Genomic DNA, 47,577 nt, shown 5'->3' with positions numbered 1-47,577 from the left:
GCACGGGCGGCACATGGACGATCAACCCAGCCACCGCATAGACCGAGGGGCCACCCGGCCCACGGCCGGGCAGCCCCTCAGCAAGATCTTCATGACTCTTCTAGTGCCGCGACCGGAAAGGTTCACCGGCTCGCGACGCCCGGCACGGCACCTCGCCGCGTTGTCGCATCGCCCGAGTACATCCAGTACGCGGGCGATGCTCCGCCTTTGCGATGCTCCCCCACTGCCGAAAAGGCGTGGGGGCACCCCCAGCACCGGACGCCGCGAGCTGTCCGGCAGACCTTCCCGGCCACAGCACTGGCCCGGATCGGCGTGCCCGCGGACATCGTCCGGACTTTTCGATGACCATCACGAATCAGCACTCCGGAAGGCCCCCCATGCTCCCTGAGACCCCCTCGACCCCAGTGGTTCCCGACCCCCTGGACGCGGACCCCGCCCGCCTGCTGGCCAGACTGATCTCCGTCGACTCGGTGAACCCGGACCTCGTTCCCGGCGGGGCGGGCGAGTCCCGCATCGCCGACTTCTGCGGCGCATGGCTGGGCGCCCGCGGCTTCGAGGTCCACCGCCTGGAGAAGCGCCCCGGCCGGCCCTCGCTCGTCGCGATCGCCCGCGGCACCGGTGGCGGCCGGTCCCTCATGCTCAACGGCCATCTCGACACGGTCAGCCTCGCGGACTACGACGGCGATCCGCTCGACCCACAGATCCGCGACGGCAGGATGTACGGCCGCGGCACCTTCGACATGAAGGGCGGTATCGCGGCCATGATGGTCGCAGCCGCCCGCGCCACCGCCCGCACATCCCTGCGCGGCGATGTCATCCTCGCCTGTGTCGCCGACGAGGAACACGGAAGCGCGGGCACCGAGGAAGTGCTGGAGCGCTTCACGGCCGACGCGGCGATCGTCACCGAGCCGAGCCACCTCGAAGTCACCCTCGCCCACAAGGGCTTCGCCTGGTTCGACGTGGAGATCGAAGGGCGTGCGGCGCACGGCTCGCGCCCCGAACTCGGTATCGACGCCATCACCAGAGCGGGACACTTCCTCGTCGCCCTGGAGGCACTGGGACAGCGCCTCGCGCAGGGCCCGGCACACACCCGCCTGGGCACCGGCACCGTACACGCCTCCCTCATCCACGGCGGCGAGGAACCCTCCACCTACCCGGCGCACTGCCGTATCACCCTGGAGCGTCGCACCGTTCCCGGCGAGAGCGCGGACAGTGTCGAGCGGGAGCTGATCCTCGTACTCGACCGTCTTGCCGAGGCTCTTCCCGACTTCCGGTACCGGCTGACCCGGGGCCTGCACCGCGCCCCCTTCGAAGCCGACCCGGAGGCACTCGTCGTCCGCACGCTCACCCGCCATGCCGAGCAGGTCCTCGGCCACCCGCCCACGGTGCGCGCCGAGCCCTTCTGGACCGACTGCGCCCTCCTGGACCGCGCCGGCATCCCGTGTCTGCTCTTCGGCGTCGACGGCGCGGGCGCGCATGCGGCGACCGAGTATGTCGACCTCGGCTCCCTGGACCGCCTCACCGACATTCTCACCGCCACCGTCGCCGACTTCTGTTCCTGAACCCGCGGACGGTACGGATCCGTGGTTCCGGATGCGATCAGTGCAGGGGCGGGGTGCGATGGACGTGTGCCGCACGACGGACACCGGGAAGCGCTCATGCCCGAACTGCCGGATGTCGAAGGATTCCGCGAGGTGCTCATGACCTGCGGCCGGCGCCGGTGCGTCACGGACGTCGAGGTGCGGGACGCCGGGGCTCTGCGGGGTGTCACCGTGCGACGGCTGCGAAGGGAACTGAAGGGCAGGCGTCTCGGGAAGGCTTGGCGCCACGGGAAGTGGTTGTTCGTGCCGACGGACGGCGGCCCCACCCTGGTCTGCCATTTCGGCATGACAGGAGCACTGCTGTGCTGCGCCCCGGATGACCCGATCGCCCCGCACGACCGCATCGTGCTGACACTCGACCACACTCGTCATCTGCGCTACCGCGATCAACGCAAGCTGCAGGGTGTGCGGTTGGCCGACGACACCGAGCTCGCACGCATCACCGACCGGCTGGGCCCCGACGCCTCGACCGTGAGCGGACCGGAGTTCCGGGAACTGCTGTCGGGGCGTCGAGGCGCCGTGAAGAGCGCCCTGATGGACCAGTCCGTGATCGCGGGCCTCGGAAATCTCCTGTGCGACGAGATCCTCTGGCGGGCGCACGTCCACCCGCGGACTCCGGCGCGGAATCTGAGCAAGACGGCGCTGCGGCGCATCCATACGAGGATGGGCCGTGTCCTGGAGACGTCGGTGCGTGCCGGGTGCGTGCCGCCGCGACGCTCTTGGCTCACCGGGCACCGTGACGACAGCGACCCGGAGTGTCCGCGGTGCCATGGGTTGCTCCGCTCCAGCCGGGTGGCCGGACGCCGCACGGTCTGGTGCCCCGAGTGCCAGACCTGAACGACCGCCGTCCCCGTTCCGCAGGTGCCGTACGGGCGGGCGATCGTGCTGTCAGCGGGTTCTGAAGGGATGTGCCCGCTCGGCGTTGATGCTCAGCCCCAGTCCGGGTGCGGCGTCATGGCCTGGGCGCAGGGCACCCCCGTGAGGATCCAGGGCGCCGTCGAAGAGGAGGCGTTCGATGCGGACATGGTCGTGGAACCACTCCAGGTGCCGCAGGTTCGGCACCGAGGCCGCCGCGTGGCCGTGGGCGTGCGGGGCGCAGTGTCCGGAGATCTGCAGGCCGTGGCTCAGCGCCAGCGCGGCGACGCGCAGCCAGACGGTGATGCCACCGCAGCGGGTGGCGTCGGCCTGGAGACAGTCGACGGCGTCCGCGGCGAGCATCGACCGGAAGTAGGGCAGCGTGTAGCCGTACTCCCCGGCCGTGACGTCCGCCATGATCCGGCTGCGGATCGCGGCGAGGGAACCGAGACGGTCCGAGGAGACGGGCTCCTCGAACCAGGTGACGCCCTCGTCGTCGAACGCGGCGGCCATGCGCAGGGCCTGCTTGGCGCCGTAGCCGCCGTTGGCGTCCACGTACAACTCGGCCGCCTCGCCGATGCTCGCGCGGGCCTGGGCCACGCGTCGGCGGTCCCGTGCCTCGCACCGGCCCCAGGACTCACCTACCTTGATCTTGACTCGTGGGATGCCCTCCTCCTCGACCCAGCCGCGCAGTTGCCGGTCCTGCCGCTCGTCGTCGTAGGTGGTGAAGCCACCGCTGCCGTAGACGGGCACGTCGTCACGGGCGGCGCCCAGGAGCCGGGCCAGGGGGAGGCCGAGCAGGCGTGCCTTGGCGTCCCACAGGGCGATGTCGACGGCGGAGATCGCCTGGGCCGCGACACCGGGCAGGCCGGCGTTGCGTACGGCGCGTTGCATGGCCTCGTTCATGCGCGGGACGTCGAGGGCGGCGGTGCCGGTGACCACGTCGGCGAGCAGATCGTCGATGACACGAGCGGCCGCCGCCGGGGCGTACGTGTAGCCGATCCCGGTGACGTCCCCGCTGCGGACGGTGACCAGGACGAGCGTGGTGCTGTCCCAGGTGAGAGTGCCGTCCGCCTCGGGGGCGTCCGTGGGCACGGTGTAGACGGCGCTGTCCACCCGTTCCACGACCTGCTCATCGGTCATCGCTGTCCCACGTGGTGGCGGTGCGGCAGGAACTCCTGGACCTTGGCCTTGAAGCCCTGGCGGACCATGGCCGCGCGGTCGCTGTCGCCCTTGAGGACGGAGGCCGCGGCGGCCTCGATCTGGTCGAGGGTGGCGTGCGGCGGGATGGGCGGTACGGCGGGATCGGTCACGAAGTCGAGCACGCACGGCCGGTCGGCGGCGAGCGCGGTCCGCCAGGCGCCCGCCACGTCGTCCGGCTTCTCGATGCGCATGCCGGTCAGACCGAGCGAGCGGGCGAAGTCGGCGTAGGCGACATCGGGGATGGACTGCGACGGCAGGAACTGCGGGGCTCCTTCCATGGCCCGCATCTCCCAGGTGACCTGGTTCAGGTCATGGTTGTTGAAGACGGCGACGATCAGGCGCGGGTCCTCCCAGTCCTGCCAGTACTTGGCCACCGTGATCAGCTCGGCCATGCCGTTCATCTGCATCGCGCCGTCGCCCACCAGCGCGACGGCCGGCCGGTCGCCGTGGGCGAACTTGGCGCCGATGGCGTAGGGGACACCCGGTCCCATGGTGGCGAGGGTGCCCGACAGCGAGCCGCGCATGGCGCCGCGCAGCTTCAGATGACGGGCGTACCAGTTGGCCGCCGATCCGGAGTCCGAGCTCAGCACCACGTTCTCCGGCAGTACGCCGTTCAGCGCGTGGGCGACGTGCTCGGGGTTGATCGGGTCGGCGGTGACGGCGGCCCGCCGTTCCATGACCTTCCACCAGCGTGCGACGTCGTCCTCGATCTTCTTGCGCCAGGTGGGATTCTCCGCCTGCTTCAGCAGTGGCAGCAGCCGGCGCAGGGTCCGGGTGGCGTCGCCGACGAGGTTGACCTCGAAGGGATAGCGCAGGCCGACCATGTGCGGATCGATGTCGATCTGCACGGCCCGCGCCTTGCCGAACTCCGGCAGGAACTGCGTGTAGGGGAAGGACGAGCCGATGACGAGCAGGGTGTCGCAGTCACGCATCATCTCGTACGACGGCCGGGTGCCCAACAGGCCGATCGCGCCCGTCACATAGGGCAGGTCGTCGTCCAGGGCGTCCTTGCCCAGCAGGGCCTTCGCGACACCGGCGCCGAGCCGGTCGGCGACCGCCGTCACCTCCGCCCGCGCCGCCCGCGCACCCTGGCCGATCAATATGGCGGTCTTCCCGCCGGCGTTGAGCACGTCGGCTGCCCGTTGCAGGTCGTCGTCGTCCGGGACGGGCGTGTAGTGCGGCAGACCGAGGCTGGAGGGCACCATCTTGAAGGCGTGCTCGGGCGGTGAGTAGTCGAGTTCCTGTACGTCGGCGGGGACGATCACTGCCGTCACCGAGCGCCGCGCGACGGCGGTGCGCAGGGCCCGGTCGAGCACGTTCGGCAGTTGCTCGGGGACGGTGACCATCTCACAGAAGTCCGAGGCGACGTCCTTGTACAGACTGACGAGATCGACTTCCTGCTGGTACGAGCCGCCCATGGCGCTGCGGTTGGTCTGCCCCACGATCGCGACCACGGGAACATGGTCGAGCTTGGCGTCGTACAGGCCGTTGAGGAGATGGATGGCGCCGGGCCCGGAGGTGGCCGCGCAGACGCCGACACGGCCGGAGAACTTGGCGTAGCCGACGGCCTCGAAGGCGGACATCTCCTCGTGGCGCGACTGGATGAACCGGGGCTTGTTCTCCGCCCGGCCCCACGCCGCGAGCAGACCGTTGATGCCGTCTCCGGGGTAGGCGAAGACGTACTCCACATCCCACTCGCGCAGTCGCTGGAGAATGTAGTCGGATACCTTCGTCGACATGTTCTGATCCTTTCCGCACGTGGCGTGCGACTACGGGTGGCGTGAATGCCGCAGGGCCCTCCGGCCCACCACTGCCGCCGCCGTTGCCGCGAGAGCGGTGGCGGCCCAGCGGGCCGTACGGGAGGGTGGTTCCGGCCGTCGGGCCAGACGTTCGGGCCGGTCGCTCGGCAGGGGGCCCTTCATGCCGAGGGCGAGGGCTTCGGCCAGGTGCAGGGCGCGCCGTCCGGTGCCGCCCTGTTCGATCTGGGTACGGCAGCTGAACCCGTCGGCCAGCACCAGGGAGTCGGGGGCGGCACCGCGGACGGACGGCAGGACGCCGAGCTCTCCGACCGCCAACGACACCTCGTGGTGGCCGCGTTCGAAGCCGAAGTTGCCGGCCAGTCCGCAGCACCCCTCGTCGAGGACGTCGGCGTCCAGGTGGGCGCGGCGCATGAGTTCGCGGTCGGCCTCGGACTTCAGCACCGCGTGCTGGTGGCAGTGGGTCTGCACGGTCGCCTGCCGGGCCAGCTGCGGCGGCCGCCAGTCCTCGGGGGCATGGTGGACGAGCTGCTCCGCGAACGTGCGCACCTGCCCGGACAGCCGTCGTACGTCCTCGTCGTCCGGAAGCAACTCGGGTGCGTCGGAGCGGAAGACGGCCGTGCAGGAGGGTTCCAGGCCGATGATGGGCGTGCCCGCGTCCAGGTACGGACGCAGGACACCGAGAGTGCGCCGCAACACCCTCTTGGCGACGACCAGTTGTCCGGTGGAGATCCAGGTCAGGCCGCAGCACACGGGTGTGGTGGGTACGGCGACGCGGAATCCCGCGTCCTCCAGGACCCGTACGGCCGAGAGCGCCACCGACGGATGGAAGAAGTTGTTGAAGGTGTCCGGCCAGACGACCACGGTCGCCGGATCCGACGGGTCCGGCTGCTCGGCGCCTCGTCCGCGCCACCACTGCACGAAGGACGTCCCGGCGAACACGGGCGGCCGGCGTGCGGTGTCCACCCCGGCCATCCATTGCCCGGCCCGGCCGAGCAGGGGAGTGTGCAGTGCGCCGTTCACCAAGGACGGCGCACGGCTTGCCAGTTGGGCCCACACCGGCAGCCATCCCATCGAGTAGTGCGCGGCGGGGCGCAGCCGCCCGGCGTAGTGGTGGGCGAGGAACTCCGCCTTGTACGTGGCCATGTCCACGCCCGTCGGACAGTCCGACTTGCAGCCCTTGCAGGCCAGGCACAGATCGAGGGCGTCGCGGACCTCCGCCGAGCGCCAGCCGTCGGTGACCGCCGAGTCGGGGTGTCCGTCGAGCATCTCGAACAGCAGCCGGGCACGACCGCGGGTGGAGTGCTCCTCCTCCTGGGTGGCCCGGTAGGAGGGACACATCACCCCGCCCTCGTGGGTACGGCAGTTGCCGATGCCCACGCAGCGCAGCACCGCCCGCGTGAAGGAGCGGTCGTCCTCGGGATAGCCGAAGTGGGTGTCGTGGGTGGCCGGCCGCCAGGCGGCCCCCAGCCGCAGCTGGCCGTCGACCGGATTGGGGTTCACGGCCTTGCCCGGGTTCATCCGATTACCCGGATCGAACAGGGCTTTGAGCTCGCCGAAGGCGGCCACCAGCCGTTCACCGAACATCCGGGTCAGCAGTTCGCCCCGGGCCTGGCCGTCGCCGTGCTCGCCGGACAGCGAGCCGTCGTAGGAGGCGACGAGGTCGGCGGCGCGTTCCAGGAAGCGGCGGAAGTCCGCGACCCCCTGCGCCGTGGTCATCCCGAACGGGATCCGTGTGTGCACGCACCCCTGCCCGAAGTGGCCGTAGAGGGAGGGATGGTCGTAGTCGAACTCCTCGAACAGCCGCTTCAGATCGCGGAGATAGTCACCGAGGCGCTCGGGCGGGACGGCGGAGTCCTCCCAGCCCTCCCAGGTCTCCCGGTCGTCCGGCGGGCGAGCGGTCACCCCGAGCCCCGCCTCCCGGGCCCGCAGCATCTTCTCCTCGCGGGCGGGGTTGTCGGAGAAGGCGACCGAGGCGTCCCGCTCGGCCCGGCCGAGCGCCTTGAGCAGTGCGTGCGCCCGCTCGTCGACGTCCTCCTGGCTGTCACCGGAGAACTGCACGAGCAGCCAGCTGTCGCCCTCGGGCAGGGCGCTCAGCGAGTCGAGATAGGCGTGCTCCTCGCGCATCAGCTCCGCCATCCGCCCGTCCAGCGCCTCCAGCTGGCTGGGGGAGCAGTGCTCCAGCACACGGGGCACGTCGTCGGCGGCACGGCAGATGTCGTCGTAGCCGAGGACAAGCAGCGACTGGTTGCGCGGCACGGGGACGAGCTCGAGTTCGGCCCGCAGCACGGTGACGAGGGTGCCCTCGCTGCCGACCAGGGCTCTGGCGACGTCGAAGCCGTTCTCCGGGAGCAGCGAGTCGAGGTTGTAGCCGGACACCCGGCGCGGGATCTTGGGATAGCCCCGCCGGATGTCCGCCAGGTAGGTGGAGGCTATGCGGTCCAGACCGTCGTAGATCTCGGCCTGCCGGCCGCCCTCGGCCGCGATGCGGGCCCGCTCCGCCGTGGAGGTGGGGCCCACCCACATGCGCAGACCGTCGTAGGTGAGCACCTCCAGGCGCCGCACGTTGTCCACGGTCTTGCCGTACGCCTGCGCCGACGCCCCGCACGAGTTGTTGCCGATCATGCCGCCCAGTGCGCAGTGGCTGTGGGTGGAGGGCTTCGGACCGAACTGCAGACGATGGTCCGACAACCGCCGGTTGAGTTCGTCCAGGACGATGCCCGGCTCCACCACACAGGTACGAGCGTCGGGATCGACGGCGACCAGGGCATGACAGTACTTGGTCCAGTCGATCACCACGGCCGCGTTCGTCGTCTGACCGGCGAGGCTCGTGCCTCCTCCGCGCGACAGCACGGGCGCGTCGAAACGGGCACACACCTCCACCGCGCGGGCACCTGCCTCGACGGTGCGGGGTACGACCACACCGAGAGGGACCTGCCGGTAGTTGGACCCGTCGGTGGAGTAGGCGCCCCTGCTGCCGGAGTCGAAGCGGACCTCGGCGTCGGTTTCCGTGCGCAGCGCCCTGACCAGGGCGTCGAGGGGCTCTCCGCGGACGGGTTTGCTCATGGTCGGCCTCCGGGCTGGTGCGGGCCTTTGTCCGGTACGGGCCACCGGGTACCCCTTCATCGCCGAGGCATTGGTCCCGAACGGACCCCGTCATTCGGCCGGACGGGTGAAATCGACCTGCTTGGCCATGACGATGCGGGCGCCCATGTTGCGCTCCATCATTTCCAGCGCGGCCGCCTCCAGCCGGGGATGAATAGAGGCGACGGCGTCCCTCGGCACCATGACCTCCAGGTGCCGGATGTGGGCGTCCAGGGCCGAGTAGAGGACGCACTGCTCGGTGACCTGGCCGCACAGCACCACCGTGCCGATCCCCAGCTGCCACAGCAGATAGGACATCGGTGTCTCGTAGAAGATCGAATGGCGTGCCTTCACCACGAAGAGCGAGTCCTCGTCGGGCTTGATCGGCTCGATCAGCTCGGCGTGCGGGCGCGCCAGCGCGGCCTCCACGAGTTCTCCGTGGTGGGAACGCCACAACCCGAAGTTGTCGTTCGCGTAGATCACCGGGACGCTCGCCGCGCGGGCCCGGCCGATCAGCTCCGCCACGACGGGCACCACCCGGCCGGCGGAGGGCACGAGCAGCTCGGCGTCCTCGTGATCGTAGGTGTTGATCATGTCGATCACGATGAGCGCGCAGCCCCCCTGCTCGCCGGGCATGTGCACCCCGTCCACCACCTTGGGCGTCAGTCGCGCAGGCGCGGCATGACCTTGGTGCGGTAGAAGTCGAAGAAGCCCTGCTGGTCCTTGCCGATCTGGTTGACGTAGACGGCGTCGAATCCCGCGTCGACGAACGCGGCCGGCGCCTCGACGTGCGCGTCCGGATCGTCGCCGCACGGTACGGACGCCGCCACCCGCTCCTCGGTGACCAGCTCGGACGCCTGCTCGAAGTGGCGCGGGGTCGGCAGGATCTGCGGGAGCTCCCCGGGCAGCTGCTCGTTGGCCCACAGGCGGTGCGCGGTGCGGACCGCCTCCTGCCGGTCCGTGCCCCAGCACACCTTGAGCCCGCCGTACACGGGCTTCGTGCCGCCGCCACCGCGCCGGAACCGCTCGACCATGGCGGCGTCGGGCATCATCGTGATCAGCCCGTCGCCGGTGCCCACTCTCAGCCGGAACCTGCCGCCCGGCAGCGCCGCACCGGTGGCGGCCGCCTGGGCGATCACGGCGGGGCGCGTACGCACGAGCGGGCAGGTCACCGCCGTTTCGACGGGCAGCGAGACGGCCTGGGACAAGGCCCCGATCACCGTCCACACGAACGGGCTCCGGCCCTGGCGGTCGTTCCAGGGGTGGTGATGGTCCGTGATCCACAGGGAGCTGAAACCGGCCTGCTCGGCCATCCGGGCCTGCTCGACGAGCTCTGCCGGGCTGTGCTCCTCGCATGACAGAACGTATCCGAACTCAGCCATTGCCTCTCCTGCCGGGCCGCGTCTCTGGCGTGGGACCGCACCCCGAGTACCCCTGGGGAACCAGGATGTGCATGGTGTTGTCGGGGAGGTGGTTGGGTTTGTGCGCGGCGCGGGCAGGGGGGTGACCGCGTGGAGGGGCGTCGCCGCCTCGGCCGGCTCTTCCCCGTTGTCACGCAGGCGGGGCGACCGAGCGCGGCCCGAACTCGTCGCCGCGCGTGCGGAGTTGCCCGCCGCCAGAGACGACTTGGTAAGCCGCACCCGGCAGGCGCGAGCCTTCCCGAGGTCAGTCCCTTGACCCCTGATGTGGCCTCCGCGATGCTGAGTTGCGATACACGAGATGCGTATCGCATTAGGCAACATCTCGTCCCTCTGTCAGCCGAGGAGTGGCCATGTCCCAGCAGGTCCGTGCTGTCGTCGCGAGGAGCAAGGGCGCCCCTGTCGGTCTGGAGACGATCGTCGTGCCCGACCCCGGTCCGGGTGAGGCGTTGGTCAAGGTCGAGGCCTGCGGCGTCTGCCACACCGATCTGCACTATCGCGAGGGCGGCATCAGCGACGACTTCCCGTTCCTGCTGGGGCACGAGGCGGCGGGGGTGGTCGAGGCGGTCGGTGACGGGGTCACCGACGTGGCACCCGGTGACTTCGTGATCCTGAACTGGCGTGCCGTGTGCGGCCAGTGCCGGGCCTGTCTGCGAGGGCGGCCCTGGTACTGCTTCAACACCCACAACGCCCGGCAGAAGATGACGTCGGCCGACGGCACGGAGCTCTCGCCCGCTCTGGGGATCGGCGCCTTCGCGGAGAAGACGCTCGTGGCGGCCGGGCAGTGCACCAAGGTGGACCGGGCCGCGTCGGCGGCCGCCGCCGGACTGCTGGGCTGCGGTGTGATGGCGGGCATCGGCGCGGCCATCAACACCGGCAACGTCGGTCGCGGTGACACCGTCGCCGTGATCGGCTGCGGCGGCGTGGGGGACGCGGCGATCGTCGGGGCGAAGCTCGCGGGCGCGGCGAAGATCATCGCCGTGGACATCGACGACCGGAAACTCACCACGGCCCAGAGGGTGGGTGCGACGCACACGGTCAACTCCCGGGAGGCCGACGCGGTCGACGCGGTGCGGGAGCTGACCGGAGGGTTCGGCGCCGATGTGGTCATCGAGGCGGTGGGTCGTCCGGAGACGTACCGGCAGGCCTTCTATGCACGCGATCTCGCCGGGACCGTGGTGCTGGTCGGCGTACCGACCCCGGAAATGCAGCTGGAGTTGCCGCTGCTCGACGTCTTCGGCCGGGGCGGGGCGCTGAAGTCGTCCTGGTACGGCGACTGTCTGCCCTCCCGGGACTTCCCGATGCTCATCGACCTCTATCTGCAGGGCCGGCTCGACCTGGACGCCTTCGTCACCGAGACCATCGCCCTGGACGAGGTGGAGAAGGCCTTCGAGCGCATGCACCACGGCGACGTTCTTCGGTCGGTGGTGGTCTTCTGATGGCAGGCGCCCGCATCGACCGGCTCGTCACATCAGGCGCGTTCGCGCCGGACGGCCGCACCGCCGAGGCGCCGAACCTCCAGGAGGGGATCGACCGCGGTCTCTGACCGCGCGCCGTTGACGAGGCGGCCCTGGCCGGCGAACGGCCCCGCAAGGGGGCACCGGGCAGGGCCGTCGTCGCTTCTGTGAGGCTCCAGTTCCCCTTGTTCACCTGCGCTTTCGAGGTCGCTTCGACGTGTCCGGAAAACCGCCGTCGGACCTCGGGCACCCCGGCTTGTGGATGCCTTGACAAGGGTTCAGAACGGCCTCCAGACTGACGTTGCGCTAACCGCAATCCGTTTCGTTATACGCACCGAGGTGTCATGATGATTCCCGCGTGCCGTCTTGCGGATCTGCCGCGAGGCGAGGCCCATCGGCTCGACATCGACCCGCCCGTGTCGGTGTTCCACACCGACGACGGCGAGCTCTTCGCCATCGACGACACCTGCACCCACCAGGACGCCTCGCTCGCCGACGGCTGGCTGGAGGGCTGCGAGGTCGAATGCCCCTTGCACGCCTCCAAGTTCGACCTCAGGACCGGAGCCGTGGACGCGCCCCCGGCCAAGCTCCCGGTGCGCACCCACCAGGTCGTCGTCGAGGGCGGCACGGTCTACGTCCGGCTGTCCACCGAGGCTCCCAACCTGCCGCCGTGCATCGCCGCCCGCCTGGCCGGAGGCGCGGCGTGAGGACCGTGGCCGTGGTGGGCGCATCACTGGCCGGCCTGTCGGCCGCGCGCTCGCTGCGGCGGCGGGGGTACGACGGCCGGCTGGTCGTCATCGGCGACGAGCCCCATCGCCCGTACGACAGACCGCCGTTGTCCAAGGAGTTCCTGGCCGGTGCCATCGGCGAGGCGGAATTGGCGCTGGAGCGGGACGACGAGGACCTCCAGGCGGAGTGGGTGCTCGGTGCCCGCGCCACCGGACTCGACCGCACCGAGCGAGCGGTCCGGCTCGCCGACGGCAGGGAGATACGCGCCGACGGTGTGGTCGTCGCGACCGGAGCCGCCGCCCGCACTCTGCCCGGCACCGAGGGTCTCGCCGGGGTCTATGTGCTACGCACCCTCGACGACGCACGCGCTCTGCGGGGCGACCTCGCCCGGGGTGGACGGCTGGTGGTGATCGGCGGCGGGTTCGTCGGCGCCGAGGTCGCCTCCACGGCGTACGCCCTCGGCCTCGACGTGACCGTGGTCGAGGCGGCGCCGACCCCGCTGGCCGGACCGCTCGGCGAGGCCATGGGCCGGGTTGTCGCCGCCCTTCACGCCGACCATGGTGTACCGCTGTTGTGCGGGGTGGGGGTCAAGGGGCTGAGCGGGGAACGCCGGGTCGATTCCGTACTGCTGGAGGACGGGCGCGGCGTTCCCGCCGACACGGTCGTCGTCGGTGTCGGTGCGCGTCCCTGCGTCGAGTGGCTCCAGGGGTCCGGTATCGCGCTCGACAACGGTGTGAAGTGCGGCGCCGACGGGCGCACCAGCGTGGCCGGGGTGGTCGCCGTGGGCGACTGCGCCAATTGGTACGACCCGCGCACCGGGACCCACCGCCGGGTCGAGCACTGGACCGGCGCGCTGGAACGGCCGGACGCCGCCGTCGCCGCGCTGCTCGCGGACGGTGCGACGGAGCCGGGCGTGCCCCGGCCTCCGTACTTCTGGTCCGATCAGTACGGCGTGAAGATCCAGTTCGTTGGTCATGCCGCCGGGGCCGACAGTGTGACCGTCGAGGAGGGCGCGACCGACGACCGCAGCTTCCTCGCCGTCTATCGGCGGGGGGGCCGGCCGGTCGCCGTGCTCGGGATGAACCAGCCGCGGCTGTTCACCCGCCGGCGCAAGGAGTTCACCGCCACGACATCTTGACACCGTGTCGGCGAGCTCTCATGCTGCGTTGCACATGAGGCGCAGGGTTGCTTTATATGCAACGACTGCGTGAAGTCGCCCTTCCCGGCACGTGACTGAACCTTCCACGGCGTTCCCCGAGGAGTGAAGCGTTGACCTCGACAAGCCTGCCGGACAGCCTGATCGCCACCCTTCCCGGCTCCGCCTACACGGATCCCGGAGTCTTCGCCCAGGAGCAGGAACGCATCTTCGAGACGATGTGGTTCTGTGTCGCCCGCGCCGCGGACCTGCCGAAGCCCGGCGCCTTCCGCACCGTCGACGTGGGGCGCGAGAGCATCCTCGTCACCCGGGCCCGGGACCACTCGATCCGCGCCTACTTCAACGTCTGCCGGCACCGCGGGGCCAGGCTCTGCACCGATGAGACGGGCGAGGTCAAACGCGCCTTCCAGTGCCCGTACCACGCCTGGACCTACGGCCTCGACGGCACGCTGGTCGCGGCACCCAACCTCACCAAGATGCCCGATGTGGGCCGCACGGAGTACGGCCTGGTGAGTGTGGCCGTCCGCGAGTGGCTCGGCTATGTCTGGGTGTGCCTGGCGGAGAACCCGCCCTCCTTCGAGGAGGACGTCATCGGCGAGGTGGTCACCCGCCTCGGCGACGTCGAGTCGATCGACCGCTACGACGTCGCCCACCTCGCGGTGGGCCAACGGATCGTCTACGACGTCAAGGCGAACTGGAAGCTCATCATCGAGAACTTCATGGAGTGCTACCACTGCGCCACGATCCATCCCGAACTCACCGAGGTGCTCCCCGAGTTCGCCGACGGCTACGCCGCCCAGTACTACGTGGGCCACGGCGCCGAGTTCGGTGAGGACGTCCGGGGCTTCACCGTCGACGGCTCCGAGGGCCTGGACCGGATCCCGGGGGTCTCCGAGGAACAGGACCGCCGGTACTACGCGATCACCGTCAAGCCGCAGGTGTTCATCAACCTCGTGCCCGACCATGTGATCTTCCATCGGATGTACCCGGTCGCCGTCGACCGCACGGTCGTCGAGTGCGACTGGCTCTACCTCCCGCACGTCGTGGAGAGCCACAAGGACGTCAGCCGGTCCGTGGAGCTCTTCGACCGGGTCAACCGCCAGGACTTCGACGCCTGCGAGCGCACCCAGCCGGGGATGAGCTCACGGCTGTACGCCAAGGGCGGTGTGCTCGTGCCCAGTGAGCACCACATCGGCGCCTTCCACGACTGGGTTCGGGAGCGTCTCGGGGCGCGTCAGCCCGAGTGACAGGCAGGCGCGGTGCCCGTGGCCCGCGGGGAGGGCGCACGCGGGCCGTGCGGCCGTCGTACGGGGTGCGGTCAGCCCAGGTATCCCATGCGATGGCTGATCTCCTCCGCGCCCTTGACCAGCACCGGAGCCAACTCGTGCATGCGCTCCTCGGTGAACCGGTACGAGGGTCCGGAGGCGCTGATCGACGCGATGACCTCGCCCTCCCGGTCCCGGATCGGTGCGGCCATGGCGTGCAGCCCGATCTCCAACTCCTCCAGCGTCCAGGCGTAACCGCGCTCCCGGGCCTCGGCGAGGTTCTTCTCCAGCTTCGCCTTCGAGGAGATCGTGCGGGGGGTCAGCTTCTTCAGTCCGGCGTCCGTCAGCAGCGCGGCGCGCTCCTCGGTGGCCAGATGGGCCAGCATGATCTTGCCGCTGGAGGTGGCGTGCAGGGGGGTCAGCTGACCGACCCAGTTGTGCGCGGTGACGGCGGCCTGGCCGCGCACCTGGTAGAGGTTGATCGCGTAGTGCTCCTGCATCACGGCGATGTTGACCGTCTCGCCGATGCTCTCGGCCAGGCGCTCGCACACCGACCGGCCCTGCTGGGTGATGTCGATACGTCCCGTGACGGCGCCCGCCAGACGGACGATGCCGAAGCCGAGGCTGTACTTGCCCCGCTCGCCCGACTGCTCGACAAGTCCCCGCGCCTCCAGGGCGCCGAGCAGCCGGAACGCGGTCGACTTGTGCACCTCGATCTCGGCGGCGACCTCGCTCACGCCCGCCTCGCCACGCTGAGCCAGTATCTCCAGGACGCTGATGGCCCGGTCGACGGACTGCACCCCGCCGGACGACGACCCGCTTGTTTCGGTATCCGGACTGTAGTTGCTCATAACGGAACTATACGCGCAGTAAACAACGCCCTAGCAAGCAACGCGATGTGAACAAACACCGTGGAAGTTGCGTGCTTCGCAACCTAGAGCGCATTGCGATACCCGTACTAGCATGCCCCGCATATCGACGGCGCGAGCGAGACGAGGCACCATGGCCCTCCTGCACTACGACTTCGTCATCGTCGGTGGTGGATCAGCCGGCAGCGCACTGGCCAACCGACTCTCGGCCGATCCCGCGAACCGGGTGCTCGTACTGGAGGCGGGCCGCCCCGACTACCCGTGGGACGTGTTCATCCATATGCCCGCGGCGCTGACCTACCCCATCGGCAGCCGCTTCTACGACTGGAAGTACGAGTCCGAGCCCGAGCCCCACATGGGCGGCCGGCGCATCTACCACGCCCGTGGCAAGGTGCTCGGCGGCTCCAGCAGCATCAACGGCATGATCTTCCAGCGCGGCAACCCCATGGACTACGAACGCTGGGCGGCCCGACCGGGGATGGAGACCTGGGACTACGCCCACTGTCTGCCGTACTTCCGTCGCATGGAGAACTGTCTGGCGGCCGACCCGGACGACGAGTTCCGCGGCCATGACGGTCCCCTTGTCCTGGAGCGCGGCCCGGCCACCAACCCGCTCTTCACCGCCTTCCTGGAAGCCACCCGGCAGGCGGGCTACGCGTCCACGGACGACGTCAACGGCTACCGGCAGGAGGGTTTCGCCAAGTTCGACCGCAACGTCCACCGCGGTCGCCGCCTGTCGGCCTCGAAGGCGTACCTCAGGCCCGCGATGAAGCGGCCGAACCTCACCGTGAAGACGCGCGCCCTCGTCAGCCGGGTCCTCTTCGAGGACAAGCGCGCCGTCGGCGTCGAGTACCAGCAGGGCCGCCGTGCGCCGCAGCAGGTCCGGGCCCGCGAGGTCATCCTGTGCGGCGGCGCCGTCAACACCCCGCAGCTGCTGCAGCTCTCCGGCGTCGGCAACGCGGCCGAACTGCCCGCCCTCGGCATCGACGTCGTCCACGATCTGCCGGGCGTCGGCGAGAACCTGCAGGACCACCTGGAGGTGTACGTCCAGTACGCCTGCAGACAACCCGTCTCCGTGCAGCCGTACATGGCGAAGTGGCGCGCCCCCTTCATCGGGCTGCAATGGCTGTTCCGCAAGGGCCCCGCCGCCACCAACCACTTCGAGGCGGGCGGCTTCGCCCGCAGCAACGAGGACGTGGACTATCCCAACCTGATGTTCCACTTCCTGCCGGTCGCCGTCCGCTACGACGGCTCCTCGCCGGCCGGCGGCCACGGCTACCAGGTGCACGTGGGGCCCATGTACTCGAACGCCATCGGATCGGTGAAGATCAAGAGCAAGGACCCGCGGGAACGCCCCGCGCTGCGCTTCAACTACCTCTCCACGGAGCAGGACCGCCGCGAGTGGGTCGAGGCGATCCGTGTCGCACGCCGGATCCTCAACCAGCCCGCCCTCGCCCCCTACAACGGCGGCGAGACCTCGCCCGGACCCTCCGTCGAGTCCGACGAGGAGATCCTCGCCTGGGTCGCCGAGGAGGGCGAGACGGCCCTGCACCCCTCGTGCACCTGCAAGATGGGCACCGACGAGATGTCCGTCGTCGACCCGCTGAGCATGCGAGTGCACGGGCTGGACGGGCTGCGGGTGGTGGACGCGTCGGTGATGCCGTACGTCACCAACGGCAACATCTACGCGCCTGTGATGATGATCGCCGAGAAGGCGGCCGACCTCATCCTCGGCAAGGAGCCGCTGCCGCCCTCCAAGGCCGCCTACTACCGTCACCGCGACGCCCAGAAACAGGCCGGGTGAGCGGTGGGCAGGCAAGCCCCGCGGGCGCTGCTCACCCGCGTCCGCTACGAGGTGCTGCCGGCGAAGGCGGCGGAGGACAAGGTCCTCGCCCATGTGCCGCGCGACGTCGTGGTCACGGTCACGGCGTCGCCGGTCAAGGGCCTGGAGCCGACACTCGGTCTCACCGAGCGGCTCGCGGCGCACGGTTACCGCGTCGTCCCTCATGTCCCCGCGCGGCTGCTGCGGGACGACGCGCACCTGAAGGACGTCGTGGAGCGGCTGTGCGCGGCCCAGGTCGACGATGTCTTCGTCCCGGCGGGTGATGCCGACCCGCCGGCCGGGCCGTACGACGGAGCGCTGCCGGTGCTGCGCGCGCTGACCGACATGGGCAGGCCCTTCGCGGACACGGGGATCACCGGGTACCCAGAGAGTCATCCGCTCATCCACGACGACATCACCGTCCGGTCGATGGGGGACAAGCAGGCGCACGCCACGTACATCGTCAGCAACCTGTGCTTCGACGCGCGCGTGCTCACCGACTGGATCGCCCGGATCCGGCGCCGCGGCGTGACACTGCCCCTGTACATGGGCGTCGCCGGCCCCGTGGAGCGGGCGAAGCTGCTGTCCATGGCGACGAAGATCGGGGTGGGGGAGTCGGCCCGCTTTCTCGCCCGGCACCCGTCCTGGTTCCTGCGGCTCGCGGCACCGGGTGGATACGCCCCGGACAGGCTGCTCGCCCGCGGCGCGGAGGGGTTCACCGAGCCGTCGGCGGGAGTGTCCGGCCTGCACCTGTTCACTTTCAACCAGATTGCGGAGACGGAGCGTTGGCGCCGTGCCCTGGTGGACCGGCTGGGCGGCTGACACGCGCGCGAGAGCGCCGCTCCGGTGACCGAACCGGGACCCGCCACCCTCTTGACGGGTGTCAGTCCCGTCGGACAGGGTGTTCCACCACAAACAATGCAGTGCACAATGCGCAACGACTTCGTTCGAAGGGCGCGGCCGTGGCAGATCTGTATGTGGACGGAGAATGGCGCGCCCCGGTGGCGGGCGGCCACCGGGAGATCCGCTGTCCGGCGGACGGCACGCTGGTCGCGACGGTCTCGGAGGCGACCCGACCCGACACCGAGGCGGCGATCGCTGCGGCCCGCCGCGCCTTCGACGACGGCCCCTGGCCCCGCACCCCCGAGCGTGAGCGCGGCGCACTGCTGTTGCGCATCGCCGACATCCTGGAACGCGACGCCAAGGACTTCGCCCGTGCGGAGTCGCTCGACACCGGCAAGCGCCTGGTGGAGAGCGAGTACGACATCGCCGACGTCGCCTCCTGCTTCCGCTACTACGGCGGTGTCGCCGGCACCAGCGCGGGCCGGGTGGTCGACACCGGCCGCGACGACGCGCTCAGCCGGGTCACCTACGAGCCCGTCGGTGTCTGCGGACTGATCACCCCCTGGAACTACCCGCTCCTACAGGCCTCGTGGAAAGTCGCCCCGGCTCTGCTCGCGGGCAACACCGTGGTCCTCAAGCCCAGCGAGCTGACGCCCTCCACCTCGATCCTGCTGATGAAGGCCCTTGAAGAGGCGGGTCTCCCGGCCGGCGCCGCCCAACTCGTGCTGGGCGCCGGAGCCGAGGTGGGCGCGCCGCTGGCCGAGCACCCGGACGTCGACATGGTCTCGTTCACCGGAGGCCTCGACACCGGGCGGCGCATCATGGCCGCCGCCGCGGCGACGGTGAAGAAGGTCGCGCTGGAACTCGGCGGCAAGAACCCGAACGTCGTCTTCGCCGACGCCGACTTCGAGACCGCCGTCGACTTCGCCCTCACCGCCGTCTTCCTGCACTCCGGACAGGTCTGCTCGGCCGGCGCCCGCCTGATCGTCGAGGACTCGCTGCACGACGCCTTCGTCGACGAACTCGTGCGCCGCGCCCGGCTCATCCGCCTGGGCGGACCCTTCGACCCGGAGGCCGAGACCGGGGCACTGATCTCCGCACAGCATCGGGAGAAGGTCGAGGCGTACGTCGCCGCCGGTCTTGCCGAGGGCGCCGTACTGCGCTGCGGCGGCGCGCGCCCCGACGATCCCGCGCTGGCCGGCGGCTTCTACTACCCGCCCACCGTCCTCGACGAGTGCCGGCAGGACATGCGCGTGGTGCACGAGGAGTCCTTCGGACCCGTACTCACCGTAGAGCGCTTTCATGACGAGGACGGCGCGGTCCGCATCGCCAACGACACGGAGTACGGCCTCGCCGGAGCCGTCTGGACGCAGGACGCGGGCAAGGCCCAGCGGGTGGCGCGCAGGCTGCGCCACGGCACCGTGTGGATCAACGACTACCACCCCTATGTGCCGCAGGCGGAATGGGGTGGCTTCGGACACTCCGGCGTGGGCCGTGAGCTGGGACCGACCGGCCTTGACGAGTACCGAGAGCCCAAACACGTCTGGCAGAACATCCAACCCCGGCCGCAGCACTGGTTCCGCGGCTGAACGCCGAAAAGAGGCTGATCATGACCCCAGCCCAGACCGAGGTGTCGCAGCGGCGCGACACGTCCCAGGACCCCCCGGAGCGCACCCCGGTCATCTCGGTGCGCCGGCTGTGGAAGGTGTTCGGACCGAAGGCCGACCAGGTGCCGGGATCCGAGGAGTTGTGCGGCCTCACCCGCCGCGAGCTCATGGACCGCACCGGATGTACCGCTGCCGTACGGGACGTGAGCTTCGAGGTGTCGCCCGGCGAGGTCTTCGTCGTCATGGGCCTGTCCGGCTCCGGCAAGTCCACCCTGGTGCGATGTCTGACCCGGCTGATCGAACCGACCGCCGGGGAGGTCGTCTTCGAGGGCGAGGACATCCGGGGCGCCGACGCCAGGCGGCTGCGCGAACTGCGGCGCAGCAAGTTCTCCATGGTCTTCCAGCACTTCGGACTGCTGCCGCACCGCAGGGTCGTCGACAACGTGGCGTTCGGCCTGGAGATCCGGGGCATGGGCAGGGGCGAGCGCACCAGGCGTGCGCTGGAGACCGTGGAACTGGTGGGCCTCGCCGGCTACGAGAACTCCTACCCCGACCAGCTCTCCGGCGGTATGCAGCAGCGCGTCGGTCTCGCCCGCGCGCTCGCCGGCGACCCCGAAGTCCTCTTCTTCGACGAGCCGTTCTCGGCGCTCGACCCGCTGATCCGCCGCGACATGCAGAGCGAGGTCATCCGCCTGCACCACGAGGTCGGCAAGACCATGGTGTTCATCACCCACGACCTCTCCGAGGCGCTGAAGCTGGGCGACCGCATCCTGATCATGCGTGACGGCAGGATGGTCCAGTGCGGCACCGGTGACGAACTGGTCGGCGCCCCCGCCGACGACTACGTACGGGACTTCGTCAGGGACGTGCCGCGCGGCGACGTCCTCACCCTGCGCTGGATCATGCGCCCCGCCGGGCCCGACGACGCCCTCGACGGGCCGGAGTTGGGACCGGACGTCGTGGTGCGCGAGGCCACCCGGGCGGTGCTCGCCGCGGAGAAGCCGGTCAAGGTCGTCGAGGGCGGCAAGCTGCTCGGCATCGTCGGCGACGAGGAGATCCTCTCCGTCGTCGCCGGGCAGGAAGGCGGTGCGTGATGGCCGTCGCCGCCGACGCGACCGCGCCGGTCGCGACCCTGCGCCGGAAGATGAGCCGCCGTACGGCGGTGGCGGCGGTCCTGATCGTCTGGCTGGTGCTCTTCGCGGTGCTGCGCGGCCGCCAGACGCTGACCCTCGCGGCGGCCGATCTGACCGGTCTGCACCGCTGGTTGAACGACGTCAACGACAGCATCGGCGCCAACCGCAACTCCAACCCGCTCTTCCTGTACTTCTTCAACGAGATCCGTCTGGCCATCGACAACCTGGTGACCTTCGTCCAGTCCCTGATCTCCCAGCCCACCGGTAGCCGCCCGGTCCCGCAGATCGGCTGGCTCGGCGTCGTCGGACTCGCCGGCTATGTCTCCTGGGCCGTGGGCAACTGGCGGGTGGCCCTGCTGGCCGCGGCCGGCTTCACCTTCTTCGGGCTGCAGGGCCTGTGGCAGGAGAGCATGGACACGCTGGCGCTGACCCTGTCGGCGGTCCTCGTGGCCCTGCTCATCGGGATTCCGCTCGGCCTGTGGGCAGGTCTGTCCGACCGGTTCAACCGGATCATGACGCCTTTCCTGGACTTCATGCAGACGATGCCGACCTTCGTCTATCTCGCCCCGCTGACCCTGATCTTTCTCATCGGCGGGGCCTCCGCCGTGATCACCACGGTGATCTACGCGGCGCCGCCCGCCATCCGTATCACCGCGCACGCCATCCGCTCCGTGCCCGAGACCACCGTCGAGGCGGCGGACTCGCTGGGCACGACACGGTCGCAGCAACTGCTGAAGGTGCTGCTGCCGATGTCCAAACGCACGGTGGTCATGGGCGTCAACCAGACCATCATGGCCGCTCTGGCCATGGTGACCATCGCCGCCCTGATCGACGCGCCCGGCCTCGGCAAGACCGTCGTCCAGGCCCTGCAGTCGCTCGACGTCGGCACCGCCTTCAACGCGGGCCTCGCCATCGTCGTCATGGCCATCGTGCTCGACCGGGTCACCACGGCGGCGGCCGTGCGCACCGAGACGGCCCGCCGCACGGGCGGCACCCTCCGCAGATGGCGCCGACCGCTGCTGGCGGCGGGCGGGATCGCCGTCCTGGTCCTGGTGTATCTGTCCCACACCTACGTCTGGGCGGCCGACTTCCCCGGCAACGGCAGCACCGGCACTCATATCGCGAGCGCGGTCGACACGGCGACCACCTGGCTGCAGGACCATCTCTCGGGCCTGACCAACGCCCTTCGCGACGCCCTCACCAACGGTCTGCTCGACCCGTTCCAGACGCTGCTCACCGACTCCCCGTGGTGGCTGGTCGGCGTCACGCTGGTCGCACTCGGCGCGGTGCTCGGCGGATGGCGCGCCGGGGTGACGGCCGCCGTGTGTGTCGGGCTGCTGGTCGGCACGGGCCTGTGGTCGGACAGCATGACCACGCTCGCCTCGACCGCCGTGGCCACGGTGCTGGTGATGCTGCTCGGCGCCGTGTTCGGAGTGTGGATGGGACGCAGTCAGCTCGTGGACCGGCTGGTGCGCCCCACCCTGGACGCCGCACAGGTCATGCCGCCGTTCGTCTATCTCGTGCCGTTCCTGGCCCTCTTCGGCGCCACCCGGTTCACCGCGATCGTCGCGGCCGTCGTCTACGCGGCGCCCGTCGCAATCAAGATCATCGCGGACGGTGTGCGGAACGTGCCGGAGGCCACCGTGGAGGCGGCCACCTCGGCCGGGTGCAACACCTGGCAGATCATCACCAAGGTCCAACTGCCGATGGCACGAGGAGCCCTGACGCTCGCGACCAACCAGGGTCTGATCTACGTGCTGTCGATGGTTGTGGTGGGCGGCCTGGTAGGGGCCGGCGCCCTCGGCTACGACGTCGTGGCCGGGTTCTCGCAGGGAGAGCTGTACGGCAAGGGGCTGGCGGCGGGACTCGCCATCGTACTTCTCGGAGTCATGTTCGACCGGATCACTCAGGCTGCGGCACGACGCACCAGGGCATAAGGAGCACGACACCATGGCAAGACACTGGCGAACCGGCGCGGCCTGCCTGGCCGTCCTCGGCCTCACCCTCACGGCCTGCTCGGGCGCGAAGGTCGGCGACAGCGCCTCCGCGGGCTCGAAGGCCTCGGGCGGCAAGTGCGGCACCTTCAACCTGGCCGTCAACCCGTGGATCGGCTACGAGGCGGACGCGGCGGTCGTCGCGTATGTGGCGCAGCACGATCTCGGCTGTACGGTCCAGAAGAAGGACCTGAAGGAGGAGATCGCCTGGCAGGGCTTCGGGACCGGTGAGGTGGACGCCGTCCTGGAGAACTGGGGCCACGACGATCTGAAGAAGAAGTACATCACCGAGCAGAAGACGGCCGTCGAGGCGGGTTCGACGGGCAACCAGGGCGTCATCGGCTGGTTCGTGCCGCCGTGGCTGGCCAAGGCGCACCCGGACATCACCGACTGGCAGAACCTCAACAAGTACGCCGACCGGTTCAAGACCTCCGAGTCCGGCGGCAAGGGCCAGTTGCTCGACGGGGACCCGTCCTACGTAACCAACGACGCGGCGCTGGTGAAGAACCTGAAGCTGAACTTCAAGGTGGTGTACGCGGGCAGCGAGACCGCGCTCATCCAGGCCTTCAAGACGGCTGAGAAGAACAAGCAGTGGATGGTCGGCTACTTCTACGAGCCCCAGTGGTTCATGTCGGAGGTGCCGCTGGTCAAGGTCAACCTGCCCAAGTACACGGCGGGTTGCGACGCCGACGCGGCGAAGGTGGCCTGCGACTACCCCGTCTACGACCTGGACAAGATCGCCAGCGCCACGTTCGCCAAGTCGGGCAGTCCGGCGTACGACCTGGTGAAGAAGTTCCACTGGACGAACGACGACCAGAACACCGTCGCCAAGTACATCGCGGTGGACAAGATGTCGGACGACGCGGCTGCCAAGAAGTGGGTCGAGGCGAACCGCGACAAGGTCGACGCCTGGCTGAAGTAGCCGAGGCGGCCGACGTAACGGGAGTCGGGGAGCGGTCGGTTGAGGACGCCCGGCGGGCGGTGTGCACAGGTGCGCACCGCCCGCCGGGCGTTGCCGTGTTCCGGGCTGTTCTCCGAGGTCACCGCCCCCTTGACACCCTTCCTGGCGACGGGCACATTGAGTTGCACAACCTGAATCACGTTGCGTAAAGAGCAACTGAACCGTTCTCGAGTTCGGAGGTTGGGCGATGGCGGGACCCCGAGTGGTCATCATCGGAGCGGGCGTCGTGGGAGCGGCCCTCGCGGACGAGATCTCCGCACGCGGCTGGACCGAAGTGACCGTGGTCGACCAAGGACCCCTGCCGGCCACCGGGGGATCCTCCTCGCACGCCCCGGGCCTGGTCTTCCAGACGAACCCCTCGAAGACCATGACGGAACTGGCGCGCTACACGGTCGAGAAGTTCTGCTCCCTCGACGTCGACGGCAAGCCCTGCTTCCTCCAGGTCGGCGGCCTCGAAGTGGCGACGAGCCCCGAGCGCCTCGCCGAACTCCGGCGCCGCCACGGCTGGATCACCGCCTGGGGCATCGAGGCGCGACTGCTGACCCCCGACGAGTGCGTGGAGCGCCACCCCCTGGTCGACCGCGGCAAGGTCCTCGGCGGACTCCTGGTCCCCACCGACGGCCTCGCCAAGGCCGTCCTGGCCGTCGAGGCCCAGATCCGCCGGGCCACCGGGCGCGGTGTGCGCTTCCTCGCCCGCCATGAGGTCCTCGACGTGCGGCAGAGCGAGGGCCGCGTCACCAGCGTGCTGACCGACCAGGGCGAGATCCCCGCCGACATCGTCGTGTGCTGCGCCGGCATCTGGGGGCCGAGGATCGCCCGCATGGTCGGGATGAACCTGCCGCTCACCCCGCTCGCCCACCAACTCGCCTGGACCGGCCCGATCCCCGCCCTCGCCGGCCAGACGGAGGAAGCGGTCCGCCCGATCCTGCGCCACCAGGACGCCGACCTCTACTACCGCGACCGCTTCGACGGACTCGGCATCGGCTCCTACGGCCACCGCCCCATGCCCGTCTCCGCCGACGACATCCTCTCCGTGGACGAGGCCGAGGAGATGCCCTCGGTCCTGAAGTTCACCGAGGAGGACTTCGAGGACGCCTGGACCGAGACCCGGTCACTGCTCCCCGCGACCCGCGAGGCCAAGATCGAGGAGGGCATCAACGGCCTGTTCTCCTTCACCACCGACGGCTACCCGCTGCTCGGCGAGTCCCCGCACGTCAAGGGCTTCTGGGTCGCCGAGGCCGTGTGGGTCACCCACTCCGCGGGCGTCGGCCGGGCCGTCGCCGAATGGCTGGTCGACGGCCACTGCTCCTCCTTCGACCTGCACGAGTGCGACATCAACCGCTTCGAGCCGCACCAGCTCTCCCCGGAGTACGTCCTCGCCCGCGACTGCCAGAACTTCGTGGAGGTCTACGACATCCTCCACCCCCTCCAGCCGGCCGGAAATCCGCGCCCGATCCGCACCAGCCCCTTCTACGCCCGCCAGCAGCAACACGGCGCGTTCTTCCTTGAGGCGAACGGCTGGGAGCGCCCCCAGTGGTACGAGGCCAACGCGTCCCTGGTCGAGGGCCGCACGATCCCCACCCCCAACGACTGGGCCGCCCGCTACTGGTCGCCCGTCGTCGGCGCCGAAGCCCAGGTCACCCGCGAGACCGTCGCCCTGTACGACATGACGGCCCTCAAGCGCCTGGAGGTCAGCGGCCCCGGCGCCGCCGGCTTCCTGGAGGGGCTGGTCACCGGCAAGGTCGCCAAGTCCGTGGGCTCGGTGACGTACACCCTGCTCCTCAACCACGACGGCGGCATCCGCAGCGACATCACCGTCGCCCGTCTGGCCCCCGACGTCTTCCAGATCGGCGCCAACGGCAACCTCGACCTCGACTGGCTCACCCGCCGTCTGCCCGCCGACGGAACCGTCCAGGTCCGCGACATCACCGCCGGCACCTGCTGCATCGGCCTGTGGGGCCCGCTAGCCCGCGAGGTCCTCCAGCCCCTGACCGACCGGGACTTCTCCAACGACGGCCTCAAGTACTTCCGCGCCCAGCGCGCCCACATCGGCAGCGTCCCGGTGACCGCCATGCGCCTGAGCTACGTCGGCGAACTCGGCTGGGAGCTGTACACCACCGCCGACCTGGGCCAGAAGCTGTGGGACACCCTCTGGGCCGCGGCCGAGCCACTGGGCGGCATCATCGCCGGCCGCGGCGCCTTCAACAGCCTCCGCCTGGAGAAGGGCTACCGCTCCTTCGGCACCGACATGACCTATGAGCACGACCCCTACGAGGCGGGCGTCGACTTCGCCGTCAAGCTCGACAAGGGCGACTTCATCGGCAAGGCCGCACTGGAGCGCCGCAAGACCGACGTGCGCCGCAGGCTCAGCTGCCTGACCATCGACGATCCGCGCGCGGTGGTCATGGGCAAGGAACCGGTGTACGACGGCGACCGCGCCGTCGGTTATGTCACCAGCGCCGCCTACGGCTACACCATCGGCAAGGGCATCGCCTACGCCTGGCTCCCGGTGGAGCTGGCCACCCCCGGAACCATCGTGCACATCGGCTACTTCGACCAGCGCATCGAGGCCGTGGTGGCCGAGGAACCCCTGTTCGACCCGGCCATGTCCCGCCTCCGTGGTTAGCCCCGAAGCAGGAGAACCGCGGCCTGACCAGGCCCTGCCGCCCGCCGCCGGTCAGGAGAGGACTCAACCCAGATAGCCCATCCTGTGGCTGATCTCCTGAGCGCCCTTGACCAGCGCGGGCGCGAGTTCGTGGATACGTTCCTCGGTGAAGCGGTACGCCGGCCCCGATGCGCTGACGGCGGCGATGACCTCGCCGTCCCTGGAGCGGATCGGGGCCGCCATCGCGTGCAGCCCGATCTCCAGCTCCTCCAGCGTCACCGCGTACCCGCGCTCGCGTGCTTCGGCGAGGTTCTTCTCCAGCTTCGTCCTGGCGGTCAGGGTGTGCGGCGTCAGCTTCCGCAATCCGGAGGCCGCGAGCACTCGGGCGCGCTCCTTCGCCGGCAGGTGCGCGAGCAGGATTTTGCCGCTGGACGTGGCGTGTACGGGGGTGAGCTGTCCGACCCAGTTGTGCGAGCCGACCGCGCCCGGGCCGCGCACCTGATACAGGTTGACCGCGTAGTGCTCCTGCAGAACCGCGATGTTGACGGTCTCGCCGACCTCCTCTATCAGCCGCTCGCACACCGGCCGGCCCTGCTGCGTGAGGTCGAGGCGACCCGTGACCGCGCCCGCGAGGCGCACGATCCCGAAGCCCAGCCGGTACTTGCCCCGATCGGCCGCCTGCTCGACCAGACCGCGTGCCTCGAGCGCCCCGAGCAGCCGGAACGCGGTCGACTTGTGGACGTCGATCTCGGCGGCGACCTCGCTGACCCCCGCTTCGCCGCGCCGCGCGAGAATCTCCAGAACGCTGACGGCACGGTCGACGGACTGCACCCCGCCCGCCCCGGGACCCGCTGCTTCGCCGTCCGCCCCATGGTTGCTCATGGCGCAACTATACGTAGACGCTGCCCAGCACACGCAGGGCCTCCGGACCGACAGCCTGATCGAGGAGACCGCGGAGCAGGACCGGGATCCCGGCAGGACAAGCGACGGCAGACTCTTTGGCCGCCGCATCCATCACGCACATCCCGCTGCCCCGCTCCGGTCACGATGCCTGACGGCCTCCACCGTTTCACCCTGAGCGGGTGTCACTCCTGTCCACCCGTGGAACGGCTCTTCTGCCACCGCTGCAGTGCCGTTTGCACGGCCTCTTCGTCTTCGGCCGCATGGGCACCCGAAGCTCCTGCCGCGCCAAGAACCAACTCGCCGTCGGTGACCAGAACTCCGCCGGCCCACGGGACGGAGACGCGCCGCTGATCAAGGCCGGGGGCTGAGGCCTGTTGCTAAAGAGAGGCTGTCAGTCGCGGTTGAAGGCGAGGTACCGGTGAACCCTGCTGTCATGCGATGCGATGCGATGCGATGCGATGCGATGCGATGCGATGCGGTGGCGGACCGGCGGAGTACGAGTCCACCACCGCATCGTCCCTGCGGCCCCCGGGGCTCGTTCACTCCGTGACGAAGTCGGCCATCATGGCCATGTCTTCGTGCTCAAGGTTGTGGCAGTGCAGCAGGAACCGGCCCGGGTAGTCGGTGAAGCGGGTGACGATCTCCACGGATTCGGCGGGGCGCAGGTCCACGGTGTCCTTCCAGCCCGCGTCGTAGGGGCCGGGTGACCGGCCGTTGCGGGCGGTCACCCGGAAGTGGTTGAGGTGGAGGTGTACGGGGTGGTGGAAGTCGGTGACGAACCGCCATAGCTCGGTGGTGCCGAGTCGGACGGTGGCCAGGGGTCTGCCGGGCTCGTAGGGGCGGCCGTTGATGGTCCAGCCGGTGGATCCGGCCCGCCGCTGGAAGTGGAACGTGCGGGTCGCCGCGGCCCGCTCCGGCCGCGGCGCGGCTGTCGCGGACAGTCGGTCCGGTATGCGGGAGTCGTCGGCCGGTGGCCGGGCGGTGGAGACGTCGAAGCACATGACGTACGCCGTGCTGCCGCTGCCCAGCCGGTTCGTCAGGCGCACGCGGGTACCGGGCCGGTAGCGGGAGAAGTCGACGATCACGTCGAAGCGTTCGGCCGGGGCGATGTCCAGGGTGTCGTGTGCGAGCGGCCTTTCCAGCAGTCCGCCGTCGCCGCCGATCTGCACGAGACCGCCGCCGCCCGGCGGCGGGGGGTCGAGCGCCAGACGGTAGCGGCGGGCGTTGGAGGCGTTGAGCAGGCGCAGGCGGTAGCGCAGCCTCAGTGGCTCAAGCACCGGCCAGGGCGCCCCGTTGACGAGAAGGACGTCGCCGAGGACGCCGTCCATGTACGGGTCGGTGACACCGGGCGTGTGCTGGGCCGGGTCCAGGGCAGGGTACCGGAAGGAGCCGTCGGCGGCGAAGGCCCGGTCGGCGATCATCAAGGGGATGTCTCGTTCACCACGTGGGAGGGGCAGTGCCTCTTCCTCGTCGTCGTGTACGAGGTGGAAACCTGCCAGGCCGCGCCAGACGTTCGGGCCGGTGAAGCCCATGCGGTGGTCGTGGTACCAGAGGGTGGCGGCCCGCTGCTGCATCGGATACGTGTACGTCCGCTCGGTTGCGACGTCGTCCCGCGCAGCGGCCCCCGGGGACATGTCCGGCATCCCTGCCATGCCGTCGGGGTTTGAGGCCGTGCCGCTGCGCGGCAGGATCAGTGCGGTCGGATAGCCGTCGCTGCCGTAAGGGGTGTGGCCGCCGTGCAGGTGGACCACGGTCGGGTGCGGCAGTTCGTTGCGGTGCCGTACCACGGTCCTGCGGCCCGAGCGGGAGACCAGGGTCGGCCCGGGGAAGGTGCCGCCGTATGTCCAGGCGGTCGTCTTGAGCCCCGGTAGGATCCGCAGCCGCGCTGTCTGTTGGGTGATCTCGTATACATCCGTCGTGCCGCTGGAGCGCGCCGGCGCGAGCACCGGCGGGACGGGCAGCGGCACCGCGTACGGCCGTGGCAGGGCTGTCTGGCTGCGCAGCAGCAGCCCCGGCTGCCCCGGTGTCAGTGACCCGCCGGCCATGGCCCATCCGCCCGCGGTGAGCGCGCCACCGCCCAGGACAGCCGCGCCGAGCAGGCGGCGTCTGGCGATGCCCCCGGTCATATGCGCTCCGCCCGGGCACGGTTCGGGCCTGCTGCTGCCGCGCGCCAGGCCCAGCCGAACATGAGGAAGGTGCAGGCGATGATCGCCACGCCCAGCGGGACATGAACGGCGAGCACCCGCGTATACCCCATGGCGATCTGTCCCGCCTCTGCGCCGAAGAGCGCGATACCGGCCAGGAGCGGCCAACTTGGCCCGCCGCCGGGCCGCCACAGCAGCAGCGCGGCCACGATCTGGGCCAGCGCGGTCAGCCCGGTGGCCGTGGCGTTGAGGGCGTGCAGGTCGAGGGCCCCGTAGTGCCCGGACAGGAAGCTGCCGGCCAGTACGGCCTGCCCGAGTGCGAGGGCGGCCTCGCAGGTCACCACGGCCCGGAAGACCGCGAGGGTCCAAGGCCGCACAATCAAATTAGACATGAACAAGATAGTGCCATACGAGACTATCCCGGTGGGATCAATCTCGTCTTGCCCTATGCTGGATGACGATGAACGCGCCCGACTTTCCTTCCCCCGCGCTCGGCACCGGTCCCGCACGCATCGGCCCGCTGCTCCGCCTCGCCCAGCGACGCGCCGCCCGGACGTTCGCCGAGGCTCTGCGCCCACTGGGCATCGAGGGCCGGCACTACGGTGTCCTGCTCAACCTCGCCACGCACGGGCCGCTCAGCCAGCGACAGCTCATCGATCTCACGGGCAGCGACAAGTCCGCCATGGTGCGCACGGTCGACGATCTGGAGGCTGGTGGCTTGGCCGTGCGGCGGCCTTCTCCCGCCGACCGGCGCGCCTACGCGGTGGACATGACCGACGAGGGCAAAGCATTGTTCGCCGACGCCTCACGGATCAGCGACGAGGTGGGCGCCGGGCTTCTCGACTGCATGGAGGAGGACGACCAGGAGCTGTTGTGCACGCTCCTGGGACGTTTCATCACGGCCGAGGAGGCTTAGCAGCTCCATGGCAGTGGCAGGGCCGGGCACTGATCTGAGGCCGGCGAGTTGATCGACAGCCCGTTCACGCCGCTCGCGCACTCCGGAGTGAACATCGAGAGCTCCGAGGCAGCCGAGGAGAGGCCGGGCCCCCTTGTGCGGCGGAGGGCCGATGGTGATGTCGAGGAGTGCGTGCGCGTCCTCGCGGAGGTCCATCGGCGTGACGGCTATCCGGTGAACTGGCCCGAGCGGCCCGGCGAGTGGCTGTCGTACGGCCCCATGCTGGGCACCTGGGTCGCCGAGCTTGGCGGCCGCCTCATTGGGCATGTCAGTTTGTCGCAGGGCGGCGAAGGCGACCTGGCCCCGAAGTTGTGGAGCGAGCGCAACGGGGCGACGCGGGGTGCGACCGCCGTGGTCAGCAGACTGTTCGTCGCCCCGCAGGCGAGGGGGCAGCGGATCGGTGCACTGCTGATCGGCCAAGCAGTGCGGGAAGCGCGGCATCGGGGCCTGCATCCGGTGCTCGACGTCGTCGCATCCGACACTGCCGCCGTAGCCCTGTACGAGCGGCTGGGCTGGGAGTTGATGGCCACGGTCGAGCAGCAGTGGGGCCCGCAGCGGACGGTGGACATCCGCTGCTATGCAGCGCCGTCGTGAGGTATTCCACCAAGCCTGCCGGGGTGGCATCATGCAGCGATGATCGCTTCGACACCCGCCGTGGTCCCCGCAGGGCGGATGAGCCAGAGCGAACAACCGGTGTTCCGGCTCACCGGGGACGTAGAACTGCGTCCGTGGCGGCAGGACGATGCCCAGGTCATCGTGGACGCCTGTCTGGACCCGGATATCCAGCAGTGGAACCGTCCAGGGCGTGACGTGTCACTGGAGGATGCCCAGGAGCGGATCGTCCGCTGGCACGAGCGCTGGAAGTCGGAGCAATCGGCGATCTGGGCTGTCGCACAGGTCGGTGAGCGGCCCATGGGCTTGATCGGTTGGGGCGATATCGATCTCAAGGGCGGGAGCGCTGAGATCCTTTACTGGCTGCTGCCGACCGGTCGCGGTAGTGGCGTCATGGTCGATGCGACCCTTCGGGTCAGCCGGTGGGCGATGGATGACCTCGGTCTGCACCGGCTGCGCCTCACCCATTCCGTAGCGAACCCGGCCTCCTGTCGAGTTGCGACGAAGGCCGGGTTCGCTCTGGAAGGCACTATGCGAAGCGCCCTGCTGCATACGGACGGGTGGCACGATGAACATCTCCACGCCCGAATACGAGGCGACGAACGGCCCTCCTCGCAGGGAAGCCCTTCGTGTCCACCGCGACGTGTCTCTCCCGTCTCTCCTGCCCGTTGATCATCTCAGCAGGAGCGCGCAGGACTACGGCAATCCTGCCGCGTTGCGCGCGTCAAGGTCCGAGAAGTAGCGGTCCACGATGTCGCTTTCGTGGGCCACACTGTCGATCGGCTCGCCGACCACCCGGCCGGCCAGCTCCGTGGCCAGTGAAATGACGGCGCCTCGAAGCTCTGTTGCCGCGATCACCCGGTCGGTCGCGAGCTGTGCCTGAGCTTCCGCGAGCATCTCCTCGCGTTCCCGCAGGCCCTCGGCGCGGATCCCGGCGATCAGTTGTGCGCCCTGTTCCGAAGCCTCCTGGCGCAGGCGAGCCGCCTCGTGCCGCGCCTCGGCCAGTTCCTCACGGTACTCGGCGAGGACTTCAGCGGCCTCGATCGACGCCTGCTCGGCCTGTTCCCGCTGACCGTCGATGGCGTCCTGCCGTTCGGCGAGGGCCTTGTTGATCCGAGGCAGAAGGATCTTGGTGAAGGAAACAAAGATCACGGCGAAGGCCAGCAAGCACACGAGTGTCGGGGCGAGCCGGGGTATGAGTATGCCCATGCCAAGATCTTAGGAAGATATTGCAATATTGGGGAGCTTCAGATGCGAGTTCTTACCCAACTCGGTTGGTCGGCAACGCGTTTGACAGTTCTCGCTGCGGCTGTCGGGGTGGGCGGAGTGCCCAGGCGTCGGTGTCGGGGGCTCGACCGGACCGTACTCGATACGTTGCGCCCCCCCGCGTCACCGGCGTTCTGCTCGACACCGCCGACCGGGCCTACCGGTGGCTGGCCGTCGAGGTCAACTCCGCCAACGACAAACCCTGTTCGACGTGACCGACGGCGCGGTGCGCAACGGCGGCAACTTCCACGGCGGTGATGTGGCGCAGGCGATGGACGCCGTCAAGACGGCGGTCGGCGGCGTCGGCGATCTGCCGGACCGTCAGCTGGAGCTGGTCGTCGACGAGAAGTTCAACAACGGCCTGACTCCGAACCTGATCCCGATGCTGGGACCCGAGGACTTCGAGGCCGGACTGTTCCACGGCTTCAAGGGCATGCAGATCACGGCCTCGTCGCTGGCCGCCGAGGCGCTGAAGCGGACCATGCCGGCAGCGTCGTTCTCCCGCTCCACCGAGGCGCACAACCAGGACAAGGTGAGCATGGGCACGATCGCGGCCCGCGACGCCCGTTCGTGGTGGAACTCGTCCAGCGCATCGCGGCCATCTACCTGATCGCCCTGTGCCAGGCGGCGGACCTGCGTGGCCTCGAACACCTCAGCCTTCCCACCCGCGCGGCCTACGACGCGGTGCGCGGTGTCTGCGCGTTCCTGGACCGCGACCGGCCGCTGGACGCCGACATCGAACGCGTGGTCACGCTGATCCGCTCCGGTGATCTGCGCGGTGTGGTCGAACTAGAGACGCAGGACACCGTGTCCGGCGAGACGATCCGGTGAGCACGAACGTGGCGGCCCTCGCAGAGGTGACCTGCGAGGAGCGCGCGGACGGCACCCGGGTGCTGCGCGTCGGCCAGGAGCTGCCGGACCATCCGCCGACGCTCGCGCACATGCTGCGCCGCTGGGCGGCCGAGTGCCCGGAGCGGACGCTGGCGGCCGAGCGGGACGGGGGACGGCTGGCGGACGCTGACGTACGGCGCGGCTGCGGAGGCCGCGGCCGCGCTGGGCCAGGCGTACCTGGACCGCGGGTGCGGCCCGCAGCGCCCGGTGCTCCTGCTGTCCGGCAACTCCCTCGACCATCTGCTGCTCACCCTCGCCGGCTATCTCACCGGCGTCCCCCTCGTCCCGGTCAGCACTGCCTACTCCTTGCGCAGCACCGACCACGCACGCGTGCGCGCCATCTCCGCTCTGGTCCGGCCGGGACTGGTGTACGCCGACGACGGCGACCGCTTCCGGGCCGCCCTGGACGCGGCGGCGGCCGTGGCCGGCACGTCCCCGGAGACGGTGGTCTCACGGCGGCCCCGTACGGGGGACGTGTCGTGGACACGCTACGGCGCACCGTCGTCACCGGCGCCGTGCGGCGGGCCTACGAGTCACTGACACCGGACACGGTGGCGAAGATCCTGTTCACCTCAGGCTCGACCGGCACCCCCAAGGGAGTGCTCAACACCCACCGGATGCTCTGCGCCAATCAGCAGATGCTCCGGCAGATCTGGCCCTTCCTGGAAGACGAACCGCCCGTGCTCAGCGACTGGTTGCCATGGAGCCACACCTTCGGCGGCAACCACAACCTGCACCTGGCGCTGTGCAGCGGCGGGAGTCTGTACATCGACGACGGGGCACCGCTGCCCGACGCGTTCGAGCGCACCGTGGACGCGCTGCGCCGGCTGCCGCCCACTGTCTGCGTCAACGTACCGGCCGGCTACGGCCTGCTCGTCCAGCGGCTGGAGAGCGATCCCGAACTCGCCCGGCGGGTTCTGTCGCGCGCGAGGATCCTCCTCTACGCGGGCGCCGACCTGCCGGACACCCTGCGGAAGCGGCTGCGTGCCGTCGCCCGCTCGGCCACCGGGCGCGACATCGAGGTCGTGTCGTCGTGGGGCGCGACCGAGACGGGGCCCGCGGCGGCATCCACCTATGGAGGCGTGCGCGAGGGCATCGGCATCCCGCTGCCCGGCGTCGAGCTGAAGCTCGCCCCGGTTGGTGACCGGACCGAGCTCCGGATGCGCAGCGCCTCGGTCACCCCCGGGTACCTCGGCATGGACGTCCCCGGCGCCCTCGACGAGGAGGGCTTCTACCGCAGCGGTGACGCGGTGCGGCTGCTCGACCCGGGAGGCGACCTCCGCCTCGGGCTCGCCTTCGACGGCCGGATCGCCGAGGACTTCAAGCTCGCCAGCGGCACCTGGGTGGTCGTGGGCCGCCTGCGGAACGCGCTGCTGTCGGCCGCCGGGGTGCTGGCCGACGTCGTGCTGGTCGGCGGTGACCGGTCGCACATCGCGGCGATCGGCTGGCTGGCGCTGGCCCCGGCCAACGAACTGCTCGGCACACGGGCCGCCCACGTCACCGAACTGCTCGGCCATGACGGACTGAGCCGGCACCTCGCCGCGGTCCTGACCAGGCTCAACGCGGGCGCCGGGGCCGCGTCGCGCGTCGAACGGCTTGCGCTGGTGGCCGAGCCGCCGAGCATCGACGACGGCGAGATCACCGACAAGGGGTACCTCAACCACCGCGTGGTGACCGACCGGCGCAAGGAGGTCGTCGATCTGCTCTGCGCCGACGACCCGGACCCCGCACTCGTGATCAGCGCACGTCAGTGCCCCAGGTGACGTCGGCGCGACGGGCCGACGCTGCCTGCCGGGGCACCGGCACAGGTGCTCAGCCGACGAGTGTCTGGCGCAGCGCGGCCAGTCCGTCGGTGTAGATGCCGTGGAAGAGGCTCACGGCCTCCTCGTCGGTCACTCCGACGGGGGTGAACGTCCCGGACCACTCCACGCGCGCGGTCTGTCCGCCGGGCAGCTCGTGCACGCTCAGGGTGGACAGGTAGCCAGTGATGGGGAAGGGAGCCTCGACGATCGAGTAGCTGTAGGTGCGGGCCTTGTTGTCGAAGGCCTCCAGCCGTTCGACGATGACGCCGCCGTCCTCGTTCTTGAGACTGCGTACCCGGCCGCCCTCGCTCAGCTCGCTGCCGGGGATGAACGGCAGCCACTCGGGCAGGTTGCCGAATCCGCCGATCAGCTGCCAGACACGGTCGGCGGTGACGGGGATCTCCAGGGATACGGTGGTCGAGGCCATGGGGGGTTCCTCCAGGGGAGTGTGCCGGCGGGGTTCGTGCAGTGGGGGGCCGGCGGGGTCGAAGAGGGGGAGTGCGCGGCCTGGGCTCAGGCGGTGGGCACCGGGGCGTCGGGGGAGATCAGCTTCTCCGCGCGGAGCGCGGTCCAGAGGGCGGCCGGGACGGTCTCGTCGAGTGCGGCGACGTCCTCGGCGATGCGGCTCGGCCGGGTGGCGCCGGGGATGGCCGCCACGGTGGCGGGGTGAGCCAGCGAGAACTGCAGAGCGGCCGCCTTGATGCCGACCCCGTGCTGCTGCGCGAGCGCCTTGATCCGCTCCACCTTCGCGACGATGTCGGCGGGCGCCTTCTGGTACTCGAAGTGGGTGCCGCCGGCGAGAACGCCGGAGCTGTACGGGCCGCCGACGACGATGTCGACGTTCTGCGCGGCCGCGGCGGGCAGCAGGCGCTGCAGCGCCCGGCTGTGGTCCAGCAGGGTGTAGCGGCCGGCGAGCAGGAACGCGTCGGGGCGGGGTTCCTCCAGGTCCAGGGTCAGCTCCAGCGGCTCGACCCGGTTGACGCCCAGCCCCCAGGCCTTGATCACGCCTTCGTCCCGCAGCCGGTCCAGAACGCGGAAGGCTCCGGTGCGGGCCGATTCGTACTCGGCCAGCCACTGGTCGCCGTGGAAGTCCTGCGCCACGTCGTGCACCCACACGATGTCGAGCCGGTCGGTCCTGAGCCGCTTGAGGCTGTCCTCGATGGAGCGCAGCGTGGCGTCGGCCGAGTAGTCGTTGACGATCTTGTTGGGGCGCCCGTGCTCGAAGAGGCCACCCTTCTCGCCCAGGTCGCGGGCGGCGGGGTCCTCGACCTCGTCGAGGATGATGCGGCCGACCTTGGTGCTCAGGACGTAGGCGTCACGGGGGCGGCCGGACAGGGCCTCGCCGAGCCGGATCTCCGACAGGCCCGCGCCGTAGAAGGGCGCGGTGTCGAAGTAGCGGATGCCGTGCTGCCAGGCCGCCTCCACGGTGGCGGCGGCCTCGTCGTCCGGGATGGCCCGGAACATGTTGCCCAGCGGGGCGGTGCCGAAGCCGAGTCGTCCGGGAAGGAGGGTGGTGATGCTCATGGAGATGTCCTCGCAGTGATCGGGTGGCGGTGCGCCGGTGCCGCGCTGAACGCGTTTCGGCGGGCCGCTGGCTGTGCGTGCTCCACGCTAGGATCGAGACATCAGACTGTCCAAGACACACTTGGACTGAGTTCAGTCCCCCGAGGTCTCACATGCTCGATCTGCGCCAGCTCCGCTACTTCGTCGCCGTGGCCGAGGCGGAACATGTCGGCCGAGCGGCGGAGGCCCTGCACATCTCCCAGTCTCCGCTCAGTCGGCAGATCGCTCAGCTGGAGCAGAAGCTCGGCCTGACCCTCTTCGGGCGCAGCCAGCAGCGCCTCCAGCTCACGGTGGACGGCCGTGTCTTCCTCACCGAGGCGAAGGCCCTGCTGCGGCACGCGGACCGGCTGGAGAACCTGGGCCGCCGCCTGGGCCGCGGCGAGGAGGGCGGACTGTGCATCGGATACGCCGCCCACGCCATGCACACCGGCATCCTGCCCAATGCTCTGCGGGTGCTCAACCAGCGGAACCCCGGCATCCATGTCGCGCTGTACAGCCTGACCCCCGCCGAGCAGTTCGAAGGGCTGCGTCAGCGCAGTCTCGACATCGCCCTGGTCCACGAGCCTCCCGCCGAGGGCGACCCGGATCTCGTCTCCGCGCCGCTGCTGGACGACCCGCTGCTGCTCGTGCTCCCCGCGGACCACCCGCTGGCCGGCCGCAAGGACCTCGCCCCCGCCGATCTGGACGGGCTGCCGTGGGTCGCGGTGGAGAACTCCGAGGATCCCGCCTGGCGGGACGCCTTCATCGCCTCCTGCATGGCATCGGGCTTCGCCCCTGATGTCCGCTTCGAAGCCGCCGAGCCGCTGACCGCACTCGGCCTCGTCGCCTCGGGCCTGGGTCTGGCCCTGATCCAGAAGAGCATGCTGCGGGGCGCCACCGAGGGCGTCGCCGTACGTGAACTGCCCTGGCACCACGCCTGCGTACGGCTCTTCGCCGCCTGGCACCGCATCGATCTGCGCTCGGTGGTGGCGGCCTTCCGCTCGCTGGTGCTGGGTGGCGGTGCGACGGGCTGAGTCCGCGCACGCCGGGCGGGGCCAACATGCCGAACACCCGCCCGCGAGCGGTCCGGTGACCAGTTCCAGGAAGTGAGCGTCCCTCGCGTGCGGGACGCCGCCTTTGCTTCACCTCTTGACGTGTCTGGTTCAGACCTTTAGGTTCTCAGGTCGCCAGAGGTCCAAGAATGCACCCAACGTTCAGCCCGTTGAACTCGACTTCGTGGCTCCCTCCATCGTCATCGCGCGCGGAAGGCTGGAAGACGCCATGGCTGAGCCCCACTTCAGCGTCGTGAGACACTCCGTCGGCTCCCGTAAAGTGCTGAGGCTGTTCATCCTCCTGGCCGCGCTGCTGGGCCTGGCGACTCCCCCCGCGCAGGCGACCACTCACGCCGCGTCCCCGTTCAAGGTGCTGGCCCTCTACAACGGAACCTGGGACGCCGCGCACATCAGCTTCGTTCACGAGGCGAACGACTGGTTCCCCCGGCAGGCGGCGGCGAACGGCTTCACCTACACCGCGAGCAACAACTGGGACCTCCTCGCCAACGGCGGGGTCAACGGCTACCAGGTGGTGCTCTTCCTCGACGACCTGCCGCAGACCGCCGCCCAACGCGCCGGATTCGAGCAGTACATGCGGGGCGGCGGGGCCTGGATGGGCTTCCATGTCTCGGCCTTCACCACCGACGCCGCAAGCTGGCCCTGGTACCACAACCAGTTCCTCGGCAGCGGCAACTTCAAGTCCAACACCTGGGGACCGACGACGGCCGTCCTCCGGGTCGAGGACCGCAGCCACCCGGCCACCAGAAACCTGCCGTCCACCTTCACCTCGTCGGTGAGCGAGTGGTACAGCTGGTCCAACGACCTGCGCCAGAACCCCGACATCAAGATCCTGGCCTCGATCGACCGGAGCAGCTTCCCCCTCGGGACCGACCCTGACCAGAGCTGGTACAGCGGCTACTACCCGATCCTGTGGACGAACACCGAGTACCGCATGCTGTACGCCAACTTCGGCCACAACGCGATGGACTACGACACCAACACCACCCTGTCGTCCACCTTCGCCAGCCCGACGCAGAACCAGTTCCTGCTCGACGGGCTCAAGTGGCTCGGCGGAGCCGGGGACACCCAGCCGCCCTCCGGCCCGATCTCCGAGACGTCCTGGTACACCATGCGGAACGCCGGGAACGGTGACTGCGTCGACGCACGTGCCGCGGCCACCGCGAACGGCACCGTCATCCAGCAGTACACCTGCAACAACACCGCCGCGCAGCAGCTCCGGTTCCGCTCCACCGACAGCGGTTACGTCCGTATCGCCGCCCGCGGCAACCCCCAGCAGGTCGTCGACGTGACCGACCGCTCCCAGGCGGACAACGCCCCGTTGCAGCTGTGGTCCTACTCCGGCGGCCAGAACCAGCAGTGGCAGCCCGTCCAGGAGAGCTGCGGTCGTTACCACTTCGTCGCCCGCCACAGCGGCAGGTGCCTCAGCGCCGCGGCCACCTCCGACAACAGCATCCAGCTGACCCAACGCGGCTGCGACGGGTCCGGCGCCCAGACCTTCCAGCTCACCGCGCAATAACCCTCCACACCGCTCTCTCCCCACCGGAGGCCCCCACATGACGCGTAGCAGGCTCCTCGCGACCGCGACCGTAGCGACTGTCGTCGCCACACTGGCTGCCCTCAGCACCAGCAGCGCGAACGCCGCGAACCCGAAGGTCGCACCCGGCGGCAACTTCGACCTGTCGACATGGCAGCTCCAGGAGCCGGTCGGCTCCCCGGGATCCCCGACCACGATCCCGTCGTCCCGGCTCCAGGGCCCCAACGGCTACCAGGACTCGTACTTCTACACCGACACCCGCGACGGTGCCATGACCTTCTGGGCGCCCGAGAAGGGCGTCACCACGCCCAACTCCAACTACGCCCGCTCCGAACTCAGGGAGATGAACCACGACGGCAGCGCCGCGAACTGGTCGCTCAGCGGCACCCACCGCCTGAACGCGACCCTGCGCGTGGTGTCCGTGACGTCCAACGTGTGCGTGGGGCAGATCCACCTCGGCACCGGGGGATCGTCCACCAAGCCGCTGCTGGAGCTGTACTACCACGCCAACGGTGACATCGTCCTCGGCACCGAGAACTCACCGTCCGGCGGCCAGACCCCGCACACGGTGGGACATGTGTCGATCGGGAAGACCTGGAGCTACACCATCGGTGTGTCCGGGGGCAACACCATCGACCTGACCGTCAACGGCAGCACCACCCACTACTCCATCCCCTCGTCCTTCAAGCCGTACAAGCAGTATTTCAAGGCCGGCTCCTACAACCAGTCGTCGTCGGACAGCACCACCAAGGGGGCCCGGGTCGCGTTCTACGGGCTGACCGTCTCCCACAGCTGATCCGCCGCGCATGCACCGGCAGCAGGCCCGCTCACCGGCGCGGCGGACCCTGCTGCCGGTCCCGGCGCCTCCTGGGTCCTGTCGTCAAACTGCCGTCGTCCGCCCGGAGGGCGGGCTCTGCGGCGAGAGTGCGTGCATGGCGTCGCGGGGCAGGCGGGAGTTTGACGACAGGGCCTAGCCCACCCGAGACACGGAGTGGGCCTCGCCTCGTTCGGCGCGCGCGATCGGTCCGGAGCTGGTGTGCTGGCTTATGGGGGTTTCCGCACCCGTTCCGGAGAGACAGATGAGTACCTACCGAGTTGCGCAGGTGAATGCCGCGGGTGGGCCGTTGGAGATCACCGAACGCGAGGTGCCGCCGCCGGGCCCCGGCCATGTGCGGATCGCCGTGGAGGCGTGCGGTGTCTGCCACAGTGACGCCTTCTTCGTGGACGGCACGGTAGCGGGCATCACGTTTCCGGTGGTTCCCGGGCATGAGATCGCCGGGCGTGTCGAGGAGCTCGGCGAGGGAACGCACGGTAGAGGCTGGCGGGTGGGCGACCGGGTGGCGGTGGGCTGGTTCGGCGGCAGCTGTGGTCACTGCCTGCCCTGCAGACAGGGCGACTTCATCATGTGCCAGACCCTCCAGGTCCCCGGGTGGACGTACGACGGTGGGTTCGCCGAGGCGGTGATCGCGCCGGTCGACGCCCTGGCCCGGATCCCCGAGGGGCTGGCGGCGAGCGCGGCCGGGCCCATGGCCTGCGCCGGTGTGACGACGTACAACGGACTGCGGCGCAGTTCCGCCCGGCCGGGCGATGTGGTCGCCGTGCTGGGCATCGGCGGGCTCGGGCACCTGGGCGTGCAGTACGCGGTCGCCATGGGCTTCGAGACCGTGGCGATCGCCCGTGGGGCGGACAAGGCCGACCTCGCCAAGCGGCTCGGCGCTCATCACTACGTCGACAGCACGGCGGGGGGCGGCGCCGCGGAGGCGCTCAAGTCGCTCGGCGGTGCGAAGGTCGTCCTGGCCACCGCCGGCAGTTCCGACGCCATCGCGGCGACCGCCGACGGGCTGACGCACCGCGGTGAACTGGTGGTCATCGGGCTGGCGCCCGAGCCGCTGGGGGTCAGCCCCCTTCAGCTGGTCACGGGCGCGAAGACGATGCGTGGCCATGCCTCCGGCACCTCACAGGACGTCGAGGACACCATGGCGTTCAGCGCTCTGTACGGGATCAGGCCGATGATCGAGACCGTACCGCTGGAGGAGGCCGACGAGGCGTACCGCAAGATGCTGTCCGGCGCCGCCCGCTTCCGTATGGTCCTCACCTGCTGATACCCGCGTCCAGGTCGCGTGCGGCCCGACGGGTGCGGGGCTCGGCCGCAGTCAGGCCGGGGGAGCGGAGTCCGGTGATCCGTACCGTGCGAGTTCACCGGTGACACGGGTCAGCAGCTCGTGGGAGAGGCCGGGGTCGGCCACGGCCCGGGACATGAGCAGGGCGCCGACCAGCGCGCTCAGGATGAGCATGGGCTCGGCCCGGGCCTCCTCGGAGGTGCCGTCCGGGCCGGCGATGAGGTCCAGATAGGCGCGGACCTGCTTCTCGTAGGCCTCCTTGAACCGCTGGTCGCCGCGTCCCGCGGCGGCGCCGAGGGTGACCAGGGCGCATCCGGTGGCCGGAGCGTCACGGTGCTGCTTCCTCAGATAGGACTCGATGAGTCCGCGGTGGGGCGCCTGCTCGTTCTTCCGTGCGGCCCGCTGCATCTTCGCCGACCCTTCGGCCAGGGCCAGAGCGACGGCCTGGCCGATCAGATCGTCCCGAGAGGCGAAGTGCTTGTAGAAGCCGCCATGGGTCAGACCTGCCTCCTTCATGAGCTCCGCGACGCCGGGGCGCGTGACCCCTTCGGCGCGGACCTTGCGGGCGGCCATGCGCAGCACCCGCTCGCGGGACGCCGCCTTCTCTGTCTGCCAAATGTAATCCTCGGATCAGGGGTTGTCAGTCATCCGAATCTGAGGAGAACCATGTCCGAGACCTACGACCTCCGCCGTACGGCGGTCCTGCTGGTCGACCCCTACAACGACTTCCTCTCCGAGGGCGGCAAGATCTGGCCGAGGGTGGAGCCCGTGGCCCAGGAGGTCGGTCTGCTCGACAATCTGCGCTCCGTGGTCGGCTCCGCCCGCGAGGCCGGCGCCCGCGTGGTGTTCGTCCCGCACCGCCGCTGGGAACCGGGTGACTACGAGACGTGGGACCACCCCAATCCGACCCAGCGCTCCGTCATGGAACGGCACAGCTTCGCCCGAGGTACCTGGGGCGGGGAGTTCCACCCCGACTTCCAGCCCCAGCCGGGCGAGGTCGTCGTCCACGAGCACTGGGCGCAGAGCGGGTTCGCGAACACCGACCTGGACTTCCAGCTCAAGCAGCACGGCATCTCCCATGTGGTGCTGGTCGGCCTCCTGGCGAACACCTGCATCGAGTCCACGGCTCGCTTCGCCATGGAGCTCGGCTATCACGTGACACTCGTCCGCGATGCCACGGCCGCCTTCCAGCCGGAGATGATGCACGCCGCGCACGAGCTCAACGGCCCGACCTTCGCCCACGCCATCCTGACCACGGCGGAGCTCGTCGCCGCCCTCCGGGAGGGAGTGGCGTGACCGTGGGGGGCGCTGGGGCGTGACGCCCGCCGCGGGAGCCGGGAGCCGGTGACGAGGCGGAGTTCGCCGGCGAGGACGTAGAGCCGGTCGAGCGGACCGTCGTGGAAATGGCCACGTTTCCCGGCGGTTTACCCAATGGCATGCTCCGGTCAAATCTGCCACGCTGCCGGTAGCCGTCGCCCCGGCCCCACGGGGAGGCGGCAGGAAGCTCACTCAGCGATCGCGCGAGCGATACGCGCAGCCCTGGCTGCCCAGCGGCGCACCCAAGCCGACGGGCGGCCACCGAGCGAGCCGGAACCCCGGCCGGCGCAAAGGAGTTTCGTGTGAGACCCACCCCCCACAAGGCCCTCGCGACGAGCGCACTCGCCGTCGCCGCGATGGCCGCCGTCCTGCTTCCCGTGACCCCCGCGGCGGCCACCCCGTCCACGGCCCCCGCGGCTGCCGCCTGCACCCCGTCCCAGGTGATCACCAACGGCGGGTTCGAGAGCGGGACTTCGCCCTGGACCCAGTCGAAGACCGGAGTCATCACCGACCGAGCAGGTCAGACGGCCCACGGCGGCACCTCTTTCGCCTGGCTGGACGGTGTGGGCAGCACCCACACCGACAGCCTCACACAGAGCGTGACCATCCCGTCCGGATGCAGCACCGCCACGCTCAGCTTCTGGCTGCACGTCGACACCGCCGAGACGACCTCGTCCACCGCGTACGACAAGCTGACGGCGAAGATCGGCAGCACGACCCTCGCGACGTACTCGAACCTCGACAAGAACACCGGGTATGTGCAGAAGTCGTTCGACGTGTCGGCGTTCGCGGGGCAGACCGTGGCCGTCGCCTTCACCGGCACCGAGGACTCCAGCCTCCAGACGAGCTTCGTCGTCGACGACGTCAGCCTCGACACCTCCGGCGGCACGGCCCCGCCTGCGGACTCCACGCGCACCCCGGCCGCACCCGCGTACACCGTGAGCCTCAGCAGCAACAACTCCGGCACGGTCTGGACCGGCCATGAGAGCGCCATCTTCACCAACGCGTCCGCCACGGCGCTCAGCGAGGTGTATCTGAGGCTGTGGGACAACTACCACGGCACCTGCTCCGCCCCGCCCATCACGGTCAGCAACGTCACCGGCGGCACCGCGGGCGCCCTGTCCGTCGCCTGCACCGCCCTCAAGATCGACCTGCCGACGCCCCTCGCCCAGGGCCAGAGCGCCACGATCGGCTTCGACCTGGGCATCACCGTGCCCAGCGGCGCCGACCGGTTCGGCCACGACGGGGCCTTCAACTTCATCGGCAACGCCCTGCCGGTGCTCGCCGTCAAGGACGGGGCGGGCTGGCACCTGGACCCGTACACCAACAACGGCGAGTCGTTCTACTCCCTGGCCGCCGACTTCAAGGTGACCCTGGACCACCCGACCACCCTGCTCGTACCGGCCACCGGCTCCTCGGTCGACACTCCCGGCTCCAGCGGACGCACGATCACCACCGCAACCGCCTCCAAGGTCCGCGACTTCGCCTGGGCGGCAGGCCCCTTCAGCAAGATCTCCGGCACCTCGCCCGCCGGCACGTCCGTCAACGTCTATTCCGTCTCGGGCATCAGCTCGTCCGACGCCCAGTCGATGCTCAGCACCGCCAAGAGCGTTGTCGACACCCATGCGTCGCGGTTCGGTGCCTACCCGTACGGCGAGTTGGACACCGTGATCGACAACAACTTCTGGTTCGGCGGCATGGAGTACCCCGGGTTCGTCCTCGACCTGGTCAGCACCACGGCGCTCACCCATGAGATCGGTCACCAGTGGTGGTACGGCATCGTCGGTGACGACGAGTACAACAGCCCGTGGCTCGACGAGGCGTTCACCGACTACGCCACCGACCTGGCGCAGAGCAAGACCGGCACCAACTGCTGGAACAGCGTGTCCTGGGCCTCGTCGGCGGAGAAGATCACCAACTCGATGGCCTACTGGGACGCCCACTCCTCCCGGTACTCCACCGTCGTCTACGGCTACGGCAAGTGCGCCCTGCACGATCTGCGGCGCGTCCTCGGCGACAGCGCCATGACGCAGCTGCTGAAGAGCTATGCGGCGGCGCACTGGTACGGCGTCTCGACCACGGCCGAGTTCAAGGCAGCCGCCCAGGCGGCCACGACCACGGACCTGACCTCGTTCTGGACGCAGCACCGTATCGACGGCTGAGCACGGCATCGAAGGCTGAGCACGGCATCGGTTCGCCGCGGCGGGCTCCTCGCGGAGCCGTCCGCGGCGAACCCCGGGCCGCCGCCGTCCGCACCCGGCGGCGGCCCGGCTCAACTCTTGCCGCCGGACCGGTGACTCAGGAACGGTCCGCCGAGAACGTCGTGCAGTTCGGACCGTAGATCCGGCCGTCCAGGTGGTTCGGGGTGGACGTGTCGTAGGCGCCCTGGAGGTCGACCGCCAGATAGCCCGGTGGCTGGCTGATCCAATGCGTCGCCCGCAGCGTCAGCACACCGTTCTGGACGGTGCCCGCCATCGCGAACGAGCCGCGCGGGACCTGGGGGTTGGAGGGCGCCGGATAGAACGCGAACACGGCGTCAGCGGTCCCGTCGTCGTGGTCCTCGATGGTGAGCACCAGGCCTGTGATGCCCTGGTTGCACACGTAGCTGCCGTTCCATTGGCCCGAGAGGCCTGTGACGTTCGCGTCGGGTGTGGACGGGGAGCTTTCGGGCGTGGATGGGCTGTTCCAAGGTGTGGACGGGCTGTTGTCGGGCGTGGACGGGCTGTTCTCGGGTGTGGACGGGGTGTCGTCCGGCGGGGACGGGGTGTCATCGCCCGGTGAGACGTGCGGCGACGGATCCACGATCGAGTTCCCATTGTCCGTGCCGGTCCCGCCACCGCCGAACAGGGCGTCCGCCCGCCACGCCACCAGCCCGATCGCCAGAACCGCGGCGAGAACGGAGCCGATCACGGCCACACGACGTCCGCCCGAGGAACTCCCGGGTGGGTTGCCGAACTTCCCCGGCACCGGCGTGGGCAGTACGCCTGGAGGCGGAGTTCCGGGAGGAGGAGTGTCCGCTCCCGCGCCACTCCTCACCGCGTCCGACACCAAGGCGGTCGGCGTATAGGCCGGCGGCGGGGTCGCCGGAACCGGCCCCGCCACGGTGGGCGCCTCGTGGGCAGGCGTGGAAGGGGCCGCGGATCCCGGAGGCGACGGCGCATCGGCCGGCGGATGTCCGCCGCCCCCGGCCACCGGCGTCTCCGGCGCGATGACCTTGGCCCCGGCCGGGGGCGTCTCCGGCGCCGTCGTCGCCTCGCCCGACGCCCCGTCCCAGGCCTCCCGTACTGTCGAGGCCACCGTCGGGGGGAGCCAGGACGCGCTGGTGAACAGCAACGTCGTACGGGCCGCGCCGGCCGCGTCGGTGAGTTCCGCGAGGAGCGCGTCGACGGTCGGCCGGTCCTCCGGTCGCTTGGCCAGGCAGCGCGCGACCAGACCGCGCATCGCCTCGGGCACGGCGTCCAGGTCGGGTTCGCCGTGGACGATGCGGTACATCAGGCCCTGGGCCGACCCGGTGCCGAAGGGGCCGGAGCCCGACGCGGTGAACGCGAGGACCGCGCCCAGCGCGAACACGTCGCTCGCCGGTCCGACGGGTTCACCGGTGAGCTGCTCCGGCGACATGAACCCGGGTGTTCCGATCACGACCCCGGTACGGGTGATCGCGCTCGCCTCGGTGGCCGTCGAGATGCCGAAGTCGATGACCCGGGGGCCGTCGGCGGCGAGCAGCACGTTCGACGGCTTCAGATCACGGTGCACGAGCCCCGCCGCGTGGATCGCCTCCAGCGCCTCGGCGAGCCCCGCCGCGAGCGTCGTCACCGGGCCCGCCTGCCAGGCCCCGTGCCGGGCGACGGCGGTGTCGAGCGAGATCCCCGGCACATAAGCGGTGGCCAGCCACGGCGGGTCCGCCGCCGGATCCGCGTCCACCACCCCTGCTGTGAACACTCCGTTGACCCGGCGGGCGGCGGCGACCTCCCGCGCGAACCGCTGCCGGAACTCGCGGTCCTCGGCGAGTTCGGGCCGTACGACCTTCACGGCGACCGCCCGGCCGCCCTTGGACCGGGCCAGATAGACCCGTCCCATACCGCCGGCCCCCAGCCGGCCCACCACGCGGTAGGGCCCGACCCGATCGGGATCCCCCACCCCCAGCGCACGCAAAGCTTCCATATGCCCCCCAAGGTCCGCTGCGTCTCCCCACGCAGGGTTCACATCATGACGTCAGCAAGCGCTTGCGAGGCTTTCGGTTTCAACAGACTCGTGAGCAATCGCGCGAACTCGGGGTTACTCGAATGGAGATGCGGTAACTCACCCCGAGTCGGGCGGATTACGAGGCCGGTGCCGACTCACCCGTGTGGATGGGCAGGACCACTCAGTGTGAGGCTCCGACCCTGCTGGCCCACACATGCAAGGGCGTGATCTCCGGCTCTGCCTCAGTCTGCTCCAAGCGCCTCTCCACGTCGTCCAGGTCCGACCAGGCGACGATGCCCGGCTTGCTGTCGGCCAGGAACGCCTCGACGACGGGACTGAGGTCGTCGGAAACCACATAGGTGCTGCGGAACGGCAACGCATCCGGGGGCACAGGACCGGTCGAGCACTGGAGCTGCCCGGCTTGCGCGTCGTGCCACACATAGAACATCGCCACTCCGGGAAAGCCCAGTTCGCGAATGCGTTCCCGGATGGCGGCAGCCGTGCGCTCGAAGGCAGCGACCACCTCGGCGGGCGGACAACGACCTCCTGTCCTCGTCCGCCGCACCCAGCGACCAGGTGTTGGTCTCCCGTTCCACCCGCCGGTCACCCGGCTCCAGCACCAATGGCTCGTCCGCCACCTCAGCGATCCACGTCAACAGCACCAAATCAGTATCCCTGCACGGCACGAGCCCAAGGCCACCATAAGGAACGACGACCAAGGACTCGTCAGGTCGGTCACCGTCCGGTGCTCACCTCGGTTCGCCGCCGGACCGCTCCGCGCGGAGCAGGGAGAAGATCACCTGGTCGTGCCACTGGCCGCCGCGCCACTGCGCCGAGCGCAGCACGCCCTCCCTGACGAAGCCCGCCTTCTCCAACG

At 70.0% G+C, this 47,577-nt stretch carries 43 protein-coding genes (1 of these 43 running past the window's edge); 26 read left to right on the top strand and 17 right to left on the bottom strand.

Annotated elements, in window-relative coordinates; all coding sequences use genetic code 11:
• Positions 1-377: 377 nt before the first annotated feature.
• Together ACFYX0_RS17210 and ACFYX0_RS17205 are read left to right on the top strand one after the other, a co-directional pair.
• Positions 378-1,562, top strand: a complete 1,185-nt coding sequence (locus tag ACFYX0_RS17210; RefSeq protein ID WP_388971059.1) for an ArgE/DapE family deacylase — start codon at positions 378-380, stop codon at positions 1,560-1,562.
• 96 nt (positions 1,563-1,658) lie between these two features.
• Entirely contained in the window at positions 1,659-2,438 is a 780-nt protein-coding gene (locus tag ACFYX0_RS17205) for an Fpg/Nei family DNA glycosylase (RefSeq protein ID WP_388971057.1), read from the top strand.
• A 51-nt stretch (positions 2,439-2,489) separates the two neighbouring features.
• On the opposite strand, the gene ACFYX0_RS17200 is transcribed toward ACFYX0_RS17205, so the two are convergent.
• From ACFYX0_RS17200 to ACFYX0_RS17180, 5 genes are all read right to left on the bottom strand, one after another.
• On the bottom strand, positions 2,490-3,599 hold the full coding sequence (locus ACFYX0_RS17200; RefSeq protein ID WP_388971055.1) for an enolase C-terminal domain-like protein: 1,110 nt from the start codon (positions 3,597-3,599) through the stop codon (positions 2,490-2,492).
• A complete protein-coding gene (locus tag ACFYX0_RS17195; protein WP_388971053.1) occupies positions 3,596-5,398 on the bottom strand; it encodes a thiamine pyrophosphate-requiring protein in 1,803 nt (600 codons plus the stop codon). Before ACFYX0_RS17195 ends, ACFYX0_RS17200 begins: the two co-directional genes overlap by 4 nt.
• A gap of 30 nt (positions 5,399-5,428) precedes the next feature.
• Positions 5,429-8,482: an FAD-binding and (Fe-S)-binding domain-containing protein gene (locus ACFYX0_RS17190; RefSeq protein ID WP_388971052.1), complete on the bottom strand. Its 3,054-nt coding sequence runs from the start codon at positions 8,480-8,482 to the stop codon at positions 5,429-5,431.
• A 90-nt stretch (positions 8,483-8,572) separates the two neighbouring features.
• Complete coding sequence (locus ACFYX0_RS17185) at positions 8,573-9,136, bottom strand: cysteine hydrolase family protein (protein WP_388971050.1); 564 nt, start codon at positions 9,134-9,136, stop codon at positions 8,573-8,575.
• Positions 9,137-9,162: 26 nt separating this feature from the next.
• Positions 9,163-9,882, bottom strand: a complete 720-nt coding sequence (locus ACFYX0_RS17180) for an LLM class flavin-dependent oxidoreductase (protein WP_388971048.1) — start codon at positions 9,880-9,882, stop codon at positions 9,163-9,165.
• 389 nt (positions 9,883-10,271) lie between these two features.
• Between ACFYX0_RS17180 and ACFYX0_RS17175 the strand changes: the two genes are divergently transcribed.
• The 4 genes from ACFYX0_RS17175 (at position 10,272) to ACFYX0_RS17160 (ending at position 14,507) form a co-directional block, all read left to right on the top strand.
• Complete coding sequence (locus tag ACFYX0_RS17175; RefSeq protein WP_388971046.1) at positions 10,272-11,357, top strand: S-(hydroxymethyl)mycothiol dehydrogenase; 1,086 nt, start codon at positions 10,272-10,274, stop codon at positions 11,355-11,357.
• Between the two features lie 362 nt (positions 11,358-11,719).
• Complete coding sequence (locus ACFYX0_RS17170) at positions 11,720-12,082, top strand: bifunctional 3-phenylpropionate/cinnamic acid dioxygenase ferredoxin subunit (RefSeq protein ID WP_355920652.1); 363 nt, start codon at positions 11,720-11,722, stop codon at positions 12,080-12,082.
• Positions 12,079-13,242 (top strand): NAD(P)/FAD-dependent oxidoreductase, encoded by a 1,164-nt coding sequence (locus tag ACFYX0_RS17165; RefSeq protein WP_388971044.1) that lies wholly within the window; start codon positions 12,079-12,081, stop codon positions 13,240-13,242. Before ACFYX0_RS17170 ends, ACFYX0_RS17165 begins: the two co-directional genes overlap by 4 nt.
• A 131-nt stretch (positions 13,243-13,373) precedes the next feature.
• Complete coding sequence (locus ACFYX0_RS17160; protein WP_388971040.1) at positions 13,374-14,507, top strand: aromatic ring-hydroxylating dioxygenase subunit alpha; 1,134 nt, start codon at positions 13,374-13,376, stop codon at positions 14,505-14,507.
• Positions 14,508-14,578: 71 nt separating this feature from the next.
• On the opposite strand, the gene ACFYX0_RS17155 is transcribed toward ACFYX0_RS17160, so the two are convergent.
• Entirely contained in the window at positions 14,579-15,376 is a 798-nt protein-coding gene (locus tag ACFYX0_RS17155; protein WP_388971038.1) for an IclR family transcriptional regulator, read from the bottom strand.
• A 151-nt stretch (positions 15,377-15,527) separates the two neighbouring features.
• On the opposite strand from ACFYX0_RS17155, the gene betA reads away from it, so the two are divergent.
• From betA to ACFYX0_RS17120, 7 genes are all read left to right on the top strand, one after another.
• Positions 15,528-17,198, top strand: coding sequence for a choline dehydrogenase (gene betA / locus ACFYX0_RS17150; protein ID WP_388971036.1), 1,671 nt, complete (start codon positions 15,528-15,530; stop codon positions 17,196-17,198).
• A gap of 3 nt (positions 17,199-17,201) precedes the next feature.
• Positions 17,202-18,038, top strand: a complete 837-nt coding sequence (locus ACFYX0_RS17145; RefSeq protein ID WP_388971035.1) for a 5,10-methylenetetrahydrofolate reductase — start codon at positions 17,202-17,204, stop codon at positions 18,036-18,038.
• Positions 18,039-18,178: 140 nt separating this feature from the next.
• Positions 18,179-19,648: an aldehyde dehydrogenase family protein gene (locus tag ACFYX0_RS17140; RefSeq protein ID WP_388971033.1), complete on the top strand. Its 1,470-nt coding sequence runs from the start codon at positions 18,179-18,181 to the stop codon at positions 19,646-19,648.
• Positions 19,649-19,668: 20 nt separating this feature from the next.
• Positions 19,669-20,760 carry a glycine betaine/L-proline ABC transporter ATP-binding protein gene (locus tag ACFYX0_RS17135; RefSeq protein ID WP_388971031.1) on the top strand — a complete coding sequence of 364 codons (1,092 nt, stop codon included), beginning with the start codon at positions 19,669-19,671 and terminating at the stop codon, positions 20,758-20,760.
• 50 nt (positions 20,761-20,810) lie between these two features.
• The gene (locus ACFYX0_RS17130) at positions 20,811-22,736 is read left to right on the top strand and encodes an ABC transporter permease (RefSeq protein ID WP_388971074.1); all 1,926 of its coding nucleotides are present in this window, start codon (positions 20,811-20,813) and stop codon (positions 22,734-22,736) included.
• A gap of 13 nt (positions 22,737-22,749) precedes the next feature.
• Positions 22,750-23,715, top strand: a complete 966-nt coding sequence (locus ACFYX0_RS17125; protein WP_388971029.1) for an ABC transporter substrate-binding protein — start codon at positions 22,750-22,752, stop codon at positions 23,713-23,715.
• Positions 23,716-23,941: 226 nt separating this feature from the next.
• Complete coding sequence (locus ACFYX0_RS17120; RefSeq protein WP_388971027.1) at positions 23,942-26,380, top strand: FAD-dependent oxidoreductase; 2,439 nt, start codon at positions 23,942-23,944, stop codon at positions 26,378-26,380.
• Positions 26,381-26,443: 63 nt separating this feature from the next.
• Here ACFYX0_RS17120 and ACFYX0_RS17115 read toward each other — a convergent pair whose 3' ends face one another.
• From ACFYX0_RS17115 to ACFYX0_RS17100, 4 genes are all read right to left on the bottom strand, one after another.
• Entirely contained in the window at positions 26,444-27,241 is a 798-nt protein-coding gene (locus ACFYX0_RS17115; RefSeq protein ID WP_355920623.1) for an IclR family transcriptional regulator, read from the bottom strand.
• A 203-nt stretch (positions 27,242-27,444) separates the two neighbouring features.
• Positions 27,445-27,558: a hypothetical protein gene (locus ACFYX0_RS17110; RefSeq protein ID WP_388971025.1), complete on the bottom strand. Its 114-nt coding sequence runs from the start codon at positions 27,556-27,558 to the stop codon at positions 27,445-27,447.
• A 243-nt stretch (positions 27,559-27,801) separates the two neighbouring features.
• Entirely contained in the window at positions 27,802-29,388 is a 1,587-nt protein-coding gene (locus tag ACFYX0_RS17105; protein WP_388971023.1) for a multicopper oxidase family protein, read from the bottom strand.
• Positions 29,385-29,798, bottom strand: coding sequence for a hypothetical protein (locus ACFYX0_RS17100; protein ID WP_388971021.1), 414 nt, complete (start codon positions 29,796-29,798; stop codon positions 29,385-29,387). Before ACFYX0_RS17100 ends, ACFYX0_RS17105 begins: the two co-directional genes overlap by 4 nt.
• 68 nt (positions 29,799-29,866) lie before the next feature.
• On the opposite strand from ACFYX0_RS17100, the gene ACFYX0_RS17095 reads away from it, so the two are divergent.
• From ACFYX0_RS17095 to ACFYX0_RS17085, 3 genes are all read left to right on the top strand, one after another.
• The gene (locus tag ACFYX0_RS17095) at positions 29,867-30,322 is read left to right on the top strand and encodes a MarR family winged helix-turn-helix transcriptional regulator (protein WP_388971019.1); all 456 of its coding nucleotides are present in this window, start codon (positions 29,867-29,869) and stop codon (positions 30,320-30,322) included.
• 171 nt (positions 30,323-30,493) lie between these two features.
• Entirely contained in the window at positions 30,494-30,955 is a 462-nt protein-coding gene (locus ACFYX0_RS17090) for a GNAT family N-acetyltransferase (RefSeq protein WP_388971072.1), read from the top strand.
• A gap of 39 nt (positions 30,956-30,994) precedes the next feature.
• The gene (locus ACFYX0_RS17085) at positions 30,995-31,645 is read left to right on the top strand and encodes a GNAT family N-acetyltransferase (protein WP_388971017.1); all 651 of its coding nucleotides are present in this window, start codon (positions 30,995-30,997) and stop codon (positions 31,643-31,645) included.
• A gap of 24 nt (positions 31,646-31,669) precedes the next feature.
• Here the strand turns inward: ACFYX0_RS17085 and atpF are convergent, their stop codons facing one another.
• Positions 31,670-32,182: a F0F1 ATP synthase subunit B gene (gene atpF, locus ACFYX0_RS17080; RefSeq protein WP_388971015.1), complete on the bottom strand. Its 513-nt coding sequence runs from the start codon at positions 32,180-32,182 to the stop codon at positions 31,670-31,672.
• Positions 32,183-32,276: 94 nt separating this feature from the next.
• Between atpF and ACFYX0_RS17075 the strand changes: the two genes are divergently transcribed.
• The 4 genes from ACFYX0_RS17075 to ACFYX0_RS17060 all read left to right on the top strand — a co-directional run bounded on the left by ACFYX0_RS17075 (position 32,277) and on the right by ACFYX0_RS17060 (position 34,893).
• Positions 32,277-32,849, top strand: coding sequence for an aromatic amino acid lyase (locus tag ACFYX0_RS17075; protein ID WP_388971070.1), 573 nt, complete (start codon positions 32,277-32,279; stop codon positions 32,847-32,849).
• The gene (locus ACFYX0_RS17070) at positions 32,813-33,070 is read left to right on the top strand and encodes a hypothetical protein (RefSeq protein WP_388971013.1); all 258 of its coding nucleotides are present in this window, start codon (positions 32,813-32,815) and stop codon (positions 33,068-33,070) included. The genes ACFYX0_RS17075 and ACFYX0_RS17070 overlap by 37 nt, the downstream gene beginning before the upstream one ends.
• A 90-nt stretch (positions 33,071-33,160) precedes the next feature.
• Positions 33,161-33,670 (top strand): AMP-binding protein, encoded by a 510-nt coding sequence (locus tag ACFYX0_RS17065; protein ID WP_388971068.1) that lies wholly within the window; start codon positions 33,161-33,163, stop codon positions 33,668-33,670.
• Complete coding sequence (locus tag ACFYX0_RS17060; RefSeq protein WP_388971011.1) at positions 33,610-34,893, top strand: AMP-binding protein; 1,284 nt, start codon at positions 33,610-33,612, stop codon at positions 34,891-34,893. Before ACFYX0_RS17065 ends, ACFYX0_RS17060 begins: the two co-directional genes overlap by 61 nt.
• A gap of 49 nt (positions 34,894-34,942) precedes the next feature.
• On the opposite strand, the gene ACFYX0_RS17055 is transcribed toward ACFYX0_RS17060, so the two are convergent.
• Together ACFYX0_RS17055 and ACFYX0_RS17050 are read right to left on the bottom strand one after the other, a co-directional pair.
• Positions 34,943-35,359, bottom strand: coding sequence for an SRPBCC family protein (locus tag ACFYX0_RS17055; RefSeq protein WP_355916545.1), 417 nt, complete (start codon positions 35,357-35,359; stop codon positions 34,943-34,945).
• A gap of 86 nt (positions 35,360-35,445) precedes the next feature.
• Positions 35,446-36,456 (bottom strand): aldo/keto reductase, encoded by a 1,011-nt coding sequence (locus ACFYX0_RS17050; RefSeq protein WP_388971009.1) that lies wholly within the window; start codon positions 36,454-36,456, stop codon positions 35,446-35,448.
• A gap of 152 nt (positions 36,457-36,608) precedes the next feature.
• Between ACFYX0_RS17050 and ACFYX0_RS17045 the strand changes: the two genes are divergently transcribed.
• From ACFYX0_RS17045 to ACFYX0_RS17030, 4 genes are all read left to right on the top strand, one after another.
• Entirely contained in the window at positions 36,609-37,508 is a 900-nt protein-coding gene (locus ACFYX0_RS17045; RefSeq protein ID WP_388971007.1) for a LysR substrate-binding domain-containing protein, read from the top strand.
• Positions 37,509-37,755: 247 nt separating this feature from the next.
• Entirely contained in the window at positions 37,756-39,063 is a 1,308-nt protein-coding gene (locus tag ACFYX0_RS17040) for a ThuA domain-containing protein (RefSeq protein WP_388971005.1), read from the top strand.
• 37 nt (positions 39,064-39,100) lie between these two features.
• Positions 39,101-39,877, top strand: a complete 777-nt coding sequence (locus ACFYX0_RS17035; RefSeq protein ID WP_388971003.1) for a polysaccharide lyase family 7 protein — start codon at positions 39,101-39,103, stop codon at positions 39,875-39,877.
• Positions 39,878-40,160: 283 nt separating this feature from the next.
• Positions 40,161-41,183: an alcohol dehydrogenase gene (locus ACFYX0_RS17030; RefSeq protein WP_388971001.1), complete on the top strand. Its 1,023-nt coding sequence runs from the start codon at positions 40,161-40,163 to the stop codon at positions 41,181-41,183.
• Between the two features lie 51 nt (positions 41,184-41,234).
• On the opposite strand, the gene ACFYX0_RS17025 is transcribed toward ACFYX0_RS17030, so the two are convergent.
• Complete coding sequence (locus ACFYX0_RS17025; protein ID WP_388970999.1) at positions 41,235-41,774, bottom strand: TetR/AcrR family transcriptional regulator; 540 nt, start codon at positions 41,772-41,774, stop codon at positions 41,235-41,237.
• Between the two features lie 93 nt (positions 41,775-41,867).
• On the opposite strand from ACFYX0_RS17025, the gene ACFYX0_RS17020 reads away from it, so the two are divergent.
• Together ACFYX0_RS17020 and ACFYX0_RS17015 are read left to right on the top strand one after the other, a co-directional pair.
• The gene (locus ACFYX0_RS17020) at positions 41,868-42,497 is read left to right on the top strand and encodes an isochorismatase family cysteine hydrolase (RefSeq protein ID WP_388970997.1); all 630 of its coding nucleotides are present in this window, start codon (positions 41,868-41,870) and stop codon (positions 42,495-42,497) included.
• Between the two features lie 323 nt (positions 42,498-42,820).
• Complete coding sequence (locus ACFYX0_RS17015) at positions 42,821-44,680, top strand: M1 family aminopeptidase (RefSeq protein ID WP_388970995.1); 1,860 nt, start codon at positions 42,821-42,823, stop codon at positions 44,678-44,680.
• Positions 44,681-44,816: 136 nt separating this feature from the next.
• On the opposite strand, the gene ACFYX0_RS17010 is transcribed toward ACFYX0_RS17015, so the two are convergent.
• The 3 genes from ACFYX0_RS17010 to ACFYX0_RS17000 form a co-directional block, all read right to left on the bottom strand.
• Positions 44,817-46,679 (bottom strand): protein kinase, encoded by a 1,863-nt coding sequence (locus tag ACFYX0_RS17010; RefSeq protein ID WP_388970993.1) that lies wholly within the window; start codon positions 46,677-46,679, stop codon positions 44,817-44,819.
• 202 nt (positions 46,680-46,881) lie between these two features.
• Positions 46,882-47,223: a hypothetical protein gene (locus ACFYX0_RS17005; RefSeq protein ID WP_388970991.1), complete on the bottom strand. Its 342-nt coding sequence runs from the start codon at positions 47,221-47,223 to the stop codon at positions 46,882-46,884.
• Positions 47,224-47,449: 226 nt separating this feature from the next.
• Positions 47,450-47,577, bottom strand: partial view of a GNAT family N-acetyltransferase gene (locus tag ACFYX0_RS17000; protein ID WP_388970989.1) — the end only. The gene runs 268 nt beyond the window's last position; 128 of the gene's 396 nt are visible here — the last part of the coding sequence; the start codon falls outside the window, past its right edge; it ends in the stop codon at positions 47,450-47,452.

It is taken from the genome of Streptomyces sp. NPDC002573 (assembly GCF_042889625.1).
Classification (GTDB): domain Bacteria; phylum Actinomycetota; class Actinomycetes; order Streptomycetales; family Streptomycetaceae; genus Streptomyces; species Streptomyces gibsoniae.
Note: the sequence above shows the minus strand (reverse complement) of the source record. Positions and strands in the feature narration are given on the sequence as shown.

Coding starts and splice junctions, on each gene's coding strand:
- ACFYX0_RS17210 (WP_388971059.1), top strand. CDS start 378: ATGCTCCCTGAGACCCCCTCGACCCCAGTGGTTCCCGACCCCCTGGAC.
- ACFYX0_RS17205 (WP_388971057.1), top strand. CDS start 1,659: ATGCCCGAACTGCCGGATGTCGAAGGATTCCGCGAGGTGCTCATGACC.
- ACFYX0_RS17200 (WP_388971055.1), bottom strand. CDS start 3,599: ATGACCGATGAGCAGGTCGTGGAACGGGTGGACAGCGCCGTCTACACC.
- ACFYX0_RS17195 (WP_388971053.1), bottom strand. CDS start 5,398: ATGTCGACGAAGGTATCCGACTACATTCTCCAGCGACTGCGCGAGTGG.
- ACFYX0_RS17190 (WP_388971052.1), bottom strand. CDS start 8,482: ATGAGCAAACCCGTCCGCGGAGAGCCCCTCGACGCCCTGGTCAGGGCG.
- ACFYX0_RS17185 (WP_388971050.1), bottom strand. CDS start 9,136: ATGCCCGGCGAGCAGGGGGGCTGCGCGCTCATCGTGATCGACATGATC.
- ACFYX0_RS17180 (WP_388971048.1), bottom strand. CDS start 9,882: ATGGCTGAGTTCGGATACGTTCTGTCATGCGAGGAGCACAGCCCGGCA.
- ACFYX0_RS17175 (WP_388971046.1), top strand. CDS start 10,272: ATGTCCCAGCAGGTCCGTGCTGTCGTCGCGAGGAGCAAGGGCGCCCCT.
- ACFYX0_RS17170 (WP_355920652.1), top strand. CDS start 11,720: ATGATGATTCCCGCGTGCCGTCTTGCGGATCTGCCGCGAGGCGAGGCC.
- ACFYX0_RS17155 (WP_388971038.1), bottom strand. CDS start 15,376: ATGAGCAACTACAGTCCGGATACCGAAACAAGCGGGTCGTCGTCCGGC.
- betA (WP_388971036.1), top strand. CDS start 15,528: ATGGCCCTCCTGCACTACGACTTCGTCATCGTCGGTGGTGGATCAGCC.
- ACFYX0_RS17135 (WP_388971031.1), top strand. CDS start 19,669: ATGACCCCAGCCCAGACCGAGGTGTCGCAGCGGCGCGACACGTCCCAG.
- ACFYX0_RS17130 (WP_388971074.1), top strand. CDS start 20,811: ATGAGCCGCCGTACGGCGGTGGCGGCGGTCCTGATCGTCTGGCTGGTG.
- ACFYX0_RS17125 (WP_388971029.1), top strand. CDS start 22,750: ATGGCAAGACACTGGCGAACCGGCGCGGCCTGCCTGGCCGTCCTCGGC.
- ACFYX0_RS17120 (WP_388971027.1), top strand. CDS start 23,942: ATGGCGGGACCCCGAGTGGTCATCATCGGAGCGGGCGTCGTGGGAGCG.
- ACFYX0_RS17115 (WP_355920623.1), bottom strand. CDS start 27,241: ATGAGCAACCATGGGGCGGACGGCGAAGCAGCGGGTCCCGGGGCGGGC.
- ACFYX0_RS17105 (WP_388971023.1), bottom strand. CDS start 29,388: ATGACCGGGGGCATCGCCAGACGCCGCCTGCTCGGCGCGGCTGTCCTG.
- ACFYX0_RS17100 (WP_388971021.1), bottom strand. CDS start 29,798: ATGTCTAATTTGATTGTGCGGCCTTGGACCCTCGCGGTCTTCCGGGCC.
- ACFYX0_RS17095 (WP_388971019.1), top strand. CDS start 29,867: ATGAACGCGCCCGACTTTCCTTCCCCCGCGCTCGGCACCGGTCCCGCA.
- ACFYX0_RS17085 (WP_388971017.1), top strand. CDS start 30,995: ATGATCGCTTCGACACCCGCCGTGGTCCCCGCAGGGCGGATGAGCCAG.
- atpF (WP_388971015.1), bottom strand. CDS start 32,182: ATGGGCATACTCATACCCCGGCTCGCCCCGACACTCGTGTGCTTGCTG.
- ACFYX0_RS17055 (WP_355916545.1), bottom strand. CDS start 35,359: ATGGCCTCGACCACCGTATCCCTGGAGATCCCCGTCACCGCCGACCGT.
- ACFYX0_RS17050 (WP_388971009.1), bottom strand. CDS start 36,456: ATGAGCATCACCACCCTCCTTCCCGGACGACTCGGCTTCGGCACCGCC.
- ACFYX0_RS17045 (WP_388971007.1), top strand. CDS start 36,609: ATGCTCGATCTGCGCCAGCTCCGCTACTTCGTCGCCGTGGCCGAGGCG.
- ACFYX0_RS17040 (WP_388971005.1), top strand. CDS start 37,756: ATGGCTGAGCCCCACTTCAGCGTCGTGAGACACTCCGTCGGCTCCCGT.
- ACFYX0_RS17035 (WP_388971003.1), top strand. CDS start 39,101: ATGACGCGTAGCAGGCTCCTCGCGACCGCGACCGTAGCGACTGTCGTC.
- ACFYX0_RS17030 (WP_388971001.1), top strand. CDS start 40,161: ATGAGTACCTACCGAGTTGCGCAGGTGAATGCCGCGGGTGGGCCGTTG.
- ACFYX0_RS17025 (WP_388970999.1), bottom strand. CDS start 41,774: ATGGCCGCCCGCAAGGTCCGCGCCGAAGGGGTCACGCGCCCCGGCGTC.
- ACFYX0_RS17020 (WP_388970997.1), top strand. CDS start 41,868: ATGTCCGAGACCTACGACCTCCGCCGTACGGCGGTCCTGCTGGTCGAC.
- ACFYX0_RS17010 (WP_388970993.1), bottom strand. CDS start 46,679: ATGGAAGCTTTGCGTGCGCTGGGGGTGGGGGATCCCGATCGGGTCGGG.